The 46695-nt window shown below is 71.3% G+C and carries 30 protein-coding genes, 6 tRNA genes and 1 riboswitch; of the genes, 16 read left to right on the top strand and 20 right to left on the bottom strand.

Features of this window, described 5'->3' with window-relative positions:
* Window positions 1-371: 371 nt before the first annotated feature.
* The gene (locus ACIBUY_RS16070; RefSeq protein WP_365561190.1) at window positions 372-926 is read right to left on the bottom strand and encodes a MarR family transcriptional regulator; all 555 of its coding nucleotides are present in this window, start codon (window positions 924-926) and stop codon (window positions 372-374) included.
* A gap of 177 nt (window positions 927-1103) precedes the next feature.
* Here ACIBUY_RS16070 and ACIBUY_RS16065 point away from each other — a divergent pair, with 177 nt between their 5' ends.
* Window positions 1104-2378, top strand: a complete 1275-nt coding sequence (locus tag ACIBUY_RS16065; RefSeq protein ID WP_399152865.1) for an MFS transporter — start codon at window positions 1104-1106, stop codon at window positions 2376-2378.
* Between the two features lie 97 nt (window positions 2379-2475).
* Here the strand turns inward: ACIBUY_RS16065 and ACIBUY_RS16060 are convergent, their stop codons facing one another.
* Together ACIBUY_RS16060 and ACIBUY_RS16055 are read right to left on the bottom strand one after the other, a co-directional pair.
* On the bottom strand, window positions 2476-4128 hold the full coding sequence (locus ACIBUY_RS16060) for a SpoIIE family protein phosphatase (RefSeq protein ID WP_365561185.1): 1653 nt from the start codon (window positions 4126-4128) through the stop codon (window positions 2476-2478).
* Window positions 4129-4309: 181 nt separating this feature from the next.
* Window positions 4310-5713 (bottom strand): NAD(P)/FAD-dependent oxidoreductase, encoded by a 1404-nt coding sequence (locus ACIBUY_RS16055; RefSeq protein WP_365561183.1) that lies wholly within the window; start codon window positions 5711-5713, stop codon window positions 4310-4312.
* A gap of 383 nt (window positions 5714-6096) precedes the next feature.
* On the opposite strand from ACIBUY_RS16055, the gene ACIBUY_RS16050 reads away from it, so the two are divergent.
* On the top strand, window positions 6097-6873 hold the full coding sequence (locus ACIBUY_RS16050; RefSeq protein ID WP_365561180.1) for a TetR family transcriptional regulator: 777 nt from the start codon (window positions 6097-6099) through the stop codon (window positions 6871-6873).
* Window positions 6874-7146: 273 nt separating this feature from the next.
* Window positions 7147-9099 carry a sigma-70 family RNA polymerase sigma factor gene (locus ACIBUY_RS16045; protein WP_399152864.1) on the top strand — a complete coding sequence of 651 codons (1953 nt, stop codon included), beginning with the start codon at window positions 7147-7149 and terminating at the stop codon, window positions 9097-9099.
* Window positions 9100-9120: 21 nt separating this feature from the next.
* Here the strand turns inward: ACIBUY_RS16045 and ACIBUY_RS16040 are convergent, their stop codons facing one another.
* Complete coding sequence (locus tag ACIBUY_RS16040) at window positions 9121-12396, bottom strand: AfsR/SARP family transcriptional regulator (RefSeq protein WP_399152863.1); 3276 nt, start codon at window positions 12394-12396, stop codon at window positions 9121-9123.
* 708 nt (window positions 12397-13104) lie between these two features.
* Window positions 13105-15192: an asparagine synthase-related protein gene (locus ACIBUY_RS16035; protein WP_365561174.1), complete on the bottom strand. Its 2088-nt coding sequence runs from the start codon at window positions 15190-15192 to the stop codon at window positions 13105-13107.
* A 630-nt stretch (window positions 15193-15822) separates the two neighbouring features.
* Between ACIBUY_RS16035 and ACIBUY_RS16030 the strand changes: the two genes are divergently transcribed.
* A complete protein-coding gene (locus ACIBUY_RS16030) occupies window positions 15823-17241 on the top strand; it encodes an MFS transporter (protein ID WP_365561171.1) in 1419 nt (472 codons plus the stop codon).
* 70 nt (window positions 17242-17311) lie between these two features.
* Window positions 17312-18535 (top strand): L-2-hydroxyglutarate oxidase, encoded by a 1224-nt coding sequence (lhgO, locus tag ACIBUY_RS16025; protein ID WP_399152862.1) that lies wholly within the window; start codon window positions 17312-17314, stop codon window positions 18533-18535.
* 9 nt (window positions 18536-18544) lie between these two features.
* Here lhgO and ACIBUY_RS16020 read toward each other — a convergent pair whose 3' ends face one another.
* A complete protein-coding gene (locus ACIBUY_RS16020; RefSeq protein ID WP_399152861.1) occupies window positions 18545-19984 on the bottom strand; it encodes a PQQ-binding-like beta-propeller repeat protein in 1440 nt (479 codons plus the stop codon).
* 231 nt (window positions 19985-20215) lie between these two features.
* Between ACIBUY_RS16020 and trmB the strand changes: the two genes are divergently transcribed.
* Entirely contained in the window at window positions 20216-20995 is a 780-nt protein-coding gene (trmB, locus tag ACIBUY_RS16015; RefSeq protein WP_399152860.1) for a tRNA (guanosine(46)-N7)-methyltransferase TrmB, read from the top strand.
* A gap of 56 nt (window positions 20996-21051) precedes the next feature.
* Window positions 21052-22359 carry a PrsW family intramembrane metalloprotease gene (locus tag ACIBUY_RS16010; protein ID WP_399152859.1) on the top strand — a complete coding sequence of 436 codons (1308 nt, stop codon included), beginning with the start codon at window positions 21052-21054 and terminating at the stop codon, window positions 22357-22359.
* On the opposite strand, the gene ACIBUY_RS16005 is transcribed toward ACIBUY_RS16010, so the two are convergent.
* The 6 genes from ACIBUY_RS16005 to ACIBUY_RS15980 all read right to left on the bottom strand — a co-directional run bounded on the left by ACIBUY_RS16005 (window position 22360) and on the right by ACIBUY_RS15980 (window position 28629).
* A complete protein-coding gene (locus ACIBUY_RS16005; protein ID WP_399152858.1) occupies window positions 22360-23307 on the bottom strand; it encodes an aldo/keto reductase in 948 nt (315 codons plus the stop codon). It lies immediately after the preceding gene.
* Window positions 23308-23494: 187 nt separating this feature from the next.
* Complete coding sequence (locus ACIBUY_RS16000; RefSeq protein ID WP_399152857.1) at window positions 23495-24532, bottom strand: M23 family metallopeptidase; 1038 nt, start codon at window positions 24530-24532, stop codon at window positions 23495-23497.
* Between the two features lie 11 nt (window positions 24533-24543).
* Window positions 24544-24680: riboswitch (cyclic di-AMP (ydaO/yuaA leader) on the bottom strand.
* A 204-nt stretch (window positions 24681-24884) separates the two neighbouring features.
* Window positions 24885-25988, bottom strand: coding sequence for a PP2C family protein-serine/threonine phosphatase (locus ACIBUY_RS15995; RefSeq protein WP_399152856.1), 1104 nt, complete (start codon window positions 25986-25988; stop codon window positions 24885-24887).
* Window positions 25989-26183: 195 nt separating this feature from the next.
* A tRNA-Met gene (locus ACIBUY_RS15990) sits at window positions 26184-26257 on the bottom strand.
* 58 nt (window positions 26258-26315) lie between these two features.
* Entirely contained in the window at window positions 26316-27494 is a 1179-nt protein-coding gene (locus tag ACIBUY_RS15985) for an alginate lyase family protein (protein ID WP_366078383.1), read from the bottom strand.
* A gap of 418 nt (window positions 27495-27912) precedes the next feature.
* Window positions 27913-28629: a TSUP family transporter gene (locus tag ACIBUY_RS15980; RefSeq protein WP_399152855.1), complete on the bottom strand. Its 717-nt coding sequence runs from the start codon at window positions 28627-28629 to the stop codon at window positions 27913-27915.
* Between the two features lie 176 nt (window positions 28630-28805).
* On the opposite strand from ACIBUY_RS15980, the gene ACIBUY_RS15975 reads away from it, so the two are divergent.
* On the top strand, window positions 28806-29363 hold the full coding sequence (locus ACIBUY_RS15975) for a hypothetical protein (protein ID WP_399152854.1): 558 nt from the start codon (window positions 28806-28808) through the stop codon (window positions 29361-29363).
* Between the two features lie 145 nt (window positions 29364-29508).
* Here the strand turns inward: ACIBUY_RS15975 and ACIBUY_RS15970 are convergent.
* The 5 genes from ACIBUY_RS15970 to ACIBUY_RS15950 all read right to left on the bottom strand — a co-directional run bounded on the left by ACIBUY_RS15970 (window position 29509) and on the right by ACIBUY_RS15950 (window position 35080).
* Window positions 29509-29581, bottom strand: a tRNA-Lys gene (locus ACIBUY_RS15970).
* Window positions 29582-29669: 88 nt separating this feature from the next.
* Window positions 29670-31175, bottom strand: a complete 1506-nt coding sequence (locus ACIBUY_RS15965) for an amino acid permease (protein ID WP_365560931.1) — start codon at window positions 31173-31175, stop codon at window positions 29670-29672.
* A gap of 208 nt (window positions 31176-31383) precedes the next feature.
* On the bottom strand, window positions 31384-33684 hold the full coding sequence (locus ACIBUY_RS15960; protein ID WP_399152853.1) for a DEAD/DEAH box helicase: 2301 nt from the start codon (window positions 33682-33684) through the stop codon (window positions 31384-31386).
* Between the two features lie 237 nt (window positions 33685-33921).
* Window positions 33922-34428: a hypothetical protein gene (locus tag ACIBUY_RS15955; protein WP_399152852.1), complete on the bottom strand. Its 507-nt coding sequence runs from the start codon at window positions 34426-34428 to the stop codon at window positions 33922-33924.
* A 301-nt stretch (window positions 34429-34729) separates the two neighbouring features.
* A complete protein-coding gene (locus ACIBUY_RS15950) occupies window positions 34730-35080 on the bottom strand; it encodes a metallopeptidase family protein (RefSeq protein WP_365560918.1) in 351 nt (116 codons plus the stop codon).
* Between the two features lie 59 nt (window positions 35081-35139).
* Here ACIBUY_RS15950 and ACIBUY_RS15945 point away from each other — a divergent pair, with 59 nt between their 5' ends.
* The 4 genes from ACIBUY_RS15945 (at window position 35140) to ACIBUY_RS15930 (ending at window position 37095) form a co-directional block, all read left to right on the top strand.
* Window positions 35140-36720, top strand: coding sequence for a metallophosphoesterase (locus ACIBUY_RS15945; protein WP_365560916.1), 1581 nt, complete (start codon window positions 35140-35142; stop codon window positions 36718-36720).
* 80 nt (window positions 36721-36800) lie between these two features.
* Window positions 36801-36873, top strand: a tRNA-Glu gene (locus ACIBUY_RS15940).
* Between the two features lie 50 nt (window positions 36874-36923).
* A tRNA-Asp gene (locus tag ACIBUY_RS15935) sits at window positions 36924-36998 on the top strand.
* A 23-nt stretch (window positions 36999-37021) separates the two neighbouring features.
* A tRNA-Phe gene (locus tag ACIBUY_RS15930) sits at window positions 37022-37095 on the top strand.
* 38 nt (window positions 37096-37133) lie between these two features.
* On the opposite strand, the gene ACIBUY_RS15925 is transcribed toward ACIBUY_RS15930, so the two are convergent.
* Window positions 37134-38228 carry an ABC transporter permease gene (locus ACIBUY_RS15925; protein WP_399152851.1) on the bottom strand — a complete coding sequence of 365 codons (1095 nt, stop codon included), beginning with the start codon at window positions 38226-38228 and terminating at the stop codon, window positions 37134-37136.
* A gap of 123 nt (window positions 38229-38351) precedes the next feature.
* On the opposite strand from ACIBUY_RS15925, the gene hrpA reads away from it, so the two are divergent.
* The 3 genes from hrpA to ACIBUY_RS15910 all read left to right on the top strand — a co-directional run bounded on the left by hrpA (window position 38352) and on the right by ACIBUY_RS15910 (window position 42992).
* Window positions 38352-42383, top strand: a complete 4032-nt coding sequence (hrpA, locus tag ACIBUY_RS15920; protein ID WP_399152850.1) for an ATP-dependent RNA helicase HrpA — start codon at window positions 38352-38354, stop codon at window positions 42381-42383.
* 198 nt (window positions 42384-42581) lie between these two features.
* Window positions 42582-42656 (top strand) — tRNA-Asp (locus tag ACIBUY_RS15915).
* Window positions 42657-42794: 138 nt separating this feature from the next.
* Window positions 42795-42992 (top strand): DUF6274 family protein, encoded by a 198-nt coding sequence (locus tag ACIBUY_RS15910; protein ID WP_365560725.1) that lies wholly within the window; start codon window positions 42795-42797, stop codon window positions 42990-42992.
* Between the two features lie 515 nt (window positions 42993-43507).
* Here ACIBUY_RS15910 and bldC read toward each other — a convergent pair.
* A complete protein-coding gene (gene bldC / locus ACIBUY_RS15905; protein WP_003949541.1) occupies window positions 43508-43714 on the bottom strand; it encodes a developmental transcriptional regulator BldC in 207 nt (68 codons plus the stop codon).
* Window positions 43715-44214: 500 nt separating this feature from the next.
* Entirely contained in the window at window positions 44215-45057 is an 843-nt protein-coding gene (locus ACIBUY_RS15900; protein ID WP_365560723.1) for a hypothetical protein, read from the bottom strand.
* 240 nt (window positions 45058-45297) lie between these two features.
* Here ACIBUY_RS15900 and ACIBUY_RS15895 point away from each other — a divergent pair, with 240 nt between their 5' ends.
* The gene (locus ACIBUY_RS15895; protein WP_365560721.1) at window positions 45298-46410 is read left to right on the top strand and encodes a Glu/Leu/Phe/Val dehydrogenase dimerization domain-containing protein; all 1113 of its coding nucleotides are present in this window, start codon (window positions 45298-45300) and stop codon (window positions 46408-46410) included.
* The last annotated feature ends 285 nt before the right edge of the window (window positions 46411-46695 follow it).

Genomic DNA, 46695 nt, shown 5'->3' with positions numbered 1-46695 from the left:
CTCGGGGTCTTGCTTCGCTTTCCGGCCTTTCGGCTTTCCGGCGAGTCCGACTCTATCAGATCCTTTCGGGCCTGATTCCCAGTCAGGGGGCTTTGCCTTCCCGGCTGTTGGGCCGTTCCGACGTCCCAAACATTAGCGGATCCTTGCTGCAGTTCCTAATCGAGTGGATCAGGGTTGCCGCACCCCAAATCGAATTGAATTCGGGCACGCCGAAATCAATCCCGTGGGGGAGATCGTGCTGGTGGTTTGGGTGCCGCTGATGCGGCGTGAGGTGCTGTCGGAGAACCGTTACGGCTCTGCGGCAACCCGAAGAACCTTACGGGCCGGGCCGGGCAGTGTCAACCCCCACCGCGTGCGACTTCGTAGCGCTGTCAGTCCAGGTCGCTGAGGCGGCCGCCGGCGTCCGGCTGGGCGTGTTCCACGCGGCGCAGGAGGCGGGTGAGGACCTCGCCGAGGACTCCGCGCTCGAGCGGGGTGAGGTCCTGGAGGAGCTCCTCCTCGAAGACGCTCGCCAGGCGCATCGCCTCGAGCCACTTCTCGCGACCCTGCGGGGTGAGCTCCACGATGACGCGGACCCGGTTGTTCTCGTCGCGGTCGCGGGTGACCAGGCCCTCCTGGACCATGCGGTCGATCCGGTGGGTCATCGCGGCGGGGGTCAGCCCCAGGCGCTTGGCCAGGTCGCCCGGGCCCATCCGGTACGGGGCGCCGGACAGGACGAGCGCCTTGAGGACCTCCCACTCGGCGTTGCTGATGCCGATCTCGGAAGTCTGGCGTCCGTACGCCACGTTCATCCGGCGGTTGAGTCTGCCGAGCGCCGAGACGATCTGCTCGACCTGGGGGTCGAGGTCCTGGAACTCGCGCTGGTACGCGGCGATCTGCTCGTCGAGGGTCGGCTCGGCTTGCGGCCCGCCCGGGGTGTCGGCCATGCCGCGCAGTATGGCACGCAAGTGGTTGGCGTTGAAGTCCTTCTCTGTGTATTGTTTAGGTTCTAACTTTAGCTTCGAAGTCTTCAGGGTTGAGTGCTCTTGACGGCTCGTTGATGTACGTCTTCCTCGGCCCCGCGGGCCGGGACAGCGAAAGGGCAGGTGAAAGTGACCAGGGCGATGGGCGCAGCGATGCGCCGGATTCAGGTGGGCAGCGCGCTGAGCGCGTTCGGCATCGGCTTCACGGTTCCGTTCCTTTACGTGTACGTGGCGGAGGTCCGGGATCTTGGTGCCAGTGCGGCCGGCATCGTGCTGGCCGCCTTCGCCACGGCCGCCCTGGTCGTCCTGCCCTTCACCGGTCGCGCCATCGACCGGCGCGGGCCGCTGCCCGTCCTGGTGGTGGCCTCGGTCGTGGCCTCCGTGGGTGCGATCAGCCTCGGGCTCGCGAGCAGTGAGCCGGCCGCCATCGGCGCCGCCGCCGTGCTCGGCGCCGGTACGGCAGTGCTGCAGCCCGCGCTCGCGACCATGATCGTGTGGTGCTCGGCGCCCGAGTCGCGGACGCGGTCGTTCGCGACGCAGTTCTTCCTGCAGAACCTGGGGCTTGGCATAGGCGGCCTCATCGGCGGTCAGATCGTCGATGTGGACCGGCCGGACAGCTTCCTGCTGCTCTTCGGCATCGAGGCCGTGATGTTCCTGGTGCTCGCCGCGGTCGTGCTGAGCGTGCGGATGCCGCACGCGCCGTCGTTCGGCGAGGCCCGGCCCAAGGGCGAGTCGAAGGGCGGGCTGCGGGCGCTGCTCGGGAACCGGGCGATGGTGCAGCTGTGCATCCTCGGCTTCGTGCTGTTCTTCGCCTGCTACGGGCAGTTCGAGTCGGGGCTGAGCGCCTACGGTGTCGAGGCCGCCGGGATCTCGCCGTCCACGCTCGGCATCGCGCTGGCCGCCAACACCGCGATGATCGTGGTCGCGCAGTTCGCCGTGCTGAAGTTCGTCGAGCACAGGAAGCGGTCGCGGGTGATCGCCGCCGTCGGTCTCATCTGGGCCGTCGCCTGGGTCTTCGCGGGGTACGCGGGGGTCGGGCACGGCAGCCAGGCCATGGCCACCGCCGCGTTCATCTCCACGTACGCGCTCTTCGGGCTCGGTGAGTCGATGCTGTCGCCGACCGTGGCGCCGCTGGTCGCCGATCTCGCGCCGGCCGGGATGGTCGGGTCGTACAACTCGGCCTTCGCGCTGGTGAAGCAGCTCGCGCTGGCCGTCGGTCCGGCCGTCGGCGGGCCGATGGGGGCCGCGCTGCACGGGCCGTACATCGTGACGTTCCTGCTGTTCTCGCTCGGGATCACGTTCCTCGCGCTGCGGCTCGGGAAGCAGCTCACCCCCGTACAGGACCAGCCGTCGCTGGCCGGGAGCCGTGTGGTCATGCAGAGTGCTCCGCCGCAGCCCGCTGCCGCGGAGGCGTGAGCGGCGGAGCGATGAGTACGTAGCGATGAGTGCGCAGCAAGCGATGCGTGCGTGGGGCGGTCGGTGCCTTTCGGGGCCGGCCGCCCTTTCGCGTCTGTCAGGGCGTGCCGGTCGGGAGGACGAACTCGCACCAGACCGCCTTGCCGCCGCCCGGGGTGCGGCGCGAGCCCCAGTTCGAGGCGATGGTGGCGACGATGGCGATGCCGCGGCCCGTCTCGTCGCCCGGTTCGGCGCGGCGGCGGCGCGGGAGGTGGTCGTCGCCGTCGGTGACCTCGATGATCAGGCGGCGGTCCGTGCGGCGCAGGCGCAGGCGCATGGGCGGGGTGCCGTGCTGGAGGGAGTTCGCGACGAGTTCGCTGGCGGCCAGGACGCCCAGGTCGTGCAGTTCGGGGGCGAAGCGCCAGCTCGTGAGGACGCCGGACGCGAAGGCACGCGCGCGTGGGGCCGCTTCGACGCCGCCGAGGAGTTCCAGGGCGGCGTTGCGGAAGAGTTCGCCGTCGGCGCCCTTGCGGGCCGGGTGCTGGAGGACCAGGACCGCCACGTCGTCGTCGTGGTCCGCCGTCACTCCGGCCGCGCGGATCAGGCGGTCGCAGATCACCTGGGGGGTGCCGGTCGCGCCCGAGAGCGCGTGCTCGATGGCGGCCACGCCCTCGTCGATGTCCTCGTCCCTGCGCTCCACCAGGCCGTCGGTGTACAGGACCGCCGTGGAGCCGGGGCCCAGCGGCACCGAGCCCGACGCGTGCAGCCAGCCGCCGGTGCCGAGGGGCGGGCCCGTGGGCTCCTCGGCGCGGTGGATCGTGCCGTTCTCGTCGCGTACGAGGATGGGGAGGTGGCCCGCGGACGCGTAGACGAGGCGGCCCTCGTTCGGGTCGTGGACCGCGTAGACGCACGTGGCGATCTGCTGCGGGTCGATCTCGGTGGCCAGGCCGTCGAGGAGCTGCAGGACCTCGTGCGGCGGCAGGTCGAGCCGGGCGTATGCGCGTACGGCCGTGCGGAGCTGGCCCATCACGGCCGCTGCCCGGACGCCTCGGCCCATGACGTCGCCGATGACGAGGGCCGTGCGGCCGCCGCCGAGAGTGATGACGTCGTACCAGTCGCCGCCGACCGCGGCCTCGGTGCCGCCCGGCTGGTACGTGGCGGCGATGCGCAGGTCGTCGGGCTCCTCCAACTCCTGCGGCAGCAGGGAGCGTTGGAGGGTGACCGCCGTCTCGCGCTGTTGGCGTTCGCTCGTACGCAGCCGTTCCGCCGCCTCCGCGTGGTCCGTCACGTCCGCCGCGAAGATCAGGACGCCGGGGCCCTCCCCCGTCTCCAGCGGGGTGCACGTCACCGTGTACGAGCGGCCGCCCGCGCTCTTGCGGGACTTGACCGTGCGGGGTTTCGCGCTGCGCAGCACCTGGTCGAGGAGGGGCAGCAGGCTGAGCTCGTCGAGTTCGGGCAGGGCCTCGCGCGCCGGCTCGCCGAGGGGGCGCTCGCCGAAGGCCGCGGTGTACGCGTCGTTGACGTACGCGATGCGGTGGTCGGGGCCGTGCACCAGGGCGACGAGGGCGGGGATGCGGTCCAGGACGTCGCGGGCGGGCAGCTGGTCGACGCCGCCGCCGATGCCTCCGCCCTGTTCGGGGTCTTCGGGCAGATGCTCGGCGCGGGCCGCGGGCACGGCGCTCTCGCCTCGCTGGGGTACGCCGATCTCGGCCCGCGCGGCGGCGCGGCGCTGCGTTCCGGGGAGCCGGGCGCTCCAGCGCGTGAAGTTCACTGTGGGACAAGCCTCGTGGGGTCGAGGGCGGGCGATGGGGCCCGTCCAGGGTCGGGGACCAGTCTGGCCGACCGTACTGACAAACGTCAGACGCCGGTCCGGGAGCGGGAGTTCCACGCTCCGGTCGAACGGTGGTCGAAACTTCGGGCGGCCGGTCGGTGCCCGGGCGTCGGCGGAGCGGTCAGGGGGTCCCCTCCGGCCCGGTGGAAGGCGGCGGAGAAGGGTCCTCAGGAGGGACGGACCCGGCCGCGAGTTCGAACTCCGCGCGTGGCTGCTCCAGGGAGCCCAGCGAGACGATCTCCCGCTTGAACAGGCCGGAGAGCGTCCATTCGGACAGGACGCGGGCCTTCCGGTTGATGGTGGGCACCCTGCTGAGGTGGTAGACGCGGTGCATGAACCAGGCAGGGTAGCCCTTCAGCTTGCGCCCGTAGACGTGCGCGACACCTTTGTGCAGACCGAGCGAGGCGACGGAGCCCACGTACGCGTGCTCGTAATCGGTGAGCGGCCGGCCGCTCAGGGACGCCGCGATGTTGTCGGCGAGCGTCTTGGTCTGGCGCACCGCGTGCTGGGCGTTCGGGGCGCACTCCTTGCCCGGTTCCTGCGCCGTGACGTCCGGGACCGCGGCCGCGTCGCCCGCGCCCCACGCGTGCGGGGCGCCGTCCACGGCGAGTTGGGCGGTGCACTTGAGGCGGCCGCGCTCGGTGAGCGGCAGGTCGGTGGCGGCGAGCAGCGGTGCGGGTTTGACGCCGGCCGTCCACACGACCGTACGGGTGGGGAAGCGGGAGCCGTCGGAGAGGACGGCGACGCGGTTCTCGCAGGATTCGAGGCGGGTCTCGAGGCGTACGTCGATGTTGCGGGCGCGCAGTTCGCGGATCGTGTACTGGCCCATTTCCGGGCCCACTTCGGGCAGGATCCGGTCGCTGGCCTCGACGAGGATCCACTTCAGGTCCTCGGCCTTGACGTTGTGGTAGTACTTCGCCGCGTACCGGGCCATGTCCTCCAGCTCGCCGAGTGCCTCGACTCCCGCGTATCCGCCGCCTACGAAGACGAAGGTCAGGGCGGCGTCCCGGATCGCCGGGTCGCGCGTGGAGGAGGCGATGTCGAGCTGCTCGATGACGTGGTTGCGCAGGCCGACGGCCTCCTCGACGGTCTTGAAGCCGATGCCGAACTCGGCGAGGCCGGGGACCGGGAGCGTGCGGGAGACCGAGCCGGGGGCCAGGACCAGTTCGGTGTACGTGAGCGGGGCCGGGCCCGTGCCCTCCTCGTCGCTGGCGAGGGTGGTGTACATGGCGGTGCGCTTGGCGTGGTCGACGGAGACCACCTCGCCGACGACGACCTCGCAGTGCGGCAGGACGCTGCGCAGCGGGACGACGACGTGGCGCGGGGAGATCGATCCGGCGGCCGCCTCCGGCAGGAACGGCTGATACGTCATGTACGGATCGGGGGTGACGACCACGATCTCCACGGCGCCGCTCCTGAGCTCGTGTTTGAGCTTCTTCTGGAGGCGCAGGGCGGTGTACATCCCGACGTAGCCGCCGCCCACCACGAGAATGCGGGCGGGACCCGGTGGAGTCGTCTTTGACATCGTCACCACCCCATGACGCATCGGGCCCTTGCGTTTGTCCACAGCCCCGGCAATTTGTGTGACGGAGCGGAGGGCCCCGTACCGGTCGGACGGTCGACCGGGGCGCGGGGAAGGTGTGCAGGTCAGCGGGTAGGACGGGGGTGGACGATGGGGGTGCAATCGGGGCGGAATCGCCGCGTACTCCGTTCGGGGGGCGCTCCGTGCGGAACCTGCCCCTTCTGAATTGACTCCCGCTCAACTATGTTCGTGTGCTGTCGGGGTGTCGGGGGATGCACTGGCGGGCCCGCCGGGCGGACCCGGGAAATCAACGTCTGTTCCTCACGCTCCGACTGACATGGCGGGGAGTGTCTCCGGGGGGAGACGTCATTACCGGGGGAACAGATATGCACATTCAGGACTCTCATTGGACCTCGGCGTCAGCCGCCCTGCCCACGGGCGGGGGCGGTAGCGCCAACGGGCGTGGTGCGAACGACAGTTCGCGCTCCACGCCGCTGCGGGTGGACGCCCAGCGCAATCTTGAGCACGTGCTGCGCGCGGCCCGCGAGGTGTTCGGCGAGCTGGGGTACGGGGCGCCCATGGAGGACGTGGCGCGCCGCGCGCGCGTCGGCGTGGGCACGGTGTACCGGCGCTTTCCCAGCAAGGACGTACTGGTGCGACGGATAGCCGAGGAGGAGACGGCCCGGCTGACCGACCAGGCACGTACGGCGCTCGGCCAGGAGGACGAACCGTGGTCGGCGCTCTCGCGCTTCCTGCGGACGTCGGTCGCCTCGGGCGCGGGCCGGCTGCTTCCGCCGCAGGTGCTGCGGGTGGGTGTGGCCGACGAGCGGGCCGATGGCGCCCGGGACGAGACGCGTGTCCCGGAACAGCGCAACGGTGCGCCCGAGCTGCGGCTCGTGGAGCAGCGGACGGCGCCGCTCGACGAGAGCGTGGACGGTCTGGGTCCCGACGACGCGGGGGCGGCGACGCTGCTCGAAGTCGTGGGGCGGCTCGTGGACCGGGCGCGCGAGGCCGGTGAGCTGCGTGCCGACGTGACCGTGTCGGACGTGCTGCTGGTCATCGCGACGGCGGCGCCCTCGCTGCCGGACGCCGCGCAGCAGGCGGCGGCTTCGGCCCGGCTGCTCGACATCCTGCTGGAGGGGCTGCGCTCGCGGCCCGCTTGAGCCGCACGTCTCGTACGGTCCGTCTCGTACGGTCCGTCTCGTACGGGCGGTGTTCCACGGATTGACCGCGGGCGGCCGCTATGTGCCGTTCGCGGTCAACTGCCTTGTACAGCAAGCCCGTTGAGCCTTCCCCGGACGGGTGACGGCTAGTGCTCGGGTGCGGGAATACTCCACGGATGAGTGGTTGCTGTGCACAGGCCCTCGCCGTGGCCCCGCTGTGTGGCACGCTTTCCCGGTGATCGGGCTGGCAGTGTGCAGGCGGGGGCTTCCGCGATGAGCGTTGACGGGCAGAGCGAGCAGCGGCCCGACGGTGGGGAGTCGTCCACGGACGGCCTCACCTCGCAGCAGGTGCCGAGCCAGGGAGGACCCGGGCGCACTCCGGGCTCGCCGTCGGGCGGAGCCTCTGGCGGGGCTTCCGGCGGGGTGCAGAGCGAGCCTCAGGGTGACGCCGACGTATCCGTGCCCGCACAGCGCGAGAGTGTCCCTGCGGGCGCCTCAGGCAGTGAACTCCCGTTGTCCGACGCCGACTTGATCGGGCGGATGCGCGGGGGCGACGACAGCGCGTACGAGGAGCTGTACCGCCGGCACAACGCCGCCGTCCGCCGCTACGCGCGCACGTGCTGCCGTGACGCGCACACCGCCGACGACCTCACGGCCGAGGTGTTCGCCCGCATGCTGGGCGCGGTCCGCGGCGGCAGCGGGCCCGAGCACGCGGTGCGCGCCTATCTGCTGACCACGGTGCGCCGCGTCGCCGCCAACTGGACGAAGTCGGCCAAAAGAGAACAACTAGTCGATGACTTCGCGGTGTTCGCCGCGCAGGCGGCCCGCTCGAGCGAGGTCGCGGACGACGACACCCTCGACCTGGGCGCCGATGTCCGCGCCATGCACGAGGCCGAGCAGTCGATGGCCATGCAGGCCTTCCGCTCGCTGCCCGAGCGCTGGCAGGCCGTGCTGTGGCACACCGAGGTCGAGGACGAGTCGCCGAGCGAGGTCGCCACGCTCTTCGGGCTCGACGCCAACGGCACGCGCGTGCTGGCCAAGCGGGCCCGCGAAGGCCTGAAGGAGGCCTACCTCCAGGCGCACGTCTCCGCGACGCTCACCGAGTCCGAGGAGTGCTCCCGCTACGCGGACCGGCTCGGCGCGTACGCGCGCGGCAGTCTGCGTACGCGCGCCGAGCGCGGGCTGCGCAAGCACCTGGAGGAGTGCGCCAAGTGCCGCCTCGCGGCAGGCCAGATCAAGGAAGTCGCCAGCGGCATCCCGGGTGTCGTGCCGGTCGCGGTCATCGGTTGGTTCGGTGCTGCCGGGTACGCGAAGGTGGCCGCGCTCATCGCCGGCGGTGGCGCCGCGGGTGCGGCCGGTGCCGGTGCCGGTGCGGCCGCGGCGGCCAGTGGCTCGTCGAGCGGGGGCGCGGCCGGAGGTGCCGCGTCCGAAGGGCTCGGGGCGCCCGCGAAGGCCGGGATCGCGGCCGGTGTGGTGGCGGCCGGGGTCGCCGTCGCCGTGGCCATCGCGCTCGCCGGGGACCCGAAGCCGAAGCCCGAGGCCAAGGCGGAGAAGCCGCCGGTGTCACAGCCGGTGCCGCCCGCCCCGAAGCCGTCCCCGGAGCCGCCGAAGCCCCAGCCCAAGCCCAAGCCTCCGGCGCCGAAACCCACCCCGAAGCCGAAGCCGACGCCGACCAAGCCCAAGCCGACGCCGAAGCCGACCCCGAAGCCGACGCCGCCCAAGCCCACGCCCCCCAAGCCGAAGCCGACGCCCAAGCCGACACCTCCGAAGCCGACTCCCCCGCCGCCGCCCCCGGCCACGTACCAGCTGAACCAGCTGGAGTACGGCGTCCTGGGCGACGGCACCAAGCCCGAGATCCGGCTCGGCGAGAGCAGTTGGGTCTGGCAGCGCTACGGCATGTCGATCGCCGACAAGACGTATGCGAACGGGGTGTCGGTGCACGCCGAGTCCTCCGTCACCATCGACCTCAACCGCAGCTGCACCGCCTACGACGCGTACGCCGGTGTCGACGACATGACGCTCGGGCTCGGCGCCGTCCGGTTCTCCGTCTACGTCGACGGGGCGCAGGCCTGGAGCTCGCCGGTGGTGCGCGGCAACGACCCGGCGGTGCCGGTCCATGTGAACCTCACGGGGCACAAGACGATCCGGCTCGTGGTCGACCCGCACACCCCGTTCGGCGCGGTGGCGATCGCGGACTGGGCCCAGTCCCAGTTCACCTGCGGCTGAGCGGCGCTCGACGACCGGCGCTCAGTCGCCGGCGGCGGGTGACAGCTCGGCGAGGATCTGCTCCTGGCCGAGGGCCGTGCCCGCCGCGTACGCCGTCTCGTACCCGGTGTCGCCGAGCTCGGTCCGGGCGCGGGCCTCGACCGCCTCGTACTCGGCCCGCTCGGGCATCGGCCGCTCCTGGCCGTCGCGCAGCCGGTCGGACGCCGCGAACAGCCGCACCGCGCGCGCCATGTCCCCGTCGCGGCCCACCAGTTCGGCCCCGATGTCGATCAGGCCCGCGGTCACCGTCTCCGCGCAGCGCCCCAGGACCGCGTCGCTCAGCACGCCGACGAGGAGCGCGCGGCCGGCCGCGGGGCCCGACTCGGCCGCCGTGACACGGGCGTCGACCGCGCCGAGCGCCGCGATGAACTGTGGCGGCGGGGTGCCGCCCAGGGCGATCGCGCGGGCCGCGTCGCACAGTTCGCGCGCGCGGGGCACGTCCCCGTCGGACAGCACGAACTGGGCCCGCAGCAGCATGACGAACGCCGCGGTGTCCGCGACCGCCGACTGCTCCGCCTCCTCGCTCGCCAGGTCGAGGGTCCTCTGCGCGGTCTCCCGGTCACCCTCCCGGTAGGCGATCTCGGCGAGGCGGGCGATCAGGAACGGCGTCTCCGCGTACGCCCCCACCTCGTAGGCAAGGCGCAGGGCCTCTTCGTACTCGGCCTTCGCCTCCTTGAAGCGGCCGCGGCCCGAAGCGGCCTCGCCCGCGGCGCTGCACACCTGCGCGCGCATCCAGCGGTCGCCCACCCGGCGGCTGATGTCCCGCAGTTCGACCAGGTCGTCGTCCACGCCCCGCATGTTGCCCGGCATGTCGACGGCCATGTGCGTACGGAACATCAGCGTCACGCCGATCTCCCAGTCGCCCCCGTGCACACGGCAGTTGGCGAGAGCCTCGTCCAGGGAGGCACGCGCGTCCCGCACCTCGCCGCCGATGAAGATCGAGAACGGCCAGATGATCCCCGGGAAGCGGGCACCCTGCGGGCTGGGCGGCTGGAACGCGGCCCGCAGCCGCTCCACGTACGCCCGGTCCTCGTCGCTGGTCGGCATGGACTGGGGGGTGGATTCGGAGGTCAGGAAGAGACCGAGCAGACGTACGTTCATCCGCGGCCAGTACAGCGGGTCCTCCGGGTCGTCCGGCAGGTCCCGGTCCGGCAGCAGCGTGAGGACCTCCTCGACCCAACCCGCTCCCTCCGGGCCGTAGTTGCGCAGCCACCAGAACCAGCCCAGATGCAGCGCGAGGGCGATGGCCGTCTCCTCGTCGGCCAGGTCCGGGTCGCTCGTCACGCGCGCGAGGGCCAGGCGAATGTTGTCGAGCTCCGTCTCCAGGCGGTGGATCCACGGGAGTTGGCCCGCCGCACGCAGCTCGGGGTCGGCCTTCTCCGCCAGGGCCCGGACGAAGTCGAGGTGCCGGCGCATCGCCGACAGGCGCAGCTCGGGCGTCTCGGCGGCCCGCTCCGTCGCGTACTCCTGGATGGTCTCCAGCATGCGGTAGCGCATGCCGGAGCCGGTGGCGTCCGGGGTCTCGTGGGGCGTCGCGATCAGGAGGGACTTGTCCACCAGGGCGCCGATGAGGTCGGCGGCGTCCGGCGGGGAGCAGACCGCCTCCGCCGCCTCCAGGTCCCAGCCACCCGCGAAGACCGACAGCTCGCGCAGGACGGTGCGCTCCTGGTCGTCGAGCAGGTCCCAGGACCAGTCGACGACCGCGCGCAGCGTCTGCTGGCGGGGCAGAACGGTGCGGCTGCCGCTGGTCAGCAGGCGGAAGCGGTCGTCGAGGCGGTCCGCGATCTGGCGGGGCGAGAGCAACCTGAGGCGGGCCGCCGCCAGCTCGATGGCCAGCGGCAGTCCGTCCAGGCGGCGGCAGATCTCGGCGACCGCGGCCCGGTCCTTGTCGGGGTCGAAGCCGGGGCGCACGGCTCGGGCCCGCTCGGTGAACAGGCGGTGCGCCGGGTCCGGGGGCAGCGGCTCGACCGGGCGCACCGACTCCCCCGGGACGCCGAGGGGTTCGCGGCTGGTGGCGAGGATCGTGAGACCCGGGCAGTGGGTGAGGAGGGTCTCGGCGAGCTCCGCCGCCGCGTCGATGACATGTTCGCAGTTGTCAAGGATCAAGAGCTGGCTGCGGTGGGCGCAGTGCTCCAGGAGGAGGCTGGTCGGGTCGTCGTGCTGGCCCGACAACTCGTTCGTCATCAGGACCGTCTCGCGCAGACCGAGGGCGCTGACGACCGCGCCCGGGACCCCTCGCGGGTCGTCGAGCGGCGCCAGCTCGACCAGCCAGGCCTGCGGGAGGGGGGCGGCTGCCTCCTCGGCCAGACGGGTCTTGCCGGAGCCGCCCGGGCCCGTGAGTGTGACCAGGCGTGCTCCTTGCAATTCCGAACGGATGGCGGCCAGTTCGGGTTCCCGTCCGACGAAGGAATTCAGGCGGGGGCGGAGGTTGCCTATGCGAATTGGGGGGCGGGTGTTGGTGGGTGGGGCGGGTGTTGGCGATGAGCTGAGTGTTGGGGGTGAGGCGGGTGTTGGCTGCGCTGCCTGGGCTTTCTGTGGCGCCGGGTCGTTCAGCAACTGCGCGTGGAGGGACGTCAGTTCCTGGCCCGGGTCCGCGCCCAGGCCATCCGCGAGGGTGCGGCGGGCCGTCTCGTACGCGGCGAGGGCGTCCGCGCCCCGGCCCGCCGCGCGCAGGGCCCGGATGAGGAGGGCGTGCAGCGGCTCGTCGTACGGGTACGTCGTGGTCAGTTCCCGCAGTTCCGGTACGAGTTCGGGGGCGCGGCCCAGGAGGAGGTCCGCTTCCGCCCGGGCGCGGGTCGCCTCCAGGCGCTGGGCCTCGGGGCGGGTGGCGGCGGTCTGGTCGGGCAGGTCGGCCAGGGCGGGGCCGCGCCACAGGGCGAGGGCCTGGCGCAGGGCGCGGGCCGCGGTCGCCGGGTCGTTCGCGGCCAGGGCCGCGGTGCCCTCGCGGGTCAGGCGCTCGAAGACGTACAGGTCGATGTCCTCGCGGGTCGCGGCGAGCCGGTAGCCGCCGGTCTCCGAGGTGACCGCCTCCTTGCCGAGCGCACGGCGGAGCCGGCCGATCAGGGCCTGGAGGGCGGCCGGGGCGTCGACGGGCGGGGCGTCGGCCCAGACGTCGTCGATGAGGGCCTCGGTGGGGGCGGTGTGCGGGGTGTGCAGGGCCAGGGAGGTGAGCAGGGCGCGGACGCGGGGCCCGCCCACGAGCACGGGCCTGCCCTCGTCGTCGTGGGCCTGCGCCGTGCCCAGGATTGTGTACTGCACTTGGGCATTGTCCCTGGTTCGGGTGGGTGGGTGCGGGGGTTTCTTGGCGGGGGTGGAGTGCGGGGTTGTTGGGGTGGTCGGGCGGGGTGTGGGGTTTCGATCGGGGGCGGGGCGGGGGCTTGTTTGGGCGGGCGCCCGGCGCTGGGGGCTTCGATCAGGGGCGGGGCAGGACCCTGTTTGGGCGGGTGCCCGGCGCTGGGGGCTTCGATCGGGGGCGAGGCAGGACCCTGTTTGGACGGGCGCCCGGCACTGGGGGCTTCGATCAGGGGCGAGGCAAGACCCCGTTTGGACGGGCGCCCGGCGCTGGGGGCTTCGATCGGGGGCGAGGCAGGACCCTGTTTGGACGGGCGCCCGGCGCTCGGGCCTGCGCCCCGGGTCGAGGCGGGACCCACCTCGCACAGCCACCCAACACCCAAGGCCTCAACCCGAACCGAGACAGAACCCACCTCGCACAGCCACCCAACACCCAAGGCCCCGACCCGAACCGAGACAGAACCCACCTCGCACAGCCACCCAACACCCAAGGCCCCGACCCGAACCGAGACAGAACCCACCTCGGACTGCCCCAGAACGCACCCCGCCCCCGGACGCCGAACCACCCTCCCCAACAGACCCGAGGACAATTCCCGCCCAACGCCGAGCACCGCCCAGGACAAGCCGAGGACAAGCCGAAGACAAGCCGAGGGCAGGATCCCGCCCGGCGGAGCGTCAGCCCGCCCCCAACGCCCGTTCCGGGACCACGCTGCCCGAGGGGACCGCTCGGGCGCGGGCCGGGGTGCCGGTCCAGCACGTGCCTCGGCGGGAGAGGAGGCGGCGCAGCCACAGTTCCAGGGCGACCAGGTCGGCCAGGCCGTCGAGCGGCAGGGGCTCTCCGTCCGCGGCCGCGCGGAGCGCCTTGCGGACGACTCGGGCCTCGATCAGGCCCGTCTGCGCGAGGAGCGGGGTGTCGAACAGGGCGATCAGGTGGTCCGCCGCCACGCGCAGGCCCGTGCGCGCGGCCGCCGCGGAGGACGCGTGCGAGGGGGCGCCCCAGCCCGGCGGCAGGTCGGCCACGCCCGCGCCTTCGAGGACCGTGCGCAGGATCGTCGCGCGGGCGCCCGGCTGGACGCGGAGGGCCTCGGGAAGGGCTCGGCAGGCGCGGACCACCTGGTTGTCCAGGAACGGGGCGTGCAGCCGCTGGAAGCGGATCTCCGCGGCCTGTTCGAGGATGCGCAGGTCCGCGGCGTGCCGGGCCAGTGCGGCGCGGGCCCGGAACTCGCCCGGGCGCTGACCGGGCCCGGCTCCCGGCCGCGTCGCACCCTGATGCAGGCGAACCGATACTTCAGCGAGGGCCTCGCCCGTCAGCCAGCGCGCGGCGGGACCGGGTCTCGCCCACGTGAGGGCCGCGAGGGACGCCCCGACGGCGCCGCCCGGTTCGTCGAAGCTGCGGTGCAGGAGGCGGTCCGCGAGGTTCTCCACGCCCGCCTTGTAGGGCGTACGGGCGAGCTTGCGGGCAGCGCCGTACACGCGCGCGGGCACCGTGAAGGAACCGTCCGCCTTCGTGAGGGCCGCTACGGGGCGGACCATGTGGCGGCGGCGCCGGTCCATCAACAGGTCGGTGAGGCGCGCCGGATGGGCGTCCAGGACCTGGCGTGCTCCGTAGCCCGTGAAGTGGTCGGCGCTTCCGGAGGCGAGGCGTGCGCGGTGGCGGGCCGCGGTGACGAGGGTGGCGGACGGTTCGTCCGTGAGCGGGCCTTCCAAGTCGGCGTAAGGGAGCGCCTCTTCGCCTGCCGCCACCACTACGTGGTGGAGGCGTGGGTTCGCCGCGATCGCTCCCGCCCGTTCAAGTTCCGCCTCGTGGTTGGTCGTCGAGGTGGAGATGTCGTTGAAGGTGACGGCGAGGAGGCGTTCGCCCGCGCCCGTGCCGTGGCCGAGGACCGTGCCCGGCAGGCCCGGCAGGCCCGCTGCCAGGAGGGCGAGGGTGCCGGATGCGGGGCCGCCGGAGAGGTCCGCGCCGATGCCGGGCACGGGCATGCCGCGGGCCGCGCGGCGCTCGGCCGGCCCCATGCCGGGCACGGGCCCGGGGTCGAGATCGGTGCCGGGCACATGCCGGGGTGCGGCGAGGCGGGCCCGTACGGCGTCCACGAGGGCGTCCCGTACGCCCGCCACGGCGCTTTCGGGGTCGGTGGCGGCGGCGGACACCGCGAGCGACGCCACCGGCTCGTAGCCGGCGATCTCGCGGGCTCCGGCGCGCAGGATCAGCGCGTGTCCCGGCGGGATGCGGCGCACGCCCTGGTACGGCGTCGAGTCGTGCAGCGCCTCGGGGACGTCGGGGGTGGCGAGCAGCGCGGCCAAGTGGCCGACGTCCAGGTTGGCTTCGATGAGGTCGGCCAGCGGCAGGGCGGCGGTCGCGTACGCCGTGCCGCCCGCCCACGGCGTGTAGAAGACCGGGCGGGCACCGGCGAGGTCGCCGATCACGGTGACGCGGCGGCCCGCCTGGACGACGGCCGTGTAGCTGCCCGGCCAGTTGGTGAGGTGGCGCAGGGCGCCGCCGCGCGCGGTGAGGAGCCCGACGCGCAGTTGTTCGTCGGAGGCGCCGCACACGCCGAGGACCGCGATCCGCGTCTGGTCGTCGATCTTCACGATGCGCACCTCGTCGGGGCGCCAGTCGCCGACGGCCCACAGCGGGTCCGGGTCGCCCCACAGGAGGTGCGAGCCGACCGGGTGTACCGTTTCGCCTTCCGTTCCGGTGGCTCCCGCGGACGCGAAGGTCACAGGACCGGCGGCGGTACTGCTCCATCCCACCAACCACCGCATCGCCGCCTCCACAACCTGTGGACAACCAAGGGCTCCCCATGCTGCCACGAAGAAGGCGGACAAGAGACGGCAACCGAAGGGGCAAGTAGGGAGCGGGAAATGGCGTGCGCTCCCCTTAATGCGCCCCTTTTGAGCCGTAGTTGAACCGTGGCACCACCACGGCAACGCAGGACGACAGGGTCGAGATTCGGCCAAATCAGCCGCTGTTGGCCGGAGCTGGACACCCCGCTTCGGCCACAGCGCGCAACGCACAGTCCGGGAGGCGCACATCGCCTCCCGGACCGGTCCGCCGCCCGCGGGGATGTAGGCGGCGGTGTCCCCCAGCCCACTGGATCCAGTACAGCGGGCCGACCCACGCAGGTTCCATGGAAGCGCTCCCCCCATGTCCGGGTAAGAGCGCACGCACGGGCGCACGGCGCCACACCCGGAGCACACGGTCACGCGGCGTGGCCTGGGCCGTACTTCCGTACGGACAACAATCTCGCCATCCGGAACTTCGACCCTTAACGCTTGGGATTCGGCGAACTACGCTGGGTGTACGAATGCCGCGCGGTTATGCCAGTCCTGAGCCAGTCGGGCAGGGCCGGGGTGATGCCAGGCGCGGCAGCCGTCTGTGTCGAGGGGTGGCGCATGTCCAGGGAGCAACGCGGGCCGAACGAGAAACTCGGCGCCGTTCTCGCCCTCGCGGGAATCAGCAACGCAGGACTCGCACGCCGCGTCAACGACCTTGGCGCACAACGCGGGTTGACACTTCGCTATGACAAAACGTCGGTGGCGCGCTGGGTGTCGAAGGGCATGGTGCCGCAGGGCGCCGCCCCGCATCTGATCGCCGCCGCGATCGGCCAGAAGCTCGGCCGGCCCGTGCCGCTCCACGAGATCGGCCTGGCCGACGCGGATCCCGCACCCGAGGTGGGTCTCGCCTTCCCGCGCGACGTACGGCAGGCGGTGAAGTCGGCCACCGAGCTGTACCGGCTCGACCTCGCCGGGCGCCGGACGGGCGGCGGCATCTGGCAGTCCCTGGCCGGTTCCTTCGCGGTGAGCGCGTACGCGACTCCCGCTTCGCGGTGGCTGATTACGCCGGCCGACTCGTCGGTCGCGCGGGATGCGCACGCCGTGGAGGAGGGTTCACCGCAGAAGGTCGGCCACAGCGACGTACAGAAACTGCGTGAGGCCGCGGAGGACGCGAGGCGCTGGGACTCCAAGTACGGGGGCGGTGACTGGCGTTCGTCGATGGTCCCCGAGTGTCTGCGGGTCGAGGCGGCGCCGCTGCTGCTCGGCTCGTACTCGGACGACGTGGGCCGCTCCCTGTTCGGGGCGTCGGCCGAACTGACGCGGCTGGCCGGGTGGATGGCGTTCGACACCGGGCAGCAGGAGGCGGCGCAGCGGTACTACATCCAGGCGCTGCGCCTCGCGCGCGCGGCCGCGGACGTGCCGCTCGGCGGGTACGTGCTCGCCTCCATGTCGCTGCAGGCGACGTACCGCGGGTTCGGGGACGAGGGCGTCGACCTCGCGCAGGCGGCGCTCGAGCGCAACCGCGGCCTGGCGACCGCCCGCACCATGAGCTTCTTCCGGCTCGTCGAGGCACGCGCGCACGCGCGCGCCGGTGACGCGCAGGCCGCCGGGGCCGCGCTGCGGGCCGCCGAGGGCTGGCTGGAGCGGGCCCGCGACGGCGACAGCGATCCGTCCTGGCTCGGCTTCTACTCCTACGACCGGTTCGCCGCGGACGCCGCGGAGTGCTACCGGGACCTGAAGGCGCCGCGGCAGGTGCGGCGCTTCACGGAGCAGGCACTGTCGAAGCCGACCGAGGAGTTCGTACGCTCCCACGGGCTGCGGCTCGTGGTGTCGGCGGTGGCCGAGCTGGAGTCGGGGAACCTGGACGCGGCGTGCGAGCAGGGGACGCGGGCGCTCGAGGTGGCGGGGCGGATCTCGTCGGCGCGGACGACGGAGTACGTGAGGGACCTGCTGCACCGCCTCGAGCCGTACGGGGACGAGCCGCGGGTGGTGGAGCTGCGGGAGCGGGCGAGGCCGTTGCTGATGGCACCGGCGTAGCCGAAAGGCCTTCTCCCGCATGGATTGTCAGTGGCGTCGGGCAAGATGCAGGGCATGGAGGTGAGGCCTGGTGGGGACGGCTGTGGCGTATGACGGGGACGTGGTGGTGGTCGGCGGCGGGATCGTCGGGCTCGCCACCGCTTATGCCATCTCGCGCACCGCACCGGGCACCCGCGTCGTGGTCCTGGAGAAGGAGGCGGGCCCGGCCCGTCACCAGACGGGGCGCAACAGCGGAGTGATCCACAGCGGGATCTACTACCGTCCGGGTTCGCTCAAGGCGCGCTTCGCCGTGGGCGGAGCGGCCGAGATGGTCAAGTTCTGCGCGGAGTACGGGATCGCGCACGAGGTCACGGGCAAGCTGATCGTCGCCACCGGCCGTGCCGAGCTGCCCCGCCTGCACGCCCTCGTCCAGCGCGGCCGGGAGAACGGGATTCCGGTGCGGGAGCTCGGCGCCCCCCAGATCCAGGAGTACGAGCCCGAGGTGCGCGGCCTCGCCGCCATTCACGTGGGCACGACCGGGATCGCGGACTACCGGGCGGTCGCCGAGCACCTCGCGGAGGCGTCGGGGGCCGAGATCCGCTACGGGGCGGACGTGGTGCGCATCGACCGGCGGCCGGCGCGCGGTGTCGCCCTGCAGACCGCGGCCGGGGACGTGGTGCGCGCCAAGGTGCTGGTCAACTGCGCGGGGCTGCAGTGCGACCGCATCGCCCGGCTCACCGGGGACGACCCGGGGATGCGCATCGTGCCGTTCCGCGGCGAGTACTTCGACCTGGCCAGACCCGAGCTGGTCCGCGGCCTCGTCTACCCGGTCCCCGACCCGGCGTTCCCGTTCCTCGGCGTGCATCTGACCCGCGGCATCGGCGGCGGCGGCCGCAGTGTGCATGTCGGTCCGAACGCGGTACCGGCGCTGGCCCGCGAGGGCTACGACTGGGGCGTGATCCGCCCCCGCGAGCTCGCCGGGACGCTGGCCTGGCCGGGGTCCTGGCACATAGCGCGGCGCCACTGGCGGTACGGGGCAGGGGAGTTGAGACGCTCGGCGTCCAAGAGGGCGTTCACCGAGGCGGTGCGCCGGCTCCTGCCCGCGGTCACGCCGGAGGACCTGCTGCCCGCGCCGTCCGGGGTGCGGGCCCAGGCGGTGCTGCGCGACGGCACGCTGGTCGACGACTTCCTGATCCGCGAGGGCGCCCGCACGGTCCATGTGCTGAACGCGCCGTCGCCCGCCGCGACCGCCTCCCTGCCCATCGGCAGAGAGGTGGCCCGCCGGGCGCTCGACGCGCTCAACTCAGGCGACTAGTACGGAAGTTCAGCCGGTCGGGAGCTTGAAGGCCCGCACGACGCGCCCCGTGCCGACCGACTTCTCGCCCAGCAGATAGACGGTGCTGCCGTCGTAGGCGTACTGCGTGCCGGCCACGATCCCGATCCCGCTCGTCCCCTTCAGCGCCATCGCCCCCGCGACCTTCTGCCTGCCGGTACGCGGGTCGACGGCGAGCAGACGCTGGTCGAACGGGTTCTCGGGGTCGTCCTGGGCGACGTACAGCTTCTTGGCCGAGCCGTCGTAGCCGACGAGTTGGTAGGACTCGGTCTTCTTCCACAGCAGCTTGCCGGTCTTCAGGTCGACGCCGGCCAGGCCCTCGGCGTGCTTGTAGCCGGTGACCAGGACCGAGTCGTCGACGACGGTCGTGTGCCGTTCCTCGTCGATCTGCAGCTCGGCCAGGTCTCCGGTGAGCGGGAAGACCTTGCCGGGCTTGTCGTCCGGGAAGCTCTGCACGTACTGCTTCTCGTTCTTGTCCTGCAGGAGCACCGTGAGCGGACTCTCGGCGAGGATGCGGCTGACCTCGAGCTTCTGCGGATTGGAGTACGTCTTCTCGCCGCCGTACGCGGTGTCGGTGACCGTCAGCGCGTTGTGCGGCGAGACGTTGTCGCAGAAGCTGTGGCCGACGACGTAGGAGCTGCCGAAGATGACGCCGTCGTCGCAGTAGCGGGCGCGGGCGTAGAGCGGGTAGCCCTTGCCGCCCTGCGACTTCCAGTTGGAGATCGTGCTGGTGCCGCCGACGTTCGTGGTGAGCGTGTGGTCGTTGATGGCGATCTCGGCCTGCGAGGCGAAGGTGTTGTACTTCCCCGACATCTTCTGCGACCAGGTGATCTTGCCGCTGTCGACGTCGACGACGGAGACGATCGAGCAGTCGTCGCCGCCCGCGTCGAAGATGACGGCGAGCAGCCCGCGATCGCTGCCGTGACGGGACATCGCACACGGCTCACCCGCGCCCTTGGGCGCCGCCAGTTCCCACTTCACGGTGCCGTCCGACGGGTCGTAGGCGCGCACGCCCGTCTTGTCGCCGACGATCAGGTTGTCCTTGACCAGCTGGAAGTTGGGCAGGCCGTTGTCGCTGCCGCTGTCCGTCGTGTCGGTCTTGGCGAGGTCGGTGTCCCAGGCGAGCTGCAGGGCGTTCGAGGGCAGCTTGTCGTCGGTGCTGGAGCCCGACTGGTGCATGGTCGCCTTGTTCAGGACGAAGATGCCGCCGGCGCCGAGGACACCGAGGACGACGACGCAGGCCAGGATGATGCCGACGATCTTGCCGGTGTTCGACTTCGGCGGCTGCGGGGGCGGGGTGCCCCAGCCGCCGCCCTGGCCGGGATAGGGCTGCGGCTGCTGCTGCGGCTGTCCGTACGCCGGATACGCGGGCGGTGCCTGGACCGGCTGTGCGGGCGGCGGGCCCGGCGGCATCGGCGGCGGCGGGGGCATCGGCGCCCCGAACCCTCCGGGCTGCCCCTGTCCGGGCCCGGGTCCCTGACCCGGCGCCGGTCCGAAGCCCTGCTCATGCGACACGGTGATCCCCCGCTTCTCGTACGGCATCACGAGCCGCTCTCGTACGGCATCGCGAGCCGCAAGCATGCCGGACGCCGTCCGCGCGGTCGTCAGGGGTGCCCCGGGGACGGCGCGGGGCCGGTGCGGAACACGTAAAATCGCCCCACTGTGTCTGAGTCCGAAACCCCCCAGCGCCCCGCCCCGCCCGCGCGCCCGAACGAGCCGCGGTTCCCGGACGGGCCCAAGCCCGACCCCGCCGGATCGCACTTCGAGCGGCGCATCCGCAGCTTCCAGCCGCGCCGCAGCCGCGTCACCACCGCGCAGGCCGATGCGCTGCAGCGGTTGTGGCCGAAGTGGGGCCTCGACATCGACGGGCAGCGGGTCCTCGACCTGCCCGGCATGTTCGCCGGAGCCGGGGTCGACCGCATCGTCCTGGAGATCGGCTTCGGCATGGGCGAGGCCACCGCGCAGATGGCGGCCGACGACCCGTCGACCGGCATCCTCGCGGCCGACGTGCACACGCCCGGCCAGGGCAATCTGCTGAACCTGGCGGACCGCGGCGGCCTGACCAACGTACGGGTGGCGAACGGCGACGCGATCATCCTGCTGCGCGAGATGCTCCCCGCCGACAGCCTCGACGGCCTGCGGGTCTACTTCCCCGACCCCTGGCCCAAGGCCCGCCACCACAAGCGGCGCCTGATCCAGCCGGAGTTCCTCTCCCTGGTCGCGGGCCCGCTCAAGCCGGGTGCGCTCGTGCACTGCGCGACGGACTGGGAGGACTACGCCGAGCAGATGCTCGAGGTGCTGACCGCCCACCCCGACTACGAGAACACGGTGCCGGACGGCGGTTTCGCGCCGCGGCCCGCGTTCCGTCCCCTGACCCGCTTCGAGGGCAAGGGCCTGGACAAGAGCCACGTCGTGCACGACCTGCTGTTCCGACGCCGGTAGCACCTCGTGGGGAAGGCCCCGTCGCGGCGCCCCGCATCCCTCGTTAGGGTCAATGAGTGGCCGCGTACCCCACCGTTCCGCATGAGCAGGACCACGCTCCCGGCGCCCGGCCGGGCGGCGCGGTCCGGCATCCGCGGTGGTGGGAGCGGAAGGGCGTGCGGGCCACGGCGCTCGCCACGCTGCTCGCGCTGTCCGGGGCCGTGATCGCGGCGCTGGTGCGGGAGCAGACCGGCACCGAGGGGTTCCTGGTCGGGCTCGGCCTCGCCGTGCTGCCCGTCCCGCTCCTCATATCCGCGTTCCGCTGGCTGGACCGGGTACAACCGGGCCCCTGGCGGAACATGCTCTTCGCGTTCGCCTGGGGCGCCTGCGCCGCGGCCCTGATAGCGATCGTCGCCAACAGCTTCGCGACCCGGTGGATCGAGACCGCCACCGCCGACCCGAGGGGCGCCGACACGATCGGCGCGACCGTCATAGCCCCGATCGTCGAGGAGTCCGCGAAGGCGGCGGCCGTGCTGCTCGTCTTCCTGTTCCGCAGACGGGACTTCACCGGCGTCGTCGACGGGGTCGTCATCGCCGGGGTCACCGCGACCGGCTTCGCGTTCACCGAGAACATCCTCTACCTCGGGAACGCCTTCGGGACCGACCAGTTGAGCGGCACGGGTCCCGGCTTCACCTCGGTGACGGCGGCGACGTTCTTCGTGCGGATCGTCATGTCGCCGTTCGCGCACCCCCTGTTCACGGTGCTCACCGGCATCGGCTTCGGGATCGCCGCGGCGATGGCACCCGAGCGCGGCCGCGCCCGCCGCGTCCTGCTGCCGCTGGCGGGACTGCTCTGCGCGATGGGCATGCACGCCTTCTGGAACGGCTCGTCGTCGTTCGGCGAGTACGGCTTCTTCGCGGTGTACGCGGCCTTCATGGTGCCGGTGTTCGGCCTCGTGACCTGGCTCGCGGTCTATCTGCGCCACCGTGAACTGCGCACCGTGCGCGAGGTGTTGCCCGCCTACGTCGCGGCGGGCTGGCTGGCGCTGCCCGACCCGTTCGCCCTCTCCTCGCTCAAGGCCCGGCGCCTGGCGCGGGAGTACGCGGCGCACTACGGCGGCAAGGAGGCGGCCACGGCGGTCGACGAGTACGAGCGGTACGCGACCTCGCTCGCGCTGCTGCGCCGCCGCGGCGAGAAGGGCCGGGCCGGCGCCGATTTCGTCGTACGGGAACGGGAGTTGCTGCAGGCGATGTGGCAGCGCCGCGGCTGCGCACAGCCCGCCCTCGCGTACGCCTCCCGCACCGCGGCCCCGGTCTGGGTGCCGCCGCTGTACGCGGGCCCGCCCATGGGACACGGCCCCGCGTACAACCCGTACCGCTACTGATCAGGCGGAGGCCGCGGTGAGACGGGCGAGCTCCGCCTCGGTCAGCTCCAGGTCGGCGACCGCGAGCAGCGCGGGCAGCTGCTCCACCGTGCGGGCGGACGCGATCGGCGCGGCCACCGTGGGCTGCGCGGCGAGCCAGGCGAGGGCGACCGTGGCGACCTCGGCGCCGTGGGCCTGCGCGACCTCGTCGAGCGCCACCAGGACCTTCTGGCCGCGCGCCGAGTCCAGGTGGGCACCGGCCTTGTCGGCGCGGACGCTGTCGACCGCGACACCCGGACGGTACTTGCCGGTCAGGAACCCGGAGGCGAGCCCGAAGTAGGGGGCGGCGCCGAGCCCGGCGCGCGAGGCGATGTCCTGCCGCGCGCCCTCGTAGGTGTCCCTGGACACGAGGTTGTAGTGCGGCTGGATGGCGACGTAACGGGCGAGGCCCTCGCGGTCGGAGAAGTCGAGGGACTCCTGCAGCCGCTCGGGCGAGATGTTGGAGACGGCGATGTCGCGCACCTTGCCCGCCTTCACGAGCTCGTCGAGCGCGCCGATGATCTCCTCGACCGGGATGGTCTCGTCGTCGTCGAAGTGCGTGTAGTAGAGGTCGATGTAGTCGGTGTCCAGGCGCTTGAGGGAGGCGTCGGCCGCGGCCTTGATGTTGTCGCCGCGCAGGCCGAGGAAGTCGGGGTGGCGGCCGACCTTGGTCGCGATGACCACGTCGTCGCGGTTGCCGCGCGCCTTGACCCACTTGCCGATGATGGTCTCGGACTCGCCGCCCTGGTTCCCGGGCGCCCAGGCCGAGTACGAGTCGGCGGTGTCGATGAAGTTGCCCCCGCCGGCGGTGTACGCGTCGAGCACCGCGAACGACGCGGCCTCGTCGGCGCTGAAGCCGAAGACGTTGCCACCGAGGCAGAGCGGGAAGACCTCGAGGTCGGAGGAGCCGAGCTTGCGAAGAGAAGTCATGTGACAGCTCAACGCCCGTACAGAATGCGGTATTCCGTAGACACGGCCGCAGACACAGCCGCAGACACAGCCGTAGACACCGCACGCCGCACAGACACCGCACGCCGTACGGGCGCACGGCGGAACCGGCAGCCCTGACGTCGGGGGGTTGCCGTCAGGACCGCCGGTTGTTCGGGGAGCCGGTGGCTCAGGGAGTGAGGCCCTTGCCGCGCAGCCACGCCGCCGGGTCGACACCGGTGGCGTCGCCGCCGGGGTGGACCTCCAGGTGCAGGTGCGGCCCGGTGACGTTGCCGGTGGCGCCCACGCGGCCGATGACGTCGCCGGTGTTGACCTTCTGGCCGACGCTGACGTTGATCGACGACTGGTGGCAGAACCACAGCTCGGTGCCGTCGTCGAGGGTGATGATCGTGCGGTAGCCGTACGCGTTCGCGTAGCCGGCCTCGGTGACGGTGCCGGAGTGGATCGCGTAGATCGGCGTACCGGTGGGGGCCGCGAAGTCGAGGCCCGTGTGGTAACCGGAAGCCCACATGGAGCCGGGCTGTCCGAAGGTGCCGGTGACCGTGTACGAGGCGACGGGAAGCTTGTAGCTCTTGGCCAGTTGGGCGAGGCGCTCGGCCTCGGCCTTCTTCTTGGCCGCTTCCTCCGCCGCCTTCTTCTCGGCAGCGGCCTTCTTCTCCGCGACGGCCTGCTTGGCGGCGGCTTCCGCCGCGGCCTTCTTGGCTGCGGCCTCCTGGGCCACGGCCTGCGCCTTGGCGTCGGCGGCGTCCTGCTGCGTCTCGGCCTGCTGCATGATGCGGGCCCGCAGCGCCTCGCCGGCGTCCGACTGCCCGTTGCCCACGGTGGTGAGCGGGGCGGCGGATGCGGCGGAGGACGAGGAGCCCGATTCGTCGGAGTCGGATATCAGTGCACCGACACCGGGCAGGGACTTCGCGTCGGGCAGCGAGTCCTTGACCGAGGAGAGGTCGGGCATCGATATGTGGACCGGGGGCTTGCCGCCCTGCGCGGTGGCGATGCCGCCCGCGCCGACGGCGGCGATCACGCCGACGCCGAGGACCGTGGAGCTGCGCGCGAGTCCGCCGCGCTGCCGGGAAACGCGGTGCCTGCCGCGGACGGGACGGACGGATTCCTCGGTGGGATTCCACTCCTCCCAGCTCTCCTGCTCGACACCGAATTCGCTGTCGGTGGAGCCGTGCAAGAACTCGGGGGCAGGACGGTTCGACGCCACGAAGGCGCTCTCCTTTCCTTCCTTCTCGCCTACCGGGTTAGCTGACGGGTTCGGAGCAGGAAGGTCTCCTACGGACGTGAAGTACCGCCCGATTCACCCCATGTTGGTGGTTCCCCGGCTCCCTTGCGGGATTAGGCGCGTGCGCACGGAGCCATCTCTTGTGACGGCTGGGACGACCGCGCTGCGTTATCGAACGTTAATAGACAGCAGACAGTAATTCCAAGCCGTTCCCACTGATCGTTCACGTCTTTGGCCAGGACTTAAGCCATCAAGACCGGGCAGAACGGGTCCACTTGACCGACACTCCGAACACGTCTCATTTCTGACGATGCGTCAATTGTTATGCGGAGAGTTACGGCCGGCGTACGGCGAGCAGCGCCATGTCGTCCGTGGCGCCGCCCCCGGTGTGCAGGCGCACCTCCTCGGCCAGCGCCGCGAGGAGTTCATCGGGCCCGGGGAAGAGCCGCCCCGAGAGCCGGGCCACGGGATCGTAGAAGGCGCCCTGCGCGTCCCGCGCCTCGGACAGCCCGTCGGTGTAGAGCAGCAGCGTCGCCCCCGCGGGGAACGGGGCCTCGGTGGCCCGGTCCGGCCAGGCGCCGAGCTCGCCCATGCCGAGCGGCAGCGCGGCCTCCTCCGGCCTGACCATGCTGACCGTGCCGTCGTCGAGCAGCACGATCGGTTCGGGGTGGCCGCGGTTGAGGACGCGTACGAGGTCGAAGCCGTGCGGGATCTCGGCGAGCACCGCGGTCGTGAACCCCTCGAAGTCGTCGATGCCGCGCCGCCGGGTGCCCTCCCTGGCCAGGGCCCGCTCGAGGCGCTGGGCGACCGCCTCCAGGCTGCCCTCCTGCTCGGCGGCCTCCCGGAACGCGCCGATCACGACGGCCACCGCGGCGACCGCGCCCATCCCCTTTCCCCGTACGTCGCCGACGACGACGCGTACGCCGTGCGGGGTGTCCTGCACGGCGTACAGATCACCGCCGATGAACGCGCCGGCCTGGGCCGCCTCGTAGCGCGCCGCGACGTTCAGCCCGCCGATCCGTCCGGCCGGTTCGGGCAGCACCGCGAACTGGGCGGCCTCCGCGATCTGCCGCGCGGAGGCGAGCTGTTCGTCGCTGCGGCGCACGATCCGGTTGATGAAACAGGCCAGGACGCACACCGTGGCCACGGTGACCATCTCGGTGATGTTGTCCGAGTGGAAGGCGTGGCTGAAGCGCAGATGGACGGCGACGATCGCCCCGATCGAGCAGACCCCGGCGAGGATCGTGCTACCCAGCGAGAAGAACGGGGCGGCGGCGAGGGGCGCCGCGCTGAACAGGGGGGCACCGGAGAACCCGGACGGGGTGAAGTACTCGTAGGCCGCGCCGCCGATGATCAGCAGTGCGGGCAGGAGGCGCAGGAAGGCACGGGTGCGGGTGGTGTCCGCGCCGTTTCTGTGCCGCCCTCCTCGCTGCCCCACCTGTGTTCTCCCTGCCGTCCGGCGCCCTGTGCCAAGGGTTCCCGGAGTAGGGGGTGGAGGCGAGCAGTGCTGGCCCATACGGATGACCGGGCGACCGGATGACCGGGCGACGGCGCGACGGGGCGACCGACCGACCGGGGCACCGGAAAACGAACCGAGGCCGGAATCTCGAAAGATTCCGGCCTCGGCCTTCAGTAGCGGGGACAGGATTTGAACCTGCGACCTCTGGGTTATGAGCCCAGCGAGCTACCGAGCTGCTCCACCCCGCGTCGGTGAACCCAACAGTACGCCATCAGGGCGACGGAACGCGAATCGCTTGTCAGGGGCCTACGCGGCGGTCGCGTGCGTCAGCGTCTCCCACGCCACGAACAGGTCGTCCGTCCCCTCCGGCCGCTGCTTCTGCGTGAGCTTCCGCGTCTGGGGCATCTCCATCTTCAGCCGCCCCTGGAGGTGGCTGAGCCCGACCTCCGTGTCGGGGCCCATGTCGCGCTGCACCTTCCCGCCGCACAGCCAGGACGGGGCCTTCGCGCCCAGCTGGTACTTGGAGTGGAACTCGAGCGCGGCCGCGAGCCGGTCCTTCACCTCGCCGTACAGGTCGAGACCCTGGTGCCAGGCGGTCTCGGCCATGTGGGAGGTCGCGGCGAGGGAGTAGCTGGCGTGCTTGAAGTTGCGGCAGGTCTCCTGGGACAGGCCGTCCTTGAAGGTCTTCTGCCCGAACCAGTACCGCTGCAGCTCCGCCGGGGTGTCGATGTCGCTGCCCTCCGGCTTCACCGGCAGCGGCCCGTCGGAGGAGAGGTAGAAGTAGGCGGGCACGCGGGAGCGGAAGTGGTGCACGGCCTTGTCGAAGGCGGCCTGGTCGTTGAGGTAGACGGCGGCGCTCATCGTCGCGTCGGCCATGACGAGGTCCCAGTTGCCGTTGAAGTCGGCGGACCCCGGCTCCACGACCGGCAGGTACACGTCGCGCAGCATCCGCTGGAACTTCAGCTCCTCGCCGTCCGGCCAGCCGTCGTACGTGTACTGCATCAGCTCGGCGGCCTTCGCCCAGGACGTCGCGGCCCAGGCGGTCTGCAGCCCGGCGTTGCCCTCGGTGTGCCGCTTCACCGTGCCCGACCAGGCGTCCATGATCTGTACGGCCTTGTCGGCGTGGGCCTTCTTGCCGGTGACGTTCCAGAGCAGGGCCTGCGTGTAGGCGGCGATGGCGTCCTCGCGCTCCTCCACGCAGCCCTGTCCCGGGCGGGTGTCGGGCGGGCACTCCACGGTGGCGTACGGCTTGGCCTTGTAGTCGAGATCGGCGTACTTGCTCCCGCTCATCTCCTTGTACGCCGACAGCCACGGCTCTTCCTTGCGTGCGACGTGGTCGCGCGCGGCCGTCAGCTGGGCCTTGCCGACCAGGACCCCGGGGTGCGCGAAGGCGGCGCCCGAGGGGCGGGGGTCGGGACGGGCCGCGACCTCGGCCGCCGCGTCACCGCCGTCCCCGGAGGAGCCGCATGCCGTGGTGACCGTCATCAGTACGGCCGTCAGAGCAGCCGTCAGAACGACTGTCACTAGGGGGACATGAGTCCCCGGCAGAACGCGTCGCGTCCTCGGGCCCGCTGCCATGCAACACCTCCGGTTCGGTCATTGGCAGCCTGACCCGTGCGGGCGCGGGACGCAGGATCTGTTGAGCCGGTCGGGAGCGGGCGGTTCGTCAAGATTGTCCCAAGCGGGGTCAGTTCGGGGGGCGCGGGGCGGCGCGGGGTCGCCGGATCACGGGGTCACGGGGTCACGAGTTCGCGGGGTCGCCGGATCACGGGGCACGAGTTCGCGGGGTTATGGGTCACGGGTCATGGGTCACGGGTCGCGGGGCGCCAGGGCGCGGGGTCACAGCCCCCACAGACCTCACAGGGCCCCTAGATCCCACAGACCCTTACAAGCCCCACAGACCTCACAGGCCCCACAGGCCCTTGGCCACCGCGACCGCCCCGCCCATGACCGCGAGGCCGAGCACCATCCGGCGCACCCCGCGGTCCGGAACCCGGCCGGCGAGGCACCGGCCGGCCAGTGCCCCGGCGGCGAGCGCCGAGCCCGCCACGGCCCAGGCGCGCGGGGTCAGGTCCGGCAGTCCGCCGGCCGCGACCGACACGACGTTCACCACGACGCCGTAGAACTGGGCGTTCGGCACGAACTCCCGCATCGACCAGCCCGCGTTCACCCCGTACAGCGACATGGGCGGTCCGCCGACCCCGGCCGCCGCGTTCATGAAGCCGCCCGCGCCCCCGGCCGCGAGGGCCCCGCCCGTGCCGCCGAGTGCGGGCAGCCGCAGCCCGCGGGCCACGAGTCCCACGGCCAGGCACACGAGGAGCCCGAGCACGACCATCAGGACGGGTTCGGGCAGCCGGGCGCGGGCCCAAGTGCCGACGGGCACGGTGCACACGGACGCCGCGACGAACGGCAGCATGGCCCGCAACCGCACCCGGCCCCAGCCGCCCACCAGACCCGCACAACTCACCAGACCCGCCCCGCAGTTGGCGAGCAGCACCCCGTCGGCCGGTCCGATGAGCAGCACCAGGGCGGGCACCGCGACCAGCGCGAAGCCCATCCCGGTCAGCCATTGCACGCATCCGGCGACCGCCACGATGCAAGCCAGGGCCACGTCGTTCATCGCGGGAGGGTACGGCGATCACGCGACGCCGGGGAACCCCTGCGCCGCCCCGGTCTGGGCGACGAGCGCGGTCGATGCACGGATGGCCGACACCTGTTGCAGACCGTAGCGGCCGATCACAGAGTGTTGTCCAGGGTCGACCCGTTCCACACCCCTCCACCGAAAGGGTCACCGAAATGCAGCACCACAGGACCGCCCTCGCCGTCGTCGGCGCCGCACTCACAGGCGCCATGGCGCTCGGCATCGTGGCCCCCGCCGTCGCGGCGGCCACCCCCGCGACGACCTCGACGGTCTCCGCCCGCGCCCTGACGCCCGCCGACGAGCGGGCGTACGAGGACGCACTGCGCGCCGTGCTCACCACGGCCGACGCCCTGGTCGCCGAGACCGGGGAGGGCACCGCCGTCGACACCGCCGCGTACGACGAGGCGTTCGACCGTGCCTTCGCCGCGGCTCCGCAGCCCGACGACAACCCGCTCCTCGACAAGGCCATGGACGGCCTGAAGGTGCAGGTCGACGCGCTGGCCAAGGCGGCGGGCTCGGGTGACATCGTGAAGATCGGCGTCGCCGTGAGCGGTGTCGTGGGCGCGGCCCAGAACGTCCTGACCTCCGGCGGCCTCGTCGCGTCCATCGACGCGTTCCTGAAGCCGCTCAGTCTCGACAACCTGCCGGGCGCGGGCAAGAAGCCCCTGGACCTCCCCAAGTTCCCGATCCCGAGCATCCCGGGCCTGAGCTGACCGGGACCGCCTGACGGGACCGCCTGACCTGCCCCGCGCCGCACGACAGTCCGGTGCGGGGCGGGTCACGCATGGGTCCGGACGTGCGGATGTTCCGGAACGAAGAAGCGCCCGAGCCGACCGAAGCCGACCCGAGCGCTGCTCGTAGACCCTGTGGGACTCGAACCCACAACCAATGGATTAAAAGTCCACTGCTCTGCCAATTGAGCTAAGGGTCCACGCGCCGGCCGGGGCCGACGCACCCCCGAGCATAGCCGGACGGGGCCGGGAGGCCGATCGGGTATCGGCATCCCGTGGGCTTCGGGGTCAGCGCATGAACCACTTCCTGGCCGACACCGCCCACCACGCCCCCGCGAACCCGAGGACGGCGAGCACCGCGACCGGCGCGTAGTTGAACGTCTCCCAGGTGACGGGCGAGACCTGCGGCAGCATGAACAGCACGGTGATGACGGCCACCCACGTCACGGCGATCACCCCGACCACGCCGGACCAGCGGCCGAGGTGCCACGGCCCCCGTTCGAAGGAATCCCCCTTGCGCAGCCGCAGCAGGGTCGGAATCACGTACGCGATGTAGAGCCCGATGACGGCGATCGACGTGACCGCCGTGTACGCCGTGACATTGATCAGATACGGCAGCCCGAGCACCAGCGCCCCCGCCGCCGCCAGCCACACGGCCGCGACCGGCGTTCGCGTGCGCGGGCTCACGGTGTGCCACACGCGGGAGAACGGGAGCGCCCCGTCGCGCGAAAAGGCGTAGATCATGCGGGAGTTGGCGGTGACGGACGCCATGCCGCAGAAGAGCTGGGCGCCGATGACGACGAGCAGGAGCAGCTTGCCGGCGGTGGCCCCGAGCGCGTCGAGCAGGATCTGGGCCGGCGGTGCCCCGGTCGCCGAGGTCCGCGCCCCGTCGTACGACTGGATGGCGAAGGTGAAGCCGAGGAGGAGGACGAAGCCCGCGATCCACGACGTCCAGATGGACTGCACGATCCCCTTCGGCCCGGCGGTCGAGGCGTCGTGCGTCTCCTCGGTCATGTGGGCGGAGGCGTCGTAGCCGGTGAAGGTGTACTGGGCCATCAGGAGCCCGATGAGGACGACGTAGACGCCGCTCCCCCACCCGGTGTTGTTCACGAACTCGCCGAAGACGAACGAGGCGGACTGGTGGCGGTCAGGGGTGAAGGCCAGCGCCCCGACGATGACGGCGACGCCGAGCACGTGCCACCACACGCTGACGCTGTTGAGGAAGGCGACGATGCGCACGCCGAACGTGTTCAGCAGCCCGTGCAGGACCAGGATCCCGGCGAACAGCAGGATCGTCCGCCCGGGAGTCACCTCGAAGTCGAACTGCAGGTTCAGGTACGCGCCCAGGAACGACGCCGCGCCGAAGTCGATGCCGGCGGTCACGGCGACCTGCCCGAGCACGTTGAACCACCCGGTGAACCAGGCCCACGCCGCTGCACTCCGCTGCGGCGCGAGCCGGTGCGCCCAGAAGTACAGACCCGCCGACGTCGGATACGCCGAACAGATCTCGGCCATCGCGAGCCCCACGAACAACGTCATGAGCCCGACCGCGACCCAGCCCCACGTGATGAGTACGGGGCCGCCGGTGTTCATCCCGAACAAGTACATGGTCAGGCAGCCGGAGAGCACCGAGATGATCGTGAAGGACACGGCGTAGTTCGAGAACGCCGACATGCGCCGGGCCAGGACCTGCGTGTACCCGAGCTGCGCGAGCCGCTCCTCGTCGGAGCCGGGGGGTGCCGGAGCCTGCGGGGGCGGTTTCCGGTCAGTGGCGTCGTTCGCTTCGCTTGTCATGCCCCCAGCGATTCCCTTGCTGGGGGCACGACATGCGACGAAGAAGGTCTCGGAACGCTCAACTCCGCGTCTAGAAAAGCCCCTTGTACCCCTGCCAGCCGGTGGCGATCTTGGTGCGGGAGCCTCAACTCCCGGGCCCCACCCACCGGCAGAAACACAACGAAGCGGGCCCACCCCCAAGGGAGTGGGCCCGCTTCACCGATCAATGTCAGCCGTTGCGCTTCCAACGCGGCTTGTCATCCCGACGCCCGAAGGAAGAGGACGAGGACGAGGAAGAGGACGAACCCGAACCGGCACCCCGGTGGTCGTCACGACGGCCGTAGGGGCGGTGGCCCGCCGAGGGGCGGTCGTCGCGGCGGTCGCGGTTGAACGGGCGGTCGCTGCCACGGTGGCCGCCGGCGGGGCGGTCGTCGCGACGGAAGCCGCCGCGGTCGTTGTCGCGACGCTCGAAGGAACGGCCACCACGGTCGTTGTCGCGGTTGAAGCCGCCACCACGGTTGTCACGGTCACCACCGCGGTTGAAACCACCGCCACGGTTGTCGTCACGACGGTCGTCGCGACGGAAGCCGCCGCGGTCGTTGTCGCGACGCTCGAAGGAACGGCCACCACGGTCGTTGTCGCGGTTGAAGCCGCCACCACGGTTGTCACGGTCACCACCGCGGTTGAAACCACCGCCACGGTTGTCGTCACGACGGTCGTCGCGACGGAAGCCGCCACGGTCGTTGTCGCGACGCTCGAAGGAACGGCCACCACGGTCGTTGTCGCGGTTGAAGCCGCCACCACGGTTGTCACGGTCACCACCGCGGTTGAAACCACCGCGGTCGTTGTCACGGCGGAAGCCGCCACGGTCGCCGCGGTCGTTGTCGCGACGGTCACGGCGCTCGTAGTTGCCGCGGTCGTCACGACGCTGGCGGGGCTCGTACGAGGACGAGCGCTCGGCGCGCTCCTCCTGGCGCGGCACCTCGGCGGCGGCGGCCTCGGCGACCTGTGCGGCGGCGGCCTCGGTCGCGGCGGCGACGGCCGCGGCCACGCCCTCCTCGTCCTCGCCGCGCTCACGGGCGGCGCGGGCGGTGAGGCGGTCGGCCTGCTCGCGCAGCTCGGCGGCGCGACGGGTCGCGCGCTCCAACTGCTTGGTCAGGCTGGAGACTTCGCGCTCGGCCTGCTGCGCGGCGTTGCCCGCGGACTCGGCCTCGACCTCGGTCATCGACCGGGCACCGGTGATCTCCGCGACCTCGGGGTCGAACGCGGCGCCGCCCTGGATGATGTGACGCCCGGCGTCGACGCCCGCGTCCTCCATGAGGCGGAAGATCTGGCGGCGCTGGTGCGGCAGGGAGAGGGAGACGACCGTGCCCGTGCGGCCGGCACGTGCCGTGCGGCCCGCGCGGTGCAGGTAGTCCTTGTGGTCGCCGGCCGGGTCCACGTTCAGGACCAGGTCGATGCCGTCGACGTGGATGCCGCGGGCGGCGACGTCGGTGGCGACCAGGGCGTTGACGTAGCCCTTCTTGAAGTCCTCCAGGACGCGGGTGCGGGCGCCCTGCGTCATGCCGCCGTGCAGCGCGTCGGCCTTCACACCGGCGTCACAGAGCTGCTCGGCGATGCGGTCGGCGCCCAGCTGGGTGCGGACGAAGATGATCGTGCGGCCCTTGCGGGAGGCGATGGCGGCCGTGACCGGCGCCTTGTCCTTGGGCTTCACGATGAGGATGTGGTGCGACATCGTCGTGACGTTGCCCTGGGCGCTGTCGACCTCATGGCTGACCGGGTTGTTCAGGTAGCGCGTGACCAGGGTCTTGATCTCGTTCTCCATGGTGGCGGAGAAGAGCATGCGCTGGCCGCCGGCCGGCACCTGGTCGAGCAGCTCGGTGACCTCGGGCAGGAAGCCCAGGTCGGACATCTGGTCGGCCTCGTCGAGGACGGCGACCTCGATGTTGCTCAGGTCGCAGGCGCCGCGGTTGATGAGGTCGCGCAGGCGGCCCGGGGTGGCGACGAGGATGTCGACGCCGCGCTCCAGGGCGTAGATCTGGTTGCCCATCGACGTACCGCCGCAGACGACCTTCATCTTCAGGCCGACCTGGTCGCCGTACGGCTGGAGCGCGTCCGCGACCTGCATCGCGAGCTCACGGGTCGGGGTGAGGATGACGGCGCGCGGCTTGTGCTTCTCGCTGCGGCCACCGGCCAGACGCGCGAGCGTCGGCAGGCCGAAGGAGAGGGTCTTGCCGGAGCCGGTGCGGCCACGGCCGAGGATGTCCTTGCCGGCCAGGGCGTCCGGGATGGTCGCGGCCTGGATCGGGAAGGGGGTCGTCACGCCGTTCTGCGCGAGCTTGCGGACGACGGCCTCGGGCAGGCCGAGGTCCTCGAAGGTCAGGGTGGGCTCGGCGGGCTCGGCGGCCTCGCCGACGGCCACGGTGTCGGTCGTCTCGTCGACGGCGACGGCCTGTACGGCGTCGACGGCGTCCTGAGCGTTCTGGTCGTTCTCGGGCATGACGGCCTGGTCAGAGCTGGAAATAGACATGCGAAATGCGAAACCTTCCGGAGTTTCGGCACGCGCCCGCAACTCCGTGTATTCGCAATCCTGCAAATCGACCGCCTCAATGCGGTCCAGCCACGGCAAGGGAGAGTACGCGCCACGCGGCGCTCTCTAACGGCGCCGGGCAAATGGGATCAAACGATCTACCACCATACGCACCCGACACCCCTCAAGGCAAACCGCCTCCCTGAGACCCGGGTCACACAGGCCGAAACGCACGGTCTACGCGGGTGCCCCGGCCCGCGGCTCCGGCTCGGCGCGGCCCGCCAGCTGCGGGGCCGTCTGCTCGTGCGCGGACGACGAGGGCTCGGCGGTGGTCGGCGACGGGGTGGGGGTCGGCGTCGGCGTCTCCTTCGGCGGCGGCGTGGGCGTCGGCGTGTCCCGCGGGGCGCTCGGCTTCGGCGTGGGCGCGGTGCGCGAGGGCGACGCGGACTTCGAGGGCGACACATCGGGCGCGGCCGACACCGACGCCCCGGCCGAGGGCGACGCCGACACCGACGCGTCCGGGCTCGCCCCGTCCCCGTCCTTCCCGGCCCGCGCGCCGACCCCGCGCCCGTCGCCGGAGACCACGGTGCCGCCGTCGGGCGCGGCGCCCCCGGGATGCGAGGCGGACTGCGACGGCGCGGGCGGGCGCCCGTCGTCGGCCACGCTCATGCACCCGGCGGCCGCGGCGACGGCGACCGTGGTCACGGCCAGCCGCCCCAGCCGCGAAGAACTCAGCGAACTCATCGAACTCAGAGCACTCAGAGAACTCAGAGAACTCAGCGAACTCAGAGCACGAAGCGAGGGCGGAACAGACAGTTGGCGCACGGGCGAGCACCTCCGGGCACGTGACGGGGTCACCGTCCCAACTCCCTTGCCCCGCAAGAGGACACGCGCGTGACGCAGTCCGCACCCGCACCGCACCCACAGCGCACAAACCCCGCACAAAGAAGAGCAATCAGTCGCAGGATGCAGCGCCCGTCTTTCAGCCCTTCAGTTCGTCCGTCCGGATCCGGACCGTCAGCCCGGTCAGCCGTAACCGAGTCTGTCAGCCGTAACCGAGCGCGTGCAGCCGCGCGTCGTCGATCCCGAAGTGGTGCGCGATCTCGTGCACGACGGTGATCTCGGTCTCCGCGACGACGTCCTCCCGGGAGTCGCACATCCGCAGCGTCGGCCCGCGGTAGACGGTGATCCGGTCGGGCAGCACGCCCGCGTACCACTCACCGCGATCGGTCAGCGGGGTCCCCTCGTAGAGCCCGAGCAGCTCGGGGTCGTCGGCGGGCGGCTCGTCCTCCACGAACACCGCGACGTTGTCCATGAGCCGCGTCAGCTCCGGCGGAATCCGGTCGAGCGCCTCGGCCACCAGTTCCTCGAACTCCTCGCGCGTCATCTCCAGCACACGGCCATTGTCGGGTACGACCCCGCATATCCACCCGTCCACTTGGGCATACGGGACCAATGGCCCGTTCGCCCGCCGCCGCGATACGCCGAGCCCTCCACCGGACCCGGGGCGTCCGCACCGCCCCCGCCGCCCTCCTGCGCCACTACCGGTCACGGCGCAAGGCCCCGACCCTGGAGCTGATCCACCCGCCCCACCCGTACATACGCTCCCTCGGCCTGGTCTGCGTCGTCCTGCTCGGCGCCTGGCTCGGCCTGCTCGTGGTCGGCAGCGTCCGCGCCCCGGTCGGCCCGATGGACACGCGGATGACGCTGCGGCCGTCCCTCTCCGGCGGCACGAAGATCAACGTGTCGCCGCTGGGCGCCCTGGAGCTGGACTCGCACACGGCCCCCATCCGCCTCGACGTCGACGTGGACCGCCTGGACCCCATCCGCTCCCGGGCCCTCGTCGACCACCCGGAGCGCATCTCGGGCCTCCAGGAGGAAGTGGCCCACGACGTCGAGCACGGCACCGCCGACCTGGCGATCCGCTCCTGCGTCGCGGTGGTCTCCGGGGCGACGGCCCTCGGCCTCGCGGTCTACCGCCGCCCGCGCCGCGCCCTGGCCGCGGGCGGTCTGGCCCTCACGCTCCTCGCGGCGTCGGGCGGCGCCGCGTACGCCACCTGGAACCCGAAGTCGGTCCTGGAGCCGAAGTTCTCCGGGCTGCTCAGTTCGGCCCCGTCCGTGGTCGGCAACGCCCGCTCGATCGTCACCGAATTCGACGTCTACCAAAGGGAGTTGGCCCGCCTGGTCACCAACGTCACCAAGCTCTACGACGTGACGTCCACGCTCCCCACGTACCAGCCGGACCCGTCCACGATCCGCGTCCTGCACGTCTCCGACATCCACCTCAACCCGGCGTCGTGGAAGATCATCGGCTCGCTCGTCGAGCAGTACAAGATCTCCGTCATCGTCGACACCGGCGACACCATGGACCACGGCTCGGCCGCGGAGAACGCGTTCCTCGACCCCATCCGCGACCTCGGCGCGCCCTACGTGTGGGTCCGCGGCAACCACGACTCCCGTACGACGCAGGAGTACCTGGCCGACCGCAAGCGCTTCCCGAACGTCCGGGTCCTGGACGACGGGAAGGCCGTCACCGTCGCGGGCCTGCGCTTCGCCGGCACCGGCGACCCGCAGTACACCCCGGACCGCTCCGTCACGGCCCAGGGCGACCCCGCCGAGGAGCTGGCGGGCGTGCGCCTCGCCTCGGCGCTGCGCGACCAGCGGGCGGCGGGCACCCCGGTCGACATCGCCCTGGCCCACGAGCCGGCCGCGGCCCGCGAGACGGACGGCACGGTGCCGATGGTGCTCGCAGGGCACGTGCACCACGAGGGGATGGAGGTGCTGCCCCTCGGCACCCGGCTGCGGATCGAGGGGTCGACGGGCGGCAGCGGGCTGCGCGCGGTCGAGGGCAAGTACCCCGATCCCGTCGAGGCCTCCGTCCTCTATCTGGACAGCGCGACGAAGCGGTTGCAGGCCTGGGACGAGATCAGGCTGGGCGGCCTGGGCCTGACGAAGGCCGAGGTCAGCCGCCATCTCCCCAAGGAGAACCAGCCCGGGGCCGCCCCGTCCCCCACTCCGCCGGAAGGGTCCCCGTAAACCGTTTTGGCGATAGCTCCCCGCATCCCATATGCTTCTCACGTCCCCGACGCGCTGCGAAGCGCCCAGGCGGGCCGATAGCCCTCATCGTCTAGCGGCCTAGGACGCCGCCCTTTCAAGGCGGTAGCACGGGTTCGAATCCCGTTGGGGGCACGCAACACGGTGTGCGAGACTGGCTCTCGCTCGTTCGCACACAACAGCTTGGTCCTGTGGAGCAGTTTGGAGTGCTCGCCACCCTGTCAAGGTGGAGGCCGCGGGTTCAAATCCCGTCAGGACCGCTGAAGTTCCTCGTGAACTTCGTGGCTGGGTAGCTCAGTTGGTACGAGCGATCGCCTGAAAAGCGATAGGTCGCCGGTTCGATCCCGGCCCCAGCCACAAGTATCGGGCCCCGTCTCCGGACGGGGCCCGACGCGTTATACGGCGGCCGCGTGCAGCGCCTGCGTCCCGCGCCCGCCCGGATGCCGGTGCCGCCAGAACCAGAACAGGCCGCACGAGACCAGCGCCCAGGCAGCGAGCACCAGGTACGGGAAGACGTGCTGGTTCCCCTGGAAGTAGACCGCGGTGTGCTGGGCGTTGACCGAGGCGCCGGGCGGCAGCCACTGGCCGATGCGGCCGATGAACGTGGGCAGCAGCGGCGGGGCGACCGCGCCGCCCGACGCCGGGTTGCCGAGCAGCACCAGCAGGCCCCACGTCGGGATCATCGCCCAGCGGTGGAAGAAGGTGTTGAACATCGTGAAGACCATCCCGCACGTGAACATCGTCAGCGCGAGGATGAGCCAGGAGTGGACGAAGGGCAGGTCCACCGCGCCCAGGCCCCAGTCCGCGACGGCCGCGATGGCGAAGCCGCCGAGCAGCGCGTAGACGACCGTGAAGCCGATCCGCTCGGCCGGGTTCAGGCCGCGCGCGTGCACGCTCAGCTGGATCGCCCCGACGAAGCCGATGATCACGGCCGCGAGCGAGATGTAGAAGAGCGTCAGGCCGCGCGGGTCGCCGCTCTGCAGCGGGTTGAGGTCCTTGACCGTGACGGGGATGCCGGTCGCCTTGCCGACGGGCGGCGCCGCCTCCGCGAACACCTGGGCCACCGATGCCCCGGACGCCCCGGAGAGGTCCAGATCGACCCGCGCCCCGGCGTCGCGGACGTCGATGACCGCGTAGATCTTCTGCTGGTCGATGGCCTGCCGGGCCGCCTGTCGTGAGTCGTACGTCTTCAGGTCGAGCTGCGCGTCGAGCGCCTTCTCCATCGCCCCGATGAACTCCTTGCCGCGCGCCTGGTCGTGCTGGCCGGTGACCCCGGTGGGGATGTGGTGCGGGGTCGGGTTCGCCATGGAGTACGTGTACGAGGCCGCGAACAGCGCCGCCGCGGCGGCCAGGATGAACACGAGCACCGTCGCCGGCAGGAACGGTGACTTCTTGAACGAGGCCCAGCGCTCGGGCCCGGTCGGTGGCCGCCCGTGCTCGCCGTGGGGCGGGTGCGGGCGCGGCTGTTCCTCATCGGGCAAGGGCGACATATCTGCACGCTAAAACAGACATAAGCCGCATACATCCCGAGCGGCCCCGAAAGGCCGCCCCAAGAGCGGGCGCGACAAAACCGTTCGCCACGTATTTCCCCGAGGTGAGATCCTGGAGGACGTATGTCTACGCAGCCTGCCCCCGCCGCCGATCAGTTCGCCGCCGTAGCGCGACGGCTGTCCGAGTTGTCCCTTCGTGACGCGCACCGGCTCGGGCGCAGGCTCGAAGGGGCGCGCAAGATCCGCAAGCCCGAGGCCCGTGCCGCCGTCGTCGCGGAGATCGACGCGGAGGCCGAGAAGGCCGGCGCCCGCACGGCCACGCGCCGCGAGCGCCGGGCCGCGCTCGACGTCACGTATCCCGAGCAGCTTCCGGTCAGCCAGAAGAAGGACGAGATCGCCGACGCGATCCGCGACCACCAGGTCGTAATCGTGGCCGGTGAGACCGGCTCCGGCAAGACCACGCAGATCCCCAAGATCTGCCTCGACCTCGGCCGCGGCGTGCGCGGCATGATCGGGCACACCCAGCCCCGCCGGATCGCGGCCCGCACGGTCGCCGAGCGCGTCGCCGACGAGCTGAACACCCCGCTCGGCGAGGCCGTCGGCTGGAAGGTCCGCTTCACCGACCAGGTCGACCAGGACGGCACCTTCGTCAAGCTGATGACGGACGGCATCCTGCTGGCCGAGATCCAGACGGACCGCGAGCTGCGCGCGTACGACACGATCATCATCGACGAGGCCCACGAGCGGTCCCTCAACATCGACTTCCTGCTGGGGTACCTGGCCCAGCTGCTGCCCAAGCGCCCGGACCTGAAGGTCGTCATCACCTCGGCGACCATCGACCCGGAGCGCTTCTCGCGGCACTTCGGGGACGCCCCGATCGTCGAGGTCAGCGGCCGCACGTATCCGGTCGAGGTCCGCTACCGCCCGCTCCTCGAGGAGGCCACCGAGGAATCAGCCGACTCCGACCGCGACCAGATCACCGCGATCACGGACGCGTGCGAGGAGCTCATGGCGGCGGGCCAGGGCGACATCCTGGTCTTCCTCTCCGGCGAGCGCGAGATCCGCGACACGGCGGACGCGCTGGAGAAGAAGAAGTATCGGTTCACGGAGGTGCTGCCGCTGTACGCGCGCCTCTCGCACGCCGAGCAGCACCGCGTCTTCCAGCAGCACACGGGGCGCAGGATCGTCCTCGCGACGAACGTCGCCGAGACGTCGCTGACCGTCCCCGGCATCAAGTACGTGATCGACCCGGGCACGGCCCGCATCTCGCGCTACTCGCACCGTACGAAGGTGCAGCGCCTGCCCATCGAGGCGATCAGCCAGGCCAGCGCCAACCAGCGCAAGGGCCGCTGCGGCCGTACCTCCGACGGCATCTGCATCCGCCTGTACTCCGAGGACGACTTCCTCTCCCGCCCCGAGTTCACGGACGCGGAGATCCTGCGCACGAACCTCGCGAGCGTCATCCTCCAGATGACCGCGGCAGGCCTCGGCGACATCGAGAAGTTCCCGTTCATCGACCCGCCGGACCACCGCAACATCCGCGACGGCGTCCAACTCCTGCAGGAACTGGGCGCGTTGGACCCCAGCGAGAAGGACGTACGCAAGCGGCTCACGCAGCAGGGGCGCAAGCTCTCGCAGCTGCCCGTCGACCCGCGCCTGGCCCGCATGGTCCTGGAGGCCGACAAGAACGGCTGTGTCCGCGAGGTCATGGTCATCGCCGCCGCGCTCTCCATCCAGGACCCGCGCGAGCGCCCGTCCGACAAGCAGCAGCAGGCCGACCAGCAGCACGCCCGCTTCCGGGACGAGACCAGCGACTTCCTGGCGTTCCTGAACATGTGGCGCTACGTGCGCGAACAGCAGAAGGAACTGGGTTCGTCGGCCTTCCGCCGGATGTGCAAGCGCGAGTACCTCAACTTCCTGCGCATTCGCGAATGGCAGGACATCTACACCCAACTGCGCACCGTGGCCAAGCAGATGGGCATCCACCTCAACGAGGACGACGCTCCCGGCGACTCCATCCACGTGTCCCTCCTGGCCGGCCTGCTCTCCCACATCGGGATGAAGGACGTAAAGGAGACGAAGGAGTCCGCGCAGAAGGACCCGAAGCAGGCAGGGCGTGATCGCGGGCGGGGCGAGTACGTCGGTGCCCGGAACGCCAAGTTCGCGATCTTCCCCGGCTCGGCCCTCTTCAAGAAGCCCCCGCGCTTCGTGATGTCGGCGGAGCTCGTGGAGACGTCCCGGCTCTGGGCGCGCGTCAACGCGAAGATCGAGCCCGAGTGGGTCGAGCCGCTCGCCGAGCACCTGCTCAAGCGCACGTACAGCGAGCCGCACTGGGAGAAGGACCAGGCCGCCGTGATGGCGTACGAGAAGGTGACGCTGTACGGCGTCCCGCTCGTCGCCCAGCGGAAGATCAACTACGGCCGGATCGACCCCGAGGTCAGCCGGGAGCTCTTCATCCGCAACGCGCTGGTCGAGGGCGACTGGCGCACGCACCACAAGTTCTTCGCCGCCAACCGTCAACTCCTCACCGAGGTCGAGGAGTTGGAGCACCGCGCGCGGCGCCGCGACATCGTGGTCGACGACGACGCCCTCTACGACTTCTACGACCAGCGGGTCCCGGAGCACGTCGTCTCCGGCGCCCACTTCGACTCCTGGTGGAAGCAGAAGAAGCGCGAGGAGCCCGAACTCCTCGACTTCGAGCGCTCGATGCTGATCCGCGAGTCGGCGGAGGCGGTCACCAAGGCCGACTATCCGGACAGTTGGCGGCAGGGTGCGCTGAAGTTCCGGGTGACCTACCAGTTCGAGCCGGGCGCGGACGCGGACGGCGTGACCGTCCACATCCCGCTCCAGGTGCTCAACCAGGTCACGGGCGAGGGCTTCGACTGGCAGATCCCGGGCCTGCGCGAGGACGTGGTGGTGGAGCTGATCCGCTCGCTCCCCAAGCCGATCCGCCGCAACTACGTGCCCGCGCCGAACTTCGCGAAGGCCTTCCTGGACCGGGCCGTGCCCCTGCAGGAGCCGCTGCCGACGACGCTCGCGCGCGAACTGCAGCGGATGGTCGGCGTGCCCGTCTCCCCCGACGACTTCGACCTCACCCGCGTACCGGACCACCTGAAGATCACCTTCCGGATCGTCGACGAGCGGCGCAGGACGCTCGCCGAGGACAAGGACCTGGAAGCGCTGAAGCTCCGGCTGAAGCCGAAGGCGCGCCAGGCCATCTCCAAGGCGGCCGCGGCCACCGCGGAGCGCGCGGGCGGGCCGTCGGTCGAGCAGAAGGGACTCACCGACTGGACGATCGGCACGCTCTCGAAGGTCTTCGAGACGCGTCGCGCGGGCCAGCCGGTCAAGGCGTACCCCGCGCTGGTCGACGACGGACCGGCGGCGAACACGGTCTCGGTCCGCCTGTTCGACACCGAGGCCGAGCAGGCGCAGGCCATGGAGAAGGGCACGCGCCGGCTGATCCTGCTGGGCATCCCGGTGAACCCGGGCAAGTTCGCCTCGGACAAGCTGAACAACGCGGCGAAGCTCGCCCTGTCGGCGAACCCGCACGGCTCCGTCCAGGCCCTCTTCGACGACTGCGCCATGGCCGCGGCCGACAAGCTCATCGCGGACTTCGGCGGCCCGGCCTGGGACGAGGAGTCGTACCGCAAGCTCTACGACAAGGTGCGCGCCGAGATCGTCGACACGACGGTGAAGACGGTCGGCCAGGTGCAGCAGGTCCTCGCCGCCTGGCAGGCCTGCGAGCGCCGCCTGAAGTCCACGAAGAGCGTGGTGCTCCTCGCCAACCTCCAGGACGTGCGTACGCAGCTGGACGCCCTGGTGAAACCGGGCTTCGTCACCGCCACGGGGCTGCGCCGGCTCGGCGACCTGATGCGGTACCTGACCGCGGCCGACCGGCGCCTGCAGCAGATGCCGACCGCCGTCCAGCGGGACACCACCCGCATGGAGAAGGTCCACGAGATGCAGGACGAGTACGCGTGGCTGCTCGAGCAGCTGCCGCAGGGGCGTCCGGTGCCGCAGGAGGTCCTGGACATCCGCTGGATGATCGAGGAGCTGCGGGTCAGCTATTTCGCGCACGCGCTCGGCACGGCGTACCCCGTCTCGGACAAGCGGATCGTGAAGGCGATCGACCAGGCGGTGGCCGGGGGCCGCTGACCGCGGGTGTGACCGCGGGTGAGTGATCACGAGCCCATCCCCGCTCAGTCAACTCACCGCAGTTGCCGAGGAATTGCCGACCGCGCCCCGCTTCCCCGCCCCACCCCTCCCACCTGCGTGAAAAGCCGGTTAGACCAGGTGGCCCGCCCTGCTGTACAGTCTGTCTCGCAGCCAAGCGCACAGCGCGGCCGCAGATCTGGTCCTGTGGAGCAGTTTGGAGTGCTCGCCACCCTGTCAAGGTGGAGGCCGCGGGTTCAAATCCCGTCAGGACCGCAGTAGAAGAGGCCCGCACCGCAAGGTGCGGGCCTCTTCTGTTTCCCAGAGCCCCGCCCAGAGCCCGGCACCCTTGACGCCGCCCGGCCCGCTCGGTACGCCTGAACAACGGCCCCAGGGGTCAGGAGGAGGCGGCACATGGCGATACCCCGACATGAGACGCGGGCCCTGCTGCGCGCCCACCTCGCCGCCGCGTCCGGCTATCGCCATCTGACCCGGCACTGCCCGATCTGCCACCAACTCCTGCGACTCGCCATGGATCCCGCCACGGAGGCCACAGAGGGCTCGGAGAGCGTCCTGGAGGGCGACGGGGACGAAAGTCCCTCGAAGGGGTGACCAAAGGCGACCCGCGAGGCCCTCAACTGATGGGAGCCTGGTGAGAGTCGGAGACGCATCAGGACCGCCCACGCGCGTCGGCCTCCTCTAGCGCACGGGCGTCATGAGCAACAAGCTCCGCGGTGTGTGACGGGTGTCACCGAACCAGTTTTGGAAACACCGTTTCTTACACCCTTCCTACAACTCCTCAATTTAATATGTGCAATTGCACCACCCTCACAGCTGGCGGCCAGGCTTCGGCCAGCGACCGACCAAGGTCCAACAAGGGCACGCACAGACCCCCGCCGCCGACCGCCGGCGACCATGTTCAGCGCACAAAAAAGATCGCGCTGGACCCGGCGGAGTCCAGCGCGATCGACGACGTACCCGTGATGCAGTTGAGATGACGCTTCAGTGGGCTCTTCAAGAAGAAGGGATCCCGTTGGGGCAGGACCCGCGTCGTGTGGAGCTATGGGGTGGGCGAGACCCGGGTTGGGGGACCCGGAACGCCCGGTATTGCTGCGTTATGCGGTGCCTCAGGCCTCGCTGCGCTGCTGCGGGATCCCCGCAAGCAGAGCGCGGACCTCGGCCTCGCGGTAACGGCGGTGTCCGCCGAGCGTACGAATCGACGTGAGCTTGCCAGCCTTCGCCCAGCGCGTGACCGTCTTGGGGTCGACGCGGAACATCGTGGCGACCTCGGCGGGGGTCAGCAGCGGCTCGGCATCAGGGGTGCGAGCGGTCATGAGCGGCCTCCTCGGGAGAACCGAACCTTCTCGGTTCTTTCCTTTAAATTCTGCACCTTGACCCGCGTTGCCCGATATGGCGGACACGGGTCGAGTCGGTTATAGGACGAACGGCTTGTCCTCGGCACTACAACTACACCATCCGTCCAGCCGCGTCGGCCAAACCGATGGAATTGCCCTCCCAGGTGTTCATCAGCGACGGAAGCCGATGGACCATGCCATAGCGGACAGTCACGCCACAGTGACGATCAGTCACAGAGCGATCAGGAGTCATCAGACCCCCCAGAGACAGTGCAATGCTGAGTAATCCGTCCATGGTTGGACTTAGTTGGACGGATGGAGCCCTCCCCGGACTCCTTGTCCTATTTTGGCACGAGGGGGGGTGATGGGCGCAAGGGCGAAGTAAGTGCAGTCCGTCACGCTTGACACAAAAGCCCGGATCGGGACGTAGGTCCCTAAGCCCCGGGTGAGGGCGGCCAGTTGGGCTGTCGGGTGGGCCCTCAGTTGGCCTGCCGACGGTCCCTGACCGCTCGCCAGCGTTCCACGAGCCGCGCGTACGCCTCGCCCGCGCCCGCCCCGTCACCGGTGCGCAGCGCCTCGATGCCCTCGGCCACGTCCGCCGCCGAGTGGTCCTCGTCCAGGAGGCCGGGCGGCAGGGCGTGCACGAGACCGCCGTAGTCGAGTTCGACGTACGAGCGCGGATGGAACTCCTCGAGCCAGCGCCCCACATCTACCAGGCCCTCGATCAAGGGGCCCCCGTCGATCGCGTCCTTCAGCGCCTTCAGTCCGCGCGCCACCCGCCGCCTGGCCTGCACCATCGGGGTCCGGTAGCGCAGCAGCGGACCCCCCTCGTCCGTCTTCCTCTCGTACTCGCGCTCCTCGTCGGAGACGAGCACGAACCAGTTCAGCGGCACCTGCCACGTCGCCGTACGGATCCACGGGCGCGCGTCCGGATTGCGCTCGAGCCAGCGCTCGTAGTCGTCGGACGCCTGCCGGCGCACCACCGGCGGGAGCACCGCGTCCAGGACCGGGGCCGGCAGCTGCGCCGGCAGCTCGTCCAGGGCCTGCCAGCCGCGCAGCCTGGTGCGCCACGGGCAGACGCACAGCACCCCTTCGGCCTCGAGCACGAACGCGTCGTCGCTCTCGTGCACCGGTACCGGCACCGGCGGGGTGGGCAGCAAGTCGGCCAGGGACCGGCGCAGTTCGTCCTGGTAGGAGGGGCGTCGCTCGCGCTTCGCGTACCGCTCCCAGTGGTCCCGCTCCGGCTGCGGAAAGGCCGCCAGGGGTTCGTACACGCGCAGATACGCCGCGTACGGAACGGTCACCGACGACACCTTGGGCACGGCTGCTCCCTCCCCCGCCCGCAGGCTGGAAAACCCTGCAAATCGTCCCACGGGGGGAACGAGGGGGCACAGCGGGATTCGACCGTACTTCCGTGAGCCCTCGACGCGAGAGAGTGATCCTCGGCACTGCGGCAGTGGCAGGCACGTACACGCTCTAATCTCTTGCCCACGAATGACGGAAGGCCCGCCACCCGCACGGGATTCCGCCCAACCGCCGCTACGTACTTGGGAGTCACCACAGTGACCGATGTGACCGGCGAACCTGTCACCACCGCAGCACCGCGCGACGTGCTGCACACCCTCTTCCACTCGGACCAGGGCGGGCACGAGCAGGTCGTGCTCTGCCAGGACCGCGCGAGCGGCCTCAAGGCCGTCATCGCCCTCCACAACACCGCCCTGGGCCCGGCCCTCGGCGGCACGCGCTTCTATCCGTACGCCTCCGAGGAGGAGGCCGTCGCCGACGCGCTGAACCTCGCGCGCGGGATGTCGTACAAGAACGCCCTGGCCGGCCTCGACCACGGCGGCGGCAAGGCCGTGATCATCGGCGATCCCGACACGATCAAGAGCGAACAACTGCTGCTTGCGTACGGCCGGTTCGTCGCCTCGCTCGGCGGGCTCTACGTGACGGCCTGCGACGTCGGTACGTACGTCGCCGACATGGACGTCGTCGCCCGCGAATGCCGCTGGACCACCGGGCGCTCGCCCGAGAACGGCGGGGCGGGCGACTCCTCCGTGCTCACCGCGTACGGCGTCTTCCAGGGCATGCGGGCCAGCGCCCAGCACCTGTGGGGCGACCCGACGCTGCGCGGCCGCAAGGTCGGCATCGCGGGCGTCGGCAAGGTGGGCCACCACCTGGTCGAGCACCTGCTGTCCGACGGCGCCGAGGTCGTGGTCACCGATGTGCGCCCCGAGTCCGTGCGCCGCATCACCGACCAGCACCCCGAGGTCGCCGTCGTCGCCGACACGGACGCGCTGATCCGGGTCGAGGGCCTCGACATCTACGCGCCGTGCGCCCTCGGCGGCGCCCTGAACGACGACAGCGTCCCGGTGCTCACCGCGAAGGTGGTGTGCGGCGCGGCCAACAACCAGCTCGCGCACCCGGGAGTGGAGAAGGACCTCGCCGACCGCGGGATCCTCTACGCCCCGGACTACGTGGTGAACGCGGGCGGGGTCATCCAGGTCGCCGACGAGCTCCACGGTTTCGACTTCGACCGGTGCAAAGCGAAGGCCTCGAAGATCTTCGACACCACGCTTTCCATCTTCGCACGCGCAAAGTCGGATGGGATTCCGCCGGCCGCCGCGGCCGACAGGATCGCCGAGCAGCGGATGGCGGAGGCCCGGTCGGGGCACTGATCGGGGCACTGATCGGGACACTGGTCACGGAGATTGCGTAACGAGAGTCACGCCGATCGGCGGGTCGCCCGCCAAGAAGAGGTTAAAATCGCAGCTGACCAGCGAGGACAGGGCTCCTTGCTGGTCCTGCGCCCAGGCGCGTCCTGCGGGCGACGTACCGTATGGGCGTGGGCTCAGGTACCGTGGAAGCCCTACGGACCGGTCTCCCCATGGGGAGTCCGTTCCAGATCATGAACGCGTGTCAAGACTCTGGGGCCGTCGAGCCCCGTATCCGAGGGGGTCGAG

The organism is Streptomyces sp. NPDC050085 (genome assembly GCF_044460595.1).
In the GTDB taxonomy this organism is placed as follows: Bacteria; Actinomycetota; Actinomycetes; order Streptomycetales; family Streptomycetaceae; genus Streptomyces.
This window is presented reverse-complemented; position numbering and strand designations above follow the sequence as displayed.

Coding starts and splice junctions, on each gene's coding strand:
- bldC (WP_003949541.1), bottom strand. CDS start 43,714: ATGACCGCTCGCACCCCTGATGCCGAGCCGCTGCTGACCCCCGCCGAG.
- ACIBUY_RS15955 (WP_399152852.1), bottom strand. CDS start 34,428: ATGAGTTCGCTGAGTTCTTCGCGGCTGGGGCGGCTGGCCGTGACCACG.
- ACIBUY_RS15910 (WP_365560725.1), top strand. CDS start 42,795: ATGGCGATACCCCGACATGAGACGCGGGCCCTGCTGCGCGCCCACCTC.
- ACIBUY_RS15985 (WP_366078383.1), bottom strand. CDS start 27,494: ATGACGGTCACCACGGCATGCGGCTCCTCCGGGGACGGCGGTGACGCG.
- ACIBUY_RS16050 (WP_365561180.1), top strand. CDS start 6,097: ATGCACATTCAGGACTCTCATTGGACCTCGGCGTCAGCCGCCCTGCCC.
- ACIBUY_RS16035 (WP_365561174.1), bottom strand. CDS start 15,192: ATGCGGTGGTTGGTGGGATGGAGCAGTACCGCCGCCGGTCCTGTGACC.
- hrpA (WP_399152850.1), top strand. CDS start 38,352: ATGTCTACGCAGCCTGCCCCCGCCGCCGATCAGTTCGCCGCCGTAGCG.
- ACIBUY_RS15975 (WP_399152854.1), top strand. CDS start 28,806: ATGCAGCACCACAGGACCGCCCTCGCCGTCGTCGGCGCCGCACTCACA.
- ACIBUY_RS16065 (WP_399152865.1), top strand. CDS start 1,104: ATGGGCGCAGCGATGCGCCGGATTCAGGTGGGCAGCGCGCTGAGCGCG.
- ACIBUY_RS16045 (WP_399152864.1), top strand. CDS start 7,147: ATGAGCGTTGACGGGCAGAGCGAGCAGCGGCCCGACGGTGGGGAGTCG.
- ACIBUY_RS15945 (WP_365560916.1), top strand. CDS start 35,140: ATGGCCCGTTCGCCCGCCGCCGCGATACGCCGAGCCCTCCACCGGACC.
- ACIBUY_RS15925 (WP_399152851.1), bottom strand. CDS start 38,228: ATGTCGCCCTTGCCCGATGAGGAACAGCCGCGCCCGCACCCGCCCCAC.
- ACIBUY_RS15960 (WP_399152853.1), bottom strand. CDS start 33,684: ATGTCTATTTCCAGCTCTGACCAGGCCGTCATGCCCGAGAACGACCAG.
- ACIBUY_RS16055 (WP_365561183.1), bottom strand. CDS start 5,713: ATGTCAAAGACGACTCCACCGGGTCCCGCCCGCATTCTCGTGGTGGGC.
- ACIBUY_RS16005 (WP_399152858.1), bottom strand. CDS start 23,307: ATGACTTCTCTTCGCAAGCTCGGCTCCTCCGACCTCGAGGTCTTCCCG.
- ACIBUY_RS15980 (WP_399152855.1), bottom strand. CDS start 28,629: ATGAACGACGTGGCCCTGGCTTGCATCGTGGCGGTCGCCGGATGCGTG.
- ACIBUY_RS16070 (WP_365561190.1), bottom strand. CDS start 926: ATGGCCGACACCCCGGGCGGGCCGCAAGCCGAGCCGACCCTCGACGAG.
- ACIBUY_RS16020 (WP_399152861.1), bottom strand. CDS start 19,984: ATGCCCCCGCCGCCGCCGATGCCGCCGGGCCCGCCGCCCGCACAGCCG.
- ACIBUY_RS16030 (WP_365561171.1), top strand. CDS start 15,823: ATGTCCAGGGAGCAACGCGGGCCGAACGAGAAACTCGGCGCCGTTCTC.
- ACIBUY_RS15965 (WP_365560931.1), bottom strand. CDS start 31,175: ATGACAAGCGAAGCGAACGACGCCACTGACCGGAAACCGCCCCCGCAG.